At 47.2% G+C, this 57,671-nt stretch carries 45 protein-coding genes, 1 tRNA gene and 1 pseudogene (1 of these 47 running past the window's edge); 24 read left to right on the plus strand and 23 right to left on the minus strand.

Annotated features, from left to right (window positions below):
- Positions 1-179: 179 nt before the first annotated feature.
- From H6H02_RS13850 to yidD, 6 genes and pseudogenes are all read right to left on the minus strand, one after another.
- Positions 180-2,525 carry a hypothetical protein gene (locus H6H02_RS13850; RefSeq protein WP_190818618.1) on the minus strand — a complete coding sequence of 782 codons (2,346 nt, stop codon included), beginning with the start codon at positions 2,523-2,525 and terminating at the stop codon, positions 180-182.
- A 261-nt stretch (positions 2,526-2,786) separates the two neighbouring features.
- Positions 2,787-2,936 (minus strand): annotated as a pseudogene (locus tag H6H02_RS27895) (DNA adenine methylase); the annotation flags it as partial.
- Positions 2,937-2,959: 23 nt separating this feature from the next.
- A complete protein-coding gene (locus H6H02_RS13855; protein ID WP_190818620.1) occupies positions 2,960-3,985 on the minus strand; it encodes an ABC transporter permease in 1,026 nt (341 codons plus the stop codon).
- Positions 3,986-4,135: 150 nt separating this feature from the next.
- Positions 4,136-5,785 carry an ABC transporter substrate-binding protein gene (locus H6H02_RS13860; protein WP_190818623.1) on the minus strand — a complete coding sequence of 550 codons (1,650 nt, stop codon included), beginning with the start codon at positions 5,783-5,785 and terminating at the stop codon, positions 4,136-4,138.
- 101 nt (positions 5,786-5,886) lie between these two features.
- A complete protein-coding gene (locus tag H6H02_RS13865) occupies positions 5,887-6,903 on the minus strand; it encodes a TOBE-like domain-containing protein (RefSeq protein WP_190818625.1) in 1,017 nt (338 codons plus the stop codon).
- 285 nt (positions 6,904-7,188) lie between these two features.
- Positions 7,189-7,689 (minus strand): membrane protein insertion efficiency factor YidD, encoded by a 501-nt coding sequence (gene yidD / locus H6H02_RS13870; protein ID WP_190818629.1) that lies wholly within the window; start codon positions 7,687-7,689, stop codon positions 7,189-7,191.
- Between the two features lie 183 nt (positions 7,690-7,872).
- On the opposite strand from yidD, the gene chlP reads away from it, so the two are divergent.
- A complete protein-coding gene (gene chlP, locus H6H02_RS13875) occupies positions 7,873-9,093 on the plus strand; it encodes a geranylgeranyl reductase (RefSeq protein WP_190818631.1) in 1,221 nt (406 codons plus the stop codon).
- A 201-nt stretch (positions 9,094-9,294) separates the two neighbouring features.
- Here chlP and H6H02_RS13880 read toward each other — a convergent pair whose 3' ends face one another.
- The 7 genes from H6H02_RS13880 to H6H02_RS13910 form a co-directional block, all read right to left on the minus strand.
- Positions 9,295-10,098: a phytanoyl-CoA dioxygenase family protein gene (locus H6H02_RS13880; RefSeq protein ID WP_190412959.1), complete on the minus strand. Its 804-nt coding sequence runs from the start codon at positions 10,096-10,098 to the stop codon at positions 9,295-9,297.
- 171 nt (positions 10,099-10,269) lie between these two features.
- The gene (locus tag H6H02_RS13885; RefSeq protein WP_190818633.1) at positions 10,270-11,292 is read right to left on the minus strand and encodes a hypothetical protein; all 1,023 of its coding nucleotides are present in this window, start codon (positions 11,290-11,292) and stop codon (positions 10,270-10,272) included.
- Between the two features lie 298 nt (positions 11,293-11,590).
- Positions 11,591-14,071, minus strand: coding sequence for a caspase family protein (locus tag H6H02_RS13890; protein ID WP_199329173.1), 2,481 nt, complete (start codon positions 14,069-14,071; stop codon positions 11,591-11,593).
- Positions 14,072-14,174: 103 nt separating this feature from the next.
- A complete protein-coding gene (gene sat, locus H6H02_RS13895) occupies positions 14,175-15,389 on the minus strand; it encodes a sulfate adenylyltransferase (protein WP_190818635.1) in 1,215 nt (404 codons plus the stop codon).
- A 133-nt stretch (positions 15,390-15,522) separates the two neighbouring features.
- Entirely contained in the window at positions 15,523-16,122 is a 600-nt protein-coding gene (locus H6H02_RS13900) for a hypothetical protein (protein ID WP_206757281.1), read from the minus strand.
- 395 nt (positions 16,123-16,517) lie between these two features.
- Positions 16,518-17,573, minus strand: a complete 1,056-nt coding sequence (gene mnmA, locus H6H02_RS13905) for a tRNA 2-thiouridine(34) synthase MnmA (RefSeq protein ID WP_190818639.1) — start codon at positions 17,571-17,573, stop codon at positions 16,518-16,520.
- Positions 17,574-17,914: 341 nt separating this feature from the next.
- A complete protein-coding gene (locus H6H02_RS13910; RefSeq protein WP_190818641.1) occupies positions 17,915-18,337 on the minus strand; it encodes a hypothetical protein in 423 nt (140 codons plus the stop codon).
- 120 nt (positions 18,338-18,457) lie between these two features.
- Between H6H02_RS13910 and H6H02_RS13915 the strand changes: the two genes are divergently transcribed.
- From H6H02_RS13915 to H6H02_RS13925, 3 genes are all read left to right on the plus strand, one after another.
- Positions 18,458-18,640, plus strand: a complete 183-nt coding sequence (locus tag H6H02_RS13915; RefSeq protein WP_190818643.1) for a hypothetical protein — start codon at positions 18,458-18,460, stop codon at positions 18,638-18,640.
- A gap of 160 nt (positions 18,641-18,800) precedes the next feature.
- The gene (locus H6H02_RS13920) at positions 18,801-20,396 is read left to right on the plus strand and encodes an NAD(P)H-hydrate dehydratase (protein ID WP_190818645.1); all 1,596 of its coding nucleotides are present in this window, start codon (positions 18,801-18,803) and stop codon (positions 20,394-20,396) included.
- 46 nt (positions 20,397-20,442) lie between these two features.
- A complete protein-coding gene (locus H6H02_RS13925) occupies positions 20,443-20,928 on the plus strand; it encodes a gluconokinase (protein WP_190818648.1) in 486 nt (161 codons plus the stop codon).
- 51 nt (positions 20,929-20,979) lie between these two features.
- Here H6H02_RS13925 and H6H02_RS13930 read toward each other — a convergent pair whose 3' ends face one another.
- Together H6H02_RS13930 and H6H02_RS13935 are read right to left on the minus strand one after the other, a co-directional pair.
- Positions 20,980-21,582, minus strand: a complete 603-nt coding sequence (locus H6H02_RS13930; protein WP_242040700.1) for a hypothetical protein — start codon at positions 21,580-21,582, stop codon at positions 20,980-20,982.
- A gap of 188 nt (positions 21,583-21,770) precedes the next feature.
- On the minus strand, positions 21,771-22,541 hold the full coding sequence (locus tag H6H02_RS13935; RefSeq protein WP_190818650.1) for a fasciclin domain-containing protein: 771 nt from the start codon (positions 22,539-22,541) through the stop codon (positions 21,771-21,773).
- Between the two features lie 697 nt (positions 22,542-23,238).
- On the opposite strand from H6H02_RS13935, the gene H6H02_RS13940 reads away from it, so the two are divergent.
- The 5 genes from H6H02_RS13940 to H6H02_RS13960 all read left to right on the plus strand — a co-directional run bounded on the left by H6H02_RS13940 (position 23,239) and on the right by H6H02_RS13960 (position 29,175).
- A complete protein-coding gene (locus tag H6H02_RS13940) occupies positions 23,239-23,508 on the plus strand; it encodes a GlsB/YeaQ/YmgE family stress response membrane protein (protein ID WP_190412970.1) in 270 nt (89 codons plus the stop codon).
- Between the two features lie 354 nt (positions 23,509-23,862).
- The gene (locus tag H6H02_RS13945; RefSeq protein ID WP_190818652.1) at positions 23,863-24,663 is read left to right on the plus strand and encodes a glutathione S-transferase family protein; all 801 of its coding nucleotides are present in this window, start codon (positions 23,863-23,865) and stop codon (positions 24,661-24,663) included.
- A gap of 146 nt (positions 24,664-24,809) precedes the next feature.
- Positions 24,810-26,549 carry an ATP-binding protein gene (locus tag H6H02_RS13950; protein WP_190818654.1) on the plus strand — a complete coding sequence of 580 codons (1,740 nt, stop codon included), beginning with the start codon at positions 24,810-24,812 and terminating at the stop codon, positions 26,547-26,549.
- Positions 26,550-27,111: 562 nt separating this feature from the next.
- Positions 27,112-28,101 (plus strand): RNA polymerase sigma factor, RpoD/SigA family, encoded by a 990-nt coding sequence (locus H6H02_RS13955; protein ID WP_190818657.1) that lies wholly within the window; start codon positions 27,112-27,114, stop codon positions 28,099-28,101.
- Between the two features lie 555 nt (positions 28,102-28,656).
- Positions 28,657-29,175, plus strand: coding sequence for a hypothetical protein (locus tag H6H02_RS13960; protein WP_190818660.1), 519 nt, complete (start codon positions 28,657-28,659; stop codon positions 29,173-29,175).
- Between the two features lie 163 nt (positions 29,176-29,338).
- On the opposite strand, the gene cobO is transcribed toward H6H02_RS13960, so the two are convergent.
- Complete coding sequence (gene cobO, locus H6H02_RS13965) at positions 29,339-30,013, minus strand: cob(I)yrinic acid a,c-diamide adenosyltransferase (RefSeq protein WP_190818662.1); 675 nt, start codon at positions 30,011-30,013, stop codon at positions 29,339-29,341.
- Between the two features lie 208 nt (positions 30,014-30,221).
- Between cobO and H6H02_RS13970 the strand changes: the two genes are divergently transcribed.
- Positions 30,222-31,826: an ATP-binding protein gene (locus H6H02_RS13970; protein ID WP_190818665.1), complete on the plus strand. Its 1,605-nt coding sequence runs from the start codon at positions 30,222-30,224 to the stop codon at positions 31,824-31,826.
- A gap of 212 nt (positions 31,827-32,038) precedes the next feature.
- Positions 32,039-33,130 (plus strand): response regulator, encoded by a 1,092-nt coding sequence (locus tag H6H02_RS13975; protein WP_190818667.1) that lies wholly within the window; start codon positions 32,039-32,041, stop codon positions 33,128-33,130.
- A gap of 270 nt (positions 33,131-33,400) precedes the next feature.
- Here H6H02_RS13975 and H6H02_RS13980 read toward each other — a convergent pair whose 3' ends face one another.
- A complete protein-coding gene (locus H6H02_RS13980) occupies positions 33,401-33,844 on the minus strand; it encodes a hypothetical protein (RefSeq protein WP_206757282.1) in 444 nt (147 codons plus the stop codon).
- A 65-nt stretch (positions 33,845-33,909) separates the two neighbouring features.
- Between H6H02_RS13980 and H6H02_RS13985 the strand changes: the two genes are divergently transcribed.
- From H6H02_RS13985 to H6H02_RS14020, 8 genes are all read left to right on the plus strand, one after another.
- Positions 33,910-34,428: an O-acetyl-ADP-ribose deacetylase gene (locus H6H02_RS13985; protein WP_190818672.1), complete on the plus strand. Its 519-nt coding sequence runs from the start codon at positions 33,910-33,912 to the stop codon at positions 34,426-34,428.
- 272 nt (positions 34,429-34,700) lie between these two features.
- Positions 34,701-35,894, plus strand: a complete 1,194-nt coding sequence (gene speY / locus H6H02_RS13990; protein ID WP_190818675.1) for a deoxyhypusine synthase — start codon at positions 34,701-34,703, stop codon at positions 35,892-35,894.
- Between the two features lie 354 nt (positions 35,895-36,248).
- Positions 36,249-37,472, plus strand: a complete 1,224-nt coding sequence (locus H6H02_RS13995) for a response regulator (RefSeq protein ID WP_190818677.1) — start codon at positions 36,249-36,251, stop codon at positions 37,470-37,472.
- Between the two features lie 28 nt (positions 37,473-37,500).
- Positions 37,501-37,866, plus strand: coding sequence for a response regulator (locus tag H6H02_RS14000; RefSeq protein WP_190818679.1), 366 nt, complete (start codon positions 37,501-37,503; stop codon positions 37,864-37,866).
- Between the two features lie 35 nt (positions 37,867-37,901).
- Positions 37,902-38,489 carry a chemotaxis protein CheW gene (locus H6H02_RS14005; RefSeq protein ID WP_190818681.1) on the plus strand — a complete coding sequence of 196 codons (588 nt, stop codon included), beginning with the start codon at positions 37,902-37,904 and terminating at the stop codon, positions 38,487-38,489.
- A 121-nt stretch (positions 38,490-38,610) separates the two neighbouring features.
- Positions 38,611-44,034, plus strand: coding sequence for a GAF domain-containing protein (locus tag H6H02_RS14010; RefSeq protein WP_190818686.1), 5,424 nt, complete (start codon positions 38,611-38,613; stop codon positions 44,032-44,034).
- A 203-nt stretch (positions 44,035-44,237) separates the two neighbouring features.
- Positions 44,238-48,095, plus strand: a complete 3,858-nt coding sequence (locus H6H02_RS14015; RefSeq protein ID WP_190818692.1) for a response regulator — start codon at positions 44,238-44,240, stop codon at positions 48,093-48,095.
- Between the two features lie 110 nt (positions 48,096-48,205).
- Positions 48,206-48,763: a chemotaxis protein CheW gene (locus tag H6H02_RS14020; protein ID WP_190818694.1), complete on the plus strand. Its 558-nt coding sequence runs from the start codon at positions 48,206-48,208 to the stop codon at positions 48,761-48,763.
- Positions 48,764-48,911: 148 nt separating this feature from the next.
- On the opposite strand, the gene H6H02_RS14025 is transcribed toward H6H02_RS14020, so the two are convergent.
- The 3 genes from H6H02_RS14025 to H6H02_RS14035 are packed head-to-tail and all read right to left on the minus strand — an operon-like array spanning position 48,912 to position 51,422.
- A complete protein-coding gene (locus H6H02_RS14025; protein WP_190818696.1) occupies positions 48,912-49,553 on the minus strand; it encodes a hypothetical protein in 642 nt (213 codons plus the stop codon).
- A gap of 54 nt (positions 49,554-49,607) precedes the next feature.
- Complete coding sequence (locus H6H02_RS14030; protein ID WP_190818698.1) at positions 49,608-50,012, minus strand: hypothetical protein; 405 nt, start codon at positions 50,010-50,012, stop codon at positions 49,608-49,610.
- Positions 50,013-50,027: 15 nt separating this feature from the next.
- Complete coding sequence (locus H6H02_RS14035) at positions 50,028-51,422, minus strand: hypothetical protein (protein ID WP_190818700.1); 1,395 nt, start codon at positions 51,420-51,422, stop codon at positions 50,028-50,030.
- A gap of 238 nt (positions 51,423-51,660) precedes the next feature.
- Here H6H02_RS14035 and H6H02_RS14040 point away from each other — a divergent pair, with 238 nt between their 5' ends.
- Together H6H02_RS14040 and H6H02_RS14045 are read left to right on the plus strand one after the other, a co-directional pair.
- Positions 51,661-53,001, plus strand: a complete 1,341-nt coding sequence (locus H6H02_RS14040) for an inorganic phosphate transporter (RefSeq protein ID WP_190818703.1) — start codon at positions 51,661-51,663, stop codon at positions 52,999-53,001.
- 645 nt (positions 53,002-53,646) lie between these two features.
- Positions 53,647-55,413: an EamA family transporter gene (locus tag H6H02_RS14045; RefSeq protein WP_190818705.1), complete on the plus strand. Its 1,767-nt coding sequence runs from the start codon at positions 53,647-53,649 to the stop codon at positions 55,411-55,413.
- 127 nt (positions 55,414-55,540) lie between these two features.
- On the opposite strand, the gene H6H02_RS14050 is transcribed toward H6H02_RS14045, so the two are convergent.
- From H6H02_RS14050 to H6H02_RS14060, 3 genes are all read right to left on the minus strand, one after another.
- Positions 55,541-55,909, minus strand: a complete 369-nt coding sequence (locus tag H6H02_RS14050) for an aspartyl protease (protein ID WP_190818707.1) — start codon at positions 55,907-55,909, stop codon at positions 55,541-55,543.
- A complete protein-coding gene (locus tag H6H02_RS14055; RefSeq protein ID WP_190818709.1) occupies positions 55,906-56,223 on the minus strand; it encodes a hypothetical protein in 318 nt (105 codons plus the stop codon). The genes H6H02_RS14050 and H6H02_RS14055 overlap by 4 nt, the downstream gene beginning before the upstream one ends.
- Before the next feature lie 180 nt (positions 56,224-56,403).
- A tRNA-Ser gene (locus H6H02_RS14060) sits at positions 56,404-56,488 on the minus strand.
- 63 nt (positions 56,489-56,551) lie between these two features.
- On the opposite strand from H6H02_RS14060, the gene H6H02_RS14065 reads away from it, so the two are divergent.
- The 3 genes in view from H6H02_RS14065 to H6H02_RS14075 are tightly spaced (at most 60 nt apart) and all read left to right on the plus strand, a layout consistent with a single transcriptional unit that may run on beyond the window.
- A complete protein-coding gene (locus H6H02_RS14065) occupies positions 56,552-56,920 on the plus strand; it encodes a 2Fe-2S iron-sulfur cluster-binding protein (RefSeq protein WP_190818711.1) in 369 nt (122 codons plus the stop codon).
- The gene (locus H6H02_RS14070) at positions 56,910-57,467 is read left to right on the plus strand and encodes a thermonuclease family protein (RefSeq protein WP_190818714.1); all 558 of its coding nucleotides are present in this window, start codon (positions 56,910-56,912) and stop codon (positions 57,465-57,467) included. Before H6H02_RS14065 ends, H6H02_RS14070 begins: the two co-directional genes overlap by 11 nt.
- A 60-nt stretch (positions 57,468-57,527) precedes the next feature.
- Positions 57,528-57,671: the start of an inositol monophosphatase family protein gene (locus H6H02_RS14075; RefSeq protein ID WP_190818716.1), read on the plus strand. The gene runs 681 nt beyond the window's last position; 144 of the gene's 825 nt are visible here — the first part of the coding sequence; it begins with the start codon at positions 57,528-57,530; its stop codon lies beyond the right edge, outside the window.

Consider the following 57,671-nt stretch of genomic DNA (forward strand, 5'->3'; position numbering starts at 1 on the left):
CAAATATCTCCGGATGCACTCCGCATCGCCGCTTGAAAGCACTTGGCGTGAGTTGTTTGAGTTGTTTGTAGGTCATGCGGCTTTCCTCCTTAACCTACTTTTTCCCATTTTCCTTCCATTCACGCAAGAGGTCTACTCTCCCCACCAGAAAGTATCATAACTAGACGAAATGCACTCGTTTAGCTTTGAGCGTTGATCCAATCCCCTAGCGCCTTGCCCATCTTTTTTAGCTGAAGAGGGCGCTTGTAACTGAAATTAGAAAGTTGGGCTGCGGGCTTGATAATACCCCGATTTTTCTCACCGTCACACCAGTACGAGTTTGGAGCCGATTGTGGCGTATCAATGAGGGTAAAGTGCAACAAGCCAATCAATCCAGCGTTTTGCAGTTCTAAAGAGCGTTGTTGTAATTCTTGGTAAACCTTCGCGCCTCCCTCGTCCCAATCAGTGCCAGTATCAGCCATCAAGAAAAAGTAATCGATCAGAGACGGCTTTTGCAGTTGTGTTTGGATGAATTGGGCAATCGCGATTACTCGATCGGGCATATCATAAAGCTTCGCTTGATCGGGGGTTAAGCGTTTGCATCCGTTCCCCTCATTCCGCCAAGGGCCTTGGGTGACTTGAAACCCAAAGAAATCGACTCCCGGTGCAGCCGCTTTTAAATCGGGTAAATAGTTTTGTAGACCTGTGGGAGAGGCATTGAAGTCACCGAAAGCCAAACCCACTTTCAAATTCAGTCCTGGAACTGAATTCGCTGAGGTACGTAATCTTTGGGCAGCTTCAGCCATTAACTGCCCGAACTTCTGCGGAATACTGGCATCCCACCCATAATTCGCATTAACGGGATCGCGCAGCGTTCCTACCAGATTATGCTCCGGTTCCAGCGATACATACACCGTCCCTTGCATCTTAGAGAGTACATCTTTTGCGAAGCGATCTAGCTCCGAGAAGTACCAACTCTTTCTGGCTTCAATTTCAGCCCAAGTTTTTTTACTTTGGGCATCGTGAGTAATCAAGTTAACGATAAAGACGGGGACAACCCCTTCCTTAAACATTCGGTCTGTCGTCGCGCAAGTTTTCTGACCAGCGACACAACCAAACCAGATGGGTTGCCATCCCACCTCTACTCCAAGCGATGTCGCTTTCGGTTTGGGTAAACCGACTTCTTTGGCAACATCAAGGCTGTGCATCCAAGTTTCTTCCACATTGCTCGTGCCACCACCAAAACCAATTAGCAATGAATTACTGGTTTGGGGAGTGCTGGTTACGGGTTGAGGAGTCGCGGTTATCGGGGGAGAAGTCGCGGGGGTCTGAGCAGTTGTTGGTGGAGTTGTCGGAGGAGTATAGATGGTCTGACCTTGACCCATCAGCTTTTTTTGACTCAGAACCATCCGGAACCAGTTTTGAACCATCACTTGGGTTCCGTTTCGCCGCCTCGTAGTGCTCCGGAGTTGAGAGTTTGCTACATTCTCATTCCAAACGATCAACTGCCGTTTTCGGGTTTCCACATAACGGATTGAAGAAACGCGACTTTTTTGTCCATCCACCAAATAAGCAAATACAAGTCCGTAGTTAGGATTACTGCGTTCAACTGGAATCCAATACTCCCGACCGCAGGCAGCAGGATTCACTTTCTCTGGAACTCGATTGAAGTGATGGAAAACGTAGTAAAGGCGACCATCCCGATCAACGCCTTTGCCCAGTTGAGTTAGCATCCCGGAGCCACAGTAGTTTTGAATTGCTGTTTTGCTGGTTTGAGGGCTTGGGGAGGCAGGAGTAGAGGCGGTTTGGGCTGCTGTAGAAGCTTGGCTCTGGTTATTTATCAGAGTTTGGGGGAGAGTAGAGGCAGTCTGAGTGCGCCTTAGCTGGCTCCAATTTAGAATCCGCGCGATCGCATGAGAAAGGGCTTGATTACCATCTTGCCGCGTTAAGATTCTTCTCAGTAGAGGATTGACTGAATTACCATCCCAAACGATGAGTTTCCCGTTGTTAGTTTCCACATAGCGAGTGGCAGAAACGCGATTTTTGTATCCATCCACCCAATAAACAAATACAAGTCCGTAGTAAGGATTGCTTTGCTCGGTTGGAATCCAATATTCCCGACCACAAGCGGCAGAATTCACTGACTCTTGACCTCGGCTGAAGTCATAGAAAACGGAATACACTCTCGTGTCTGTATCGATTCCGCTGGTGGGTTTGGTGATGGTGCCAGAACCACAGTAATTTGTCGGGGCGGTCTTCTCAAAAGGGCTGGGTTGGCTTGCTAGGATTTGCTGTTGTTGAGACTCAGAAGCAAATTGATTCACCGTATCCTTGAATACAGAAGTTTGAATGGCAGGCGGGTCAGCAGCAATGGCCACAGAGGAAGCATCGGTATGGGGACTGCTGATACCCAAATTGAGGGTAAAAACTGTGCTGAGCGCTATTGCGAGAATGCGGTGCAGGAATGTTACCGGGTCAAAGAAGGAGCCTACTAGAGTTGCAACAAAGCTGATGGTAGCTAAAGCAAGCAGCCGAATTCTACGCATTATGCAGCCGGAAATCTAAATAGATTATTGGCTGCTTCCTTTCTCTACTTCATCGGGAAATTTGCTGGATATCTCATTAATTGGCATTTGGCTCTCCGTGCGATCGCGTAGTTCCCGCACTCTTCAACACCGTTCCTGTCCGTTAATCAACCTAAAATTCTGCTGAATATCAGAAATCCGGTTGCTTAAGAAACGGGGTTTCCAACTACTTCCCTTACTTCTGCCTCACCAGAATTAGTCCCGAACGCTACTTCACCTAATCGTTTCAAAAGGTAAAGGTTGTCGATTGATCAATACCGCAACCGAGCTACCAAAAAGTTCACAATAGTGCTGAGTTTTCGACAACAAGAGGAGCCAATCAGGATAGCTGAATTTACCGCCATAGCAACCAAAAGTGATTGATTTAGCCATTCTCCTTGTCTTAGTTGCTGGTTTTAGTAACGAATTCGAGGGTCGATGTAAGCATTGATAATATCAATCAAAATGCTAGCAACTACGACAATCGATGCAAAAAATACCATGATTCCTTGCACAGTAGGATAATCGCGTAAAGAAATTGCTTCATACAGCCGATTTCCTAAACCAGGCCAAGAGAACGTAACTTCTGTTAAGACTGCGCCGCCAAGCAATGCGGCTAAAGTCAGCCCCAGGACGGTAATCACTGGAATCATGGCATTTTTTAGGGCATGGGCAAAGAGAATCCGCGATTCTGGAATACCTCTGGCTCTAGCAGCTTCTACATAATCCGCCTTGAGGGTTTGCTTCAAGTTCACCCGGACAATCCGCTCGAAAATCCCACTGAGGAGGATTCCGAGGGTCAAGCTGGGGAGAGCGAGATAATGTAATGCGGTGAAAAAATGCTCCAAGTTACCGCTGAGGAGACTATCAATCGTGTAAAGACCCGTGATGAGAGGTGGGGGTGCTGTAGTGAGGGGAAAGCGAGATCCTAGGGGAAACCAGCCTAGCTGAACCGAGAAAATCAACTGTAGAATCATCCCTACCCAGAATATCGGGAGTGAGTAGGTGATGATGCCAAACAAACGACCGCTCGCGTCTAAAACCGTGCCAGGGCGGGTGGCAGAAAGGATGCCAACGCCGACGCCGACCAGGAAAGCGATCGCCATACTAAATACTGCCAATTCTACTGTCGCGGGGAAGTATGTCTGAATCTCACTCCAAACATCTTGACCCTGACTGGTCAGCGAAGTCCCCAAGTTCAAGCTGAGTAAGGAACCTAGATAGCGAATGTACTGCGACGCTAAGGGATCGGATAGCCCCAGCTGTTGACGATATAGCTCTTTGACGCTTTCTGGGGCGCGACCGCCTAAAACCGCATCCACCGGGTCGCCTGGGGTGGCACGGAGGAGCAAAAACACTAGGGTGATGATGATCAATAGCATCAAGGGTGCTAGGAGAAGGCGGACGAAGATGTAATACTGTAGGGCTTTGGAACGAGACATTTCTTTTTTAACGCAAAGGTTCGCAGAGGTTTACGCAAAGGTAGCGCTGTCGCGCCGCTTCGCTAACGCAGAGGTTTAACTCTGCGTAATGCAAGTGCTTCCCTTTGTGTTCCTCTGCGTTTAAAAGGGAATTGTAAAACTAAGCGATCGCTACTTTTTAATTGTCCAGAAGGCGAAATCCTGGGTGGGATTAATGCGGAGACCGCTGACACCTTTTTGGGCAAAGGCGAAGTCTTTACTTTGCCACAGAGGAACGTAAGGAACGTCTTTCGCGAGTAGGTCTTGAATATCCGCAAAAATCTTCTTGCGAGCTTCGGGGTTTTGCTCTTTTCGTTCTTGGGAAATCAGCTGGTTCATGCGATCGCTGTAATAAAATGACCCCTGATTTTGGCTTGCGCCGTCTTCACAGCCGTTTGCCGCCGATCCTTTCGGACACTCCAGAAAGGGCTGAACGTAGTTGTCAGGGTCGAGAAAGTCTGGATACCAATCCAGTAAGACGGTCTGATAAAGACCTTGGGGGACACTTTTAAAGAAGGTGGCGGAGTCTACGGTGTTGACTTCAAATTGCAGCATTCCTCCCAGTTCTTGATCTGCCACTGCTTTGAGGGTACTGGCAGCAAGTCGGCGAGTCGGTGAAGTCGAAGGATACCAAATTTGTAGCTTCAAAGGATTGGTAGGAGAATATCCAGCTTGCTGCAACAGTTGTTTTGCTTTGTCGGTATTGCCATCCCCGTATTGGTCTTTAAATACTGGCTTGTAGACATCAAAGGTAGTGGGCACCATGCTGTAGAGGGGTTCAGCTTGATTTTTGAGCGATCGCTCATTCACTAAAGGTCGGTTGACGATGGATGCGATCGCTCCACGCACGACTGGGTTATCGAGCGGCTTACTCTTGGTATTGAGCACCATAAAGCTAGCAGCACTCCCCTGAGACTCAATCGCTTGCCAGCTCCCTTTGGTCGCCCCATCTTTCAAGCTGGCAATCTGGTCGGGATCGAGGGATAGGTAGGCGACATCCACGCCTCCCGTGCGAAATGCGTTAAACAAGTTGGCTGAATTACTCAGCACTTGCACGTCAATTCCTTTATTTACTGGTTTCTCGCCCCAGTATTGGTCAAAAACATCCAATCGCTGCGACTCGCTGCTAAACTGAGCCAACTTGTAAGGGCCAGTTCCCACAAATGTGTTCGGTTTAAATTTCCCGGTGCCAATTTCATAAGCTTTGGGTGAAACCGCAGCGGCACCAGAAAATGCCAGTAGGGCGGGAAAGGCGGCAAACGGCTTTTTCAGCTTGATGGTTAACTCGTTGTCTCCGGTCGCCTTCACGGAGTCCACCGTATCGCCGAGAAGAAACGATGGCTTCCCTTTGTTTTCGATAAAGCGTTGCAGGGAAAATTCCATCGCTTTGGCGTTAAAAGGAGTGCCATCGTGGAAGACGACGCCCTGACGCACAGGAATGGTGTAAGTTAACCCATCTGGACTCACTTTCGGCATTGCCGTCGCCAGTTGCGGCTTGAGTTGGGTGCTTCCCAATTCGTAGGTATACAGGCGATCGCTCATGTTATAGAGCAAGTAGGCAGCTGCTAGCTCGTAATTATCTGCCGGGTCCATCGTCCGTGGCTTCTGGGTAGTGCCGATGGTAATCCGACCCGAATTGGCACCACCAGGACTGGGAGAAGTTGCAGAATCAGACGCCGGTCGCTTCCCACAGCTGATCGCGAGAAAACAACAAAGACAAAACAGACAAAAGAATTGTCCGATGAACCGCCACCGATGAATAGACAGGCGTCCCCACTTCATAAATTAACTATGCGCTCTTTCAAATCGACTTAGATATCTCATTAAAGCCGATTAAGCTGAAAGCTGAGTGTTGACCCTGGAAGTGCTAGATCGAAAAAGTGCTAGATCGAAAAATACAGCGGGAAAGATTTTGCATCCTTGGGTTTGACGAATACTCGCTGTTGTGGCTCCAACTCTAACTGGTCGAAGCGCTCTCGCGTGATATGTGCCGTGACGACCTGACCATCGTCTAAGATTAATTCCGCCTGAATTTCCCAGCCGAGATGAATTAAGCGGTTCACCCTTGCCGGTACGGAGCTGCCGTTGGGGTTCGTGTCTACGACAACATCATGGGGACGCAGGAAAATCTCAGCTTGGGTCGAATCAAACCCGTTTGCCTCGAAAATGCGGGAAGTGCTGGGCAACACATTCACTGGGCCAATGAAACTCATGACAAACGGTGTCGTTGGGTGATCGTAAATCTGAGCGGGTGTGCCGATTTGTTCGACTCTGCCTTTGTTCATCACCACAATTTCATCGGAAACTTCCATCGCTTCTTCTTGGTCGTGGGTGACGAACACGGTGGTGACGTGGACTTCATCGTGCAGGCGTCGCAACCAAGCCCGCAAATCTTTCCGAACTTTGGCGTCTAAGGCTCCAAAGGGTTCATCTAGCAGTAATACTTGGGGTTGAACGGCTAGCGCTCTGGCTAAGGCAACTCGTTGCCGCTGACCGCCGGAGAGTTGGGAAGGGTAGCGATCGCCTAGTCCGCTCAGTTGCACTAACTCCAGCAATTCTTCCACCCGCGCCTTTACTTTGCCTTTGGGAGTTTTTTGGATCTCCAAGCCAAAAGCAATATTTTTGCGGACGGTGAGATGCTTAAACAGGGCATAGTGCTGGAATACAAACCCGATGTTGCGGTCTTGAACACTTTGATGGGTGGCATCTTGACCAGTCAGCCAGATTTTGCCGCTATCTGGCTTTTCCAGACCGGCTATCAGTCGCAGCAGTGTAGATTTACCAGACCCCGAAGGCCCTAAGAGTGCTACCAGAGAGCCTGATTGAATTTCTAAGTTGACTTCGTCAACGGCTTGAAAACTGCCGAACTGCTTGGAGACGTTTTCAACAACAATGCCCACTACTTTCGACCCCTAGACAAGAATATTTTTTTAGCTATCCTATCTGGGTTTTCATTGACCCATCAAAGTCAGGATAGACTAATCTCCGGTTTACCGATGAGATTAACGTACATATATACCATACCTAAAATGTATTTGCATTAATTGAGATTTGCTAGAGACCTGTGGGTCAACAAAACTGGCAGGCAAAATGAGACAGTTATATTCTGCCTGCTCTCCCCCGCAGCATTTTTATAATGCATTCTTAAATTAAGTTGAAGTCGGGAGGGTGACGAGATGAATGTTCTAGCCTCCGCAACTCCCGCAATCTCCGGCTCCGCAATCCATCCCAGAACCGCAATCTAAAGAAACACAATCTGCGGCTCCACAATCTAAGGAAGCACAATCCATTTCAGAGAAACAATCTAGTGCTTCACAACTCAGCTCTGAGACACCTGATACACAATCTAGAGCACCATAATCATTACAATTACTACAGTTGCTGCCCCAGTTTCTATTTCTGCGATCGCGGTTGGTGCGATCGCTATCAGCTTGACTGCTATACCTGGCTTGCAAAATTTGGTTTGCGATTTTACAAGCTCGAAATCGTTGGCGCACCGTTGCGATCGCCCCCACCAAACCCTGTTGTGCAATCATGCGCTTGGCGTACTGAGAGCAAGATTCCCCCTTGTAAAGCAATCGATGAGCGCAAGAAAACCCTTTGCGGGGTGAAATGTGCCTCTGATAGCCGCCGATAGAAGCGATCGCCATTTGCCGAATTGCAGAATCGAGGGAAGGAGCATTCATAGAATTGGAGCAAAAATCTCTGAAGTGATTGGGAGTAGCTACAACCCCAGGAACCGCGATTTAGTTTTCAATGTGTTAAGCTCTGTTGCAATTCAGTCACAACCTGCACGATCCTGCTGGGACAACCGAAAAGTCCGTGATACCATCTCACCTTGTAGCCGTAAGAGAATCGGGAGAATAGCTTTGGTACTACGGGTTGCTGTTGTGGGATCGGGTCCGGCGGGTTCCTCTGCTGCCGAAACGCTAGCAAAAGCTGGAATTGAGACTTACTTGTTTGAGCGCAAGCTAGATAACGCCAAGCCTTGTGGCGGGGCAATTCCGCTATGCATGGTGAGCGAGTTTGACCTACCGCCTGAGATTATTGACCGGCGGGTCAGAAAAATGAAGATGATCTCACCTTCCAACGTTGAGGTGGATATCAACATTGAAAAAGAACATGAATATATCGGTATGTGTCGCCGCGAGGTATTGGATGGATACCTACGCGATCGCGCAGCTAAATTAGGTGCAAATTTAATTAACGGCACTGTTTATAAACTCGATATTCCCACGGGCAATGCTGACCCTTACACCTTGCACTACGCCGATCACTCGAACGGTAGCGCTGAAGGGGAAATGAAAACCCTGAAAGTCGATCTAGTGATTGGGGCCGATGGGGCGAATTCCCGCGTTGCAAAGGCAATTGACGCCGGGGATTACAATTATGCGATCGCCTTCCAAGAGCGCATTCGCCTGCCAGAAGATAAAATGGCTTACTACAACGACCTGGCAGAAATGTACGTCGGGAACGATGTTTCTACCGACTTCTACGCCTGGGTATTCCCCAAATACGACCACGTCGCTGTCGGCACTGGCACCATGAAGGTGAACAAAGCCGACATCAAAAATCTGCAAGCAGGCATCCGCAAGCGTGCCGCTAGAAAACTCGCAGGCGGCGAAATCATCAAAGTAGAAGCTCACCCGATTCCAGAGCATCCCAGACCCCGCCGCGTTGTCGGTCGCGTTGCTCTCGTGGGAGACGCCGCCGGAACGGTTACGAAGTCTTCTGGAGAGGGAATTTACTTTGCCGCCAAGTCGGCGCGGATGTGTGCAGAAACCATTGTTGAAACTTCCAACGGTGGTACCCGCATCCCTACAGAAGCCGACCTGAAGCTGTACCTGAAGCGTTGGGATAAGAAATACGGCATCACCTACAAGGTGCTGGACATTCTGCAAACCGTCTTCTATCGCTCTGATGCCACTCGCGAAGCGTTTGTGGAAATGTGCGCCGACAAAGACGTGCAGAAGCTTACCTTCGATAGCTACCTGTACAAAACAGTCGTTCCGGCAAATCCCTTGATTCAGATGAAAATTACTGCCAAAACGATTGGTAGCTTGTTACGGGGTAACGCGCTAGCTCCTTAGTGGTTTCTATCGGTAAGCAGAATTTGAAAAGCAAAAAAACCTAGAACATTAACAAATGGTTTTTCAGCCAGCGTTGGATCTTAAGAATCCAACGCTGGTTTTTTTATCCTCGTAATATTCAGATAGCGCTCCTCTGAGAGTTTTTATTGACGAGAGAAGAAGACCGACCGCTACTTGAACTGAGAACAGCCACAATTAAGCTTAGTAAGCGAACGATTGATAAACCTCAACCTCGGATTTATCGTTTACGGATTCCACAATCGGATTAAAACGCAACAAGTGACGGGCGCGTTCGGAGAGTGTATCTAGGGTTGCACGCGGAATATTAATCGACACCTCAGGACGAAACATCCAGCGGCGACTATAGCCAATTACAACCATCGGACGCGGTGTTTCTGTGTAGTTAGGAGTGCCCCGGTGCAGACCCCGAACATCCCGGATCATCACATCACCCAGTTGCATTGTGACAGGTTCTAACTTGGCTTCTCCAGACTCCATGCGGCGCAGTCCTTCCTCTTTGGAAATCATGTGCGTACTGCGCGTAATCTCCATTGGCCCGTTTTCCAGAGTGATATCTACGAGTGGAAAGTTGACAGCTAACTGGAATGGCGGCGTTTCTGTACCCATTTCGGGGAAAAGTGGCGGCGCATCTCGATGCACGTCTTGATATTCAGACCCCAGCAAAGGTGTGTCAGTTGCTAGTTGGCACATCACTGCATCTTTGCCTACTAACAACTCTACAAGTGCCAGAATATCGTCATCTTCGTAAATACTAGGATCGGCAAAAGGAGCAGTGAAAGGAAGGGTTACATAATAGCGGGCTGAACCGCGATTGCGAAGCTTGCCTTCGCGGACAATGTGATCTTCTAGCAAAGGCGTGAAAGCTTCACGCCAAGAATTAAGTGTTACCGGGGAAAAGTGATTGGGCAACACACAATAGCCATCGTTCAGAACCGCTTGGGCGAACGATTCGATTTGTTGGTGGTTATAGCGCTTTGTCATCATCTTTTGATTTTAGCGATTGAGTATAGCGAATGGCTGTAGTTTAAAGTTTTATTTATGATAATTAATAATCCAACAATTAGGCGTTTTAAAACCCTCATCTCTAAGAATAAAGCGTTTTCTTGTAAATTTTAATACTTAATAAATAAACCTATAAAGAGAGTTTAGATAAAACTATTCATCCAATAGTTGCTTAAATAACTCTTCTCCTCGAATTGCGCTAAAAGCCTCGTCATTTTTAGCGATTTCTTTATACCTAGGCTCAATATCAATTGCCCATTGTAGGTTTCCGACTGCTAGATTAAGGCGGTATTGCATTGCATAGCAGCGAGCATTGTTATATCGAGCTTCCGAAAAGTTTGGTTCAATTTTAACCGCTAAGTTATAAGATTGATTTGCCTCTAAATATCGACCTTCAGAGAAGCAAGAATTACCTAAAATCAAGTAATCGTTGGCGTTTAAATCAAGATTTTGATTGACAGATTCTGTTTCTGCCACTCTTTGCTCAGACACTGCATCGTTTGTTTGAGCTATAGGCTCCGATAGGGTATCGGAAACCAGTTCATGATTTTGATAAGAATGCTCAAAGTTAGAGCTTTCAATTTCTCTATCTATAACGGTCGGAATTTTAACAGCTTGTGCATAACTGAATTTTGCAATTTCTTGTTGTACACTTTGTTTCTGTTCTTTTAGGTTTTCTAATATAATCTGAGCTTGAGATAAAGTTGTATTTAATTGGCTTAAAGTATCCGTTTCAAAAAGATTAGCTTCTTGCGGTAAAGCAGATTGTTCTAATTTTAAGTTAGCCTTGACTGTCTCTTCTATTTGTCTAGTAAGTTGTTCTTGTAGGTGCGCGAATCCCTTCTGAGCATCTGAAATTATTTGATTTGTCATACTGCGATGAAGCAGAACCACACTAACAGCGATCGCAATCGGAAACAGCGTCAGAACCAGTACCAAAGTATTCAGCAGCGTGGTGATGCGGCTAAAGGCGCGGTCAACTTCAGCTTGGACGCGATCGCGTATTTCTTTCTCTTGCCGCAGTCGTTCTAGTTCCTCTCGTTCTTGATTTGACAGGGTTGGAGATGAATTAGGCTGGGGTTGGGCAGTGGTAGCAACGGCAGATACTAGCAGGGAAGAAAGCGCCAGTGCAGGAAGCGCAAGCTTTGCGATCGCAACCAGATTGGGAATTTTCATTTTTCATCCTGTTAGCTTTCAGTCTTAGTATTCCCAATCCGAGCCAAAACTATCAGCCAATCTGCATTTAAATTGCAGATTAGTCGCAGAGGGTTGGAAATGGGGAATGGGTAAAGACTTTTTGAGTTATAACCCTTGGCTTCGCTCAATGCCAGGGGTTTGAATTTTGAATTAAAGAACGCTCTTCTCACTCAAAACTCAGACGCGATAAATCGCGTCTCGACAACTCAAAACTCTAATTCCCTTCCCAGTCCCAACCCATCGCCACATCTGAAATGTAAAGGTAGGACGATCGCTTTTAAACCACCTGATAAATAAAGCTGAGTGTTGCCCAGCTTCGCACATCTAGGGCGTAGGAGTCAGAAGAGATAGGAATCGTTTCCGAAGGGACTGAAGCGATCGCTTCCCCCTCCCCTTCATGCCGCATCGCTAACGTACTCGCCTGATGCAAGTCTTGCAGCACCGCCTGCGCCACACTCAGCGGCTTAAACAACTCGCCTACTCCCTCTCCCTTCGACCCGCGAATTGATGCCACAGTCGCCATAGTCTGGGTAAAGGGTGCCGAGGAGCAAATTAGAAGAGTTTCTTCTAACCCGCTAGAACCGCGAATCGTCAATTCAAAAGAGTCAGCAGGTTGTGGCACGATCAGGGTAGCACCCGCCTCGACGACCAGCTCTTTGATCGTTGGTTTCGCATCCGAGCCGTCCCCGATTTGGGGAAATTGTAGCGGATAGAGAGCAACACCAGCGCCGCCGCTATCAACGCCGATAAGCATCAAATAAATCGGGCGATCGCTATAATTTTGGACTCGGTACTGGATGCGGCTACCGATGGGGATGGTGGGGATACCTCCCTCGGAAGGAATTTTTGAGTTGACAAGACGCGATGACTCGTTTCTGGGATTAGAATCTACAACGGCGTTCCCTGTCATCCGCAGCGTTTCTCGTTTTAGCAACACCTTTTGGCTGGGATAAATCATCTCCAACGTTGCCCCCACTCCCAACCGGGAAGACCCTTCATTGACCGTCAAACGCAATAATTTCGCTGTCAGCAACGTCCTCAGTTTGGGCACTAACCGATTCACAGCCGCCTTCACCGCCTCACCCGATTCCCCAACGGTATTGGGAATCAAATCCCGACCCAGAGAAAACAGCCCATATCCTCCTAGATAATCGGATGTCTGCGCCTTGCCAAACAAATAATCGGCGGGTTGCTCTCCTGCCGTCACCACGGATGAGACAGAGCGAACGCTGGCAAAAGCACTGGTGGCATCCACGCGTTCAATTCGCTCTAGTCCGGCGTCTAAGGCAATCGTCAAGCCTATATTTTTAGGCAACACCCGGACAGATTCGTGAACCAGTTGCCCCACTTGGAGGCTAGAGAGGCTAGAAGTGTCTGCGATGCCGACAACTCGCGCCTTGGCGGTGAGGCCCTCTTTGGAACGAATGTGTAGTTGCAGTTGAGTCGGAACTGAGGATACTTCACCTGTCGCGTTGCTGTCTGGCGTCTGAGCTTCCGGCATAGGTAGGGAAGCACTCAGCTGAGAATTCACTCCGTAGTATTCCAAAACGGGTGCAGGTAATCCTGCTAGCCACAGATGTACCGTTTTACCGCCTTCTTCCACCGCTGTAACGACGCCATCCGCACCGATGCTAATTTCCGGCTGATAGGGTAACAAGGAAGGCTGGTTACTTTTTTGACCGCTTAACTGGGGTTGTTGCTCTTTCCCCGCCAGCTGCTCGACGACCCCAGCTGCTCGACTGAAACTGACTTGAACCGTAGTGGGAGGAGTCGCCTGCCAGAGATGTTGCGTCAGGGCATAGGTGAACAGTCCAGCGCTGAAACCGCCCCAAGAAGCCTCTGCCGCAAGTTGACTGGGACCAGCCGCTGCCAGCACGATTCCTGGCATTTGACCGGGTTGGTGCTGCTTCTTGAGCTGTTCCCGCGAAGATTTGAGACGCCGCAGGAGTTGTTCCTGAAAAGCGAGTTCCTGGTCGCTCGCTTGCTCTGCTAGCGATTGTAAGGCAGAACGAATCCGCAAGTTCCCTTGGAGGACTGTATCGGCGTCAGTATAGCTGGTATCCAGTACTGTTGTGACTTGGTCTGTGGGAAGCGATCGCAACAGCAACAGCAGTGTCTCTTCCAACAAATCATTCGCCGGTGCCCCTTTCGTCGGCAGCACTCCATCTACTGGCACTAAACTGTTTTGAGTGTTGATTTGAGTGTTCAAGGCTGTAGGCGCTAGCGGTGCAGCCGCAACGCTTTCGCCTTCCGGAAGGGTGGACTGAGGACTGAGTGAGGATTCATCAGCACCTAACTCAGTTCTGAGTCCATTCTCCTCAGTCCTAGTTCTGACACGGCTACCGCAGCCGCTGAAGTGGAACAAAACAACATCCCCCGCCGCTGCCTGCTCTGTGAGATGCTCCAGAAAAGCAGTTTCAATATTCTGCCGCGTTGCTTGGCTATCTGTCAGCGTCAGAATATCGCTAGGGTGAAAACCAAAGCGATGAATCAACAGTTCCCGTTGTAGTTCCACATCTGTGACACAACCTTGTAGAGACGGAAGCGATCGCGTCTCTGTCCCACGAGGGTACTGATTAATTCCTACCAGTAGCGCCAACTTCCGCCCACTCGGTTGTGCCAGCGCCTGATAATAGCGATCTAGCAGAGGCACCGCAAAGCTTTGATCTCCCAGTAGAGATAGGGCCGTTTCGCTCACGCCCAGCGCCGCTAGCGCCAACCCTGCCCGTTGCAGAAAACTTCGCCGATTCAATCCCATATCAGCCATTAGCCATTAGCCATTACTCGATCAGCCTATCAGGGGCTAGGCTTTAGAGAATAGTCAAGAATGGCAAATTTTCAAATTTAAGTTGCCTCCCCTCTCAAATTTCAAATTTGAAACTTGCAATCTTAAATTTGCTTGCTTCCTCTGGCACCTGCATCGCCCTTGCCAATTCTGCCGCAACTTCTGGGCGAGAAAACTCTGGTGGTGGCAATTCACCCCGACGTAGCATTTCTCGCACCTTCGTTCCCGATAGGTGAATGCGTTCAGAGGGATTGCTGGGACTGGTCTTCGTCGTCGCCATTGTCTGCGTGCGCGTGCAGTAGAAGGCGTGTTCAAACTTCATCGGCATGATGCCCAATTCACCCGGCTCAAACTCATCAAAAATGTGCTGAGCATCGTAAGTTCCATAATAATCGCCGACACCCGCATGATCGCGCCCAACGATGAAGTGCGTACAGCCGTAATTCTTGCGAAGCAGGGCATGGAAAATTGCCTCTCTAGGGCCAGCGTAGCGCATCGCGGCGGGATTAATTGCCAAAATTACCCGGTCTTGGGGGTAGTAGTGTTCCAGCATAATCTCGTAGCAGCGCATCCGAATCTCTGCCGAGATGTCATCATCTTTGGTGACTCCTACTAAGGGATGCAAGAACAAGCCATCTACGGTTTCTAAAGCGCACTTTTGGATATATTCATGCGCCCGGTGGATGGGGTTGCGAGTCTGGAAGCCGACAATCGTTTTCCATCCCCTTTCTTTGAACATGGCGCGAGATTGAGCGGGATCGATCTGGTAATTAGGGAATAAAGAATGAGAGTCGCGTTGCAACAGCCAAACTGAACCCGCGAGATTAATTTCCCCTTGCTTGTAGACAACCTTAACGCCTGGGTGTTTTTCATCCTCAGTGCGATAAACATTCACCGCCTCGCGGGTTTTATCGTAGCGATACTTTTGTGTGAGTTCCATGACACCGACAAATCTACCCGTCGGGTCATCCAGACGCACCAAACTGCCTTCTTTTAGATTCGCCGCAACCGACTCATCCACCGAAAGCGTCACAGGAATTGCCCACGGTAGCCCATTGGCAAGCCGCATTTCAGTAACTACTCGATCGTAGTCTGCCTGTTCCATAAAGCCAGTCAGCGGGCTAAATCCACCAATGGCAATCAGTTCTAAATCCGATGTCGCCCGTTCGTCGAGTTGCACTCTGGGGAGAAAGTCGGCTTTATCGAGAAATACTTGTCGTTGTTCTGGTGTAGCGATGCGATTAATTAGCTGACCGCCGTGAGGTGCTATGCCGTCTGGACGCTGACTCATATCGAATTGTTAATTTTAGCTGCAAAAATTATCGTACCAATATATAGAACCGGACGGTGAAAAACCTAACCTCCCAGTTCCCTTCTCTTGGGGTTAAAGAGGATCGACTTTTCAACTAACGTGTTTGTGCTCATTATGCGATCGCTTCCCATTCATCCAAGGTAACTTGAAACTCTTTATAGACTTGTTCCATAGCTAACTCCTCTGTTTCAAAGTAACCTTCTTCGGAAGCTCCCCGCTCCTGCGATATTTGGAAGAGATAGAAACCAGAGTCAGTTGTGTATTGCACAATTCTAATTTCTTGAGGTGGGGATAGCTCTATTTTTCCCCCATTTACATAGCGATACCGACGCACGACTCTGATAGATGTATGCTGCGAACTTAGAAACACACGACGCTTTAAGATGGGCAATCGTTGTTTGAATAATTCAAGTAGCTCAAAGAAAACATCTAGAGCTTTGGCTTCGTCTCCAACTTCTTGCAGAATAATGTTGCACCATCCTGCTGTTGATGCTTCCCACTTGCAATATCTAGCAATCCAATCATGGAATTGTCCAAAGGGAGGGATTTCTTCTGGAACAGCAATATTATTGGTTTGTATAGCAAAATAGTACCCAGAAATAAATGCCTTTAATAAGGTAATAGACTTCTTTCCCAAGTACATACCAGGTCTAGGTTTTATTCTTTCCAAAAGCTCATGGATAGGCATTTTTGAAGGGAATATAGGTGACATACAGTATCTCGCTTTACCTAGAACAGGGCAGAAACTTGAATTTAACCGTTTTCAAGAGTGGATACAGGAAACATATAATATTACGGCATTTCACGGATAGGATAATATAATTATCTTCTCTTCCGCGACTGAAAGAGACGCGCCAGATAAATTTTTGGAGCTAATTGAATAATTTTAGAATAGAGAAATGGATTCACTTATTTATTTTTAAGCCAGAAAATCCTCCGAGTTTGATTTACATTTTTCCAAAGAAAAACACCTCTTTATCTGATTGAATAGCAACAAAAAAAGAGGCAAAATATTTTACCTTTGCCTCTAAATAAATTGTCTATTTCTTGTGGAGTACGCTAAGTATAATTCGCTTTGCGTATCTTAGCGCTCCTTTGATTTCTTAATTACTCAAACCTGTCGATGATGCCGCCGCCGAGTACGATATCTCCATCGTACAAAACCGCAGCTTGTCCAGGGGTAATCCCGAACTGGGGTTCATCGAAGACAAGCTTGATTCGCGAATCTTCGAGAGGAATTACGCTGACTGGTACTGCCTTTGAACGATAGCGGACTTGCACTTCGGCGCGGATGGGACTGGTGGGTTCTGGGATAGAAACCCAATTTAACCGCGATACGGTGCATTCAGGCTTGTGGGTGCTAGCGCGATCGCCTACAATCACTCGATTCCGTACCGCATCCAACGCCACCACATACAGCGGTTCCGCCGCCGCAACACCAATTCCCTTCCGCTGTCCAATGGTGTAGTGATGGATACCCGTATGCTGACCCAACACCTTCCCGGACTGGTCAACAATGTCACCCGTTTGCTGAGAAATGTACTTGTCTAGAAACGTTTGCATGGAACCGTGGGATTCAACCAAACACAAATCCATACTTTCTGGCTTATCAGCGGTTTTTAAGCCGAATTCTGCGGCGATGCGCCGAGTTTCTGTCTTGTGCAGTTCTCCCAACGGAAACATCGATCCCGCTAGCATTTCTTGGCTTAAATCGTACAAAAAGTACGACTGATCCTTAGATAAATCTACAGCCCGACGCAGCTGATAACGTCCTGTTTCTGCGTCATACCCGATCCGCGCATAATGACCCGTGGCAATTTTATCAATCCCCAATTCTTCAGAGGCATAGCGCAGCATCGGGCCAAATTTCACCGCCTTATTGCACTGAGAACAAGGTAACGGAGTAATCCCCGATTCGTATCCCGCAACCAGGTAATCGACAATATTTGCCTGAAAAACATCCCGACTATCAACAATGTGATGGGGAATGCCCAACTGTTCGCAAAGAGAAGCCGCATCGACCATTCCCTCAGAACAGCATTGACCTTTACCCTTCATTAGCCAGAGGGTAAGACCAACAACTTCATATCCTTGATGGTGGAGGGTAGCGGCTGCGACGGAACTATCAACTCCACCGGAGAGGCCGACGACGACTTTATTCATGGACGGAAAACTGATTTACAGACTGAAAGATTACTCAAACATTACTTGCTTTTCTAAGCTAACACCTAGACGCTAAAATAGTGAGTCCCTTTTCAAGAGGAACCCACTATCTTATTTGACTGAACAAAACTCTTGAAACCCTTAATAAGCCCTAGAGAAGGTTAAGCAGGAACCTAGGCACGTTCATGCACTAGGGCTTTATTTAGCCTTCAAAGGAGGGTAAGTAGGGCAGAACGCCTGCTGCTGTTGGGTTACACCCTGGTGAAACTTCTCTACACGGAAAGATTTGTCAGTCAGACAGACCCACTAACTTGAACAGCAAGGTAGAAATTAAGTGCTTATTACTGAGAGAAGACGACTACATCGCCACCGCTGAGGACATCGATAGCAACAACATCATTAACCGCTACATTGTTGTTGTTGAGGGCGTTCTTAATGACCTCATTGTTGTTGAGAACATTCCGCAGATTGAGGATCTCTACGTTGTTCCTGTTGAGCGCGTTGTTCAATGCCTCGACGTTATTATTGTTGAGAATACCTTCGACATTGACGACGCGAACATCTTCTACAGTTAGGTCATTGAGTGCCTGAAGATTGTTTACCTGAACGCTGATGTTATTGAGCGCTGCGATCAAGTTGCCAACGGTAGCCTGCCCTGTTTGCTGTACCGGCGGGGTTTGCTGAGCTAGAGCAACTGCCGGAATACCTAAGATTAGGATACCCGCACTTAGTAATGAAGCTAGCCGTGTTTGCTTGTTCTGCATTCTTTAATAACCTCGAATTAGACTTGTTTGGAATGTCTGTAGTGAACGATACGAAACTTGTTTCCGATAAGTCGCCTTTCCAAAGAACGAGGTTGATTTAGTTAAAATTCTCACTAAAGAGTGAGATGGGTATTTGAGGGAATTACAATCTACTGGAAAATTAAAGAAAACGAACTTATAAAATTACCCCAATTGCTAACCCGACGATTCTCCCAATTGAAGCGATCGCGACAACTGACAACTGTGCCAATCGTCCCGTTGCGACTGGGTGGAGGTTGTTATTCGCGCATCCTACTCCAGTAGCAGCCAGACTCCCTACACCACTAATGTGGTTCCTCGCTTACCTGCATCGCCCCTGCTTTAAAGCCCGCAATTCGGTATTATGTACCTGTTTATCTGGGATTTTTGGTATCTTCCCGCTCAAACTTAGAACTCACAGGAATCAGCACTGAAATTGGTACAGATGCAACAGAGGCAGGAAAAGATTCAGCAAATGGTGGTGACTGCCCAGCAGATGCGCGAGATTGAAGGGCGCGTATTTGCGGCTGGAATGCCAGTGGCGGCTTTGATGGAAAAGGTGGGGGGTCTGATTGCTAGTCGAGTTCAAGCGCTTTATCCTTGTTTACCCCCCTCATTCCCCTCATTGACGGGAAGAGGTAAGAATGTACTGCGTGTAGGCGTTTTGGTGGGGCCGGGTCACAATGGGGGCGATGGGTTGGTGGTCGCCCGTGAGTTGCATTTTCAGGGTTATGAAGTTGTTGTCTATCGTCCGATTGCCAAGTTGAAAGAATTAACTTCGCAACACGCCCAGTATGTTGAGAGTCTGGGAATTCCCTGTGTTGAGCAGATTGAGCCGTTGCAAGGGTGCGATCTAATTATTGATGGTTTATTTGGGTTTGGGCTGGAAAGAGCGATCGCAGAACCCATATTTTCTGCGATTCATCAACTAAATCAGTGGTCTAAGCCCGTCATTAGTATCGATTTGCCTTCTGGTTTGCACACCGATACTGGGGAAGTTCTGGGAACGGCGGTTCGTGCAACTCACACGTTTTGCTTAGGCTTGTGGAAATTGGCGTTTCTGCAAGATCGAGCCTTAGAATCTGTCGGAAAAGCGGAACTGATTGATTTTGATATCCCGGTGGCGGATATCTCGGCGGTACTGGGTGAGACGCCCAATATTCAGCAGGTGACATCAGCAGTTGCGATCGCGCATCTTCCCATTCCTCGCCCCGCAGTAACTCACAAGTACAAACAAGGACATTTGCTGTTGATTTGCGGTTCTCGCAAGTATGCGGGAGGGGCAATTTTATCCGGTTTGGGAGCCAGATCCAGTGGCGTCGGGATGCTCTCAATTGCAGTGCCAGAATCGCTGAAACCTTTGCTGGTAGCTCAGTTGCCGGAAGCACTGATTATCGGTTGTCCAGAAACGGAGACAGGTGCGATCGCATCTTTGCCAGAAGAAATTGATTTGAGTTCGTATAATGCGATCGCTTGTGGTCCCGGTTTGACAAAAGATGCCACGTCAGTCGTGGAAAAAGTATTAGAAAGCGATTTGCCGATTGTTTTAGACGCTGATGGCTTGAATATCCTCGCCCAATTAAACCCGATACCGACTCTCTCTAAACGACAAGCACCTACTGTTCTCACCCCTCATACAGGTGAGTTTAAGCGTTTGTTTCCAGATGCACCCGATACCACGAAAGATCGGGTAAGTGCAGTTCGGGAAGCAGCCCAGCAAAGTGGGGCAGTGGTACTCCTGAAGGGGGCAAGGACTGCGATCTGCCATCCTGGTGGCTCAGTATGGATTGTTCCCGAAAGCACTCCCGCTTTAGCCCGTGGCGGTAGTGGAGATGTGCTAACGGGGCTAATGGGTGGATTGGTCGCAACGGCATCTCAGCAAGAGTTACCCATCGCAGAGATGGTGCAAAGTGCGGCTTGGTGGCACGCTCAAGCCGGAATTTTGGCAGCCGAGGAGCGGACTGAGTTAGGAGTTGATGCGTATACTTTGACACAGTATTTGATGGCAGTCGTGCGATCGCATAGTAGATCGTCCCGTTGAGCGCGATCGCACTGTAAAATCCCTGAATCCGGCTGATTGAGGAAAGATGATTATTCTCGTCATGGGCGTATCTGGTAGCGGCAAATCTACCGTCGCCCAGCTACTCGCACAAGAACTAAACTGGAATTTTAGCGACGCCGACTGCTTCCACACAAGCTCTAATATTGAAAAGATGAGCCGTGGCATTCCCCTCACCGATGCCGACCGAATGCCGTGGTTGCAAGCCATGCAACACGCCATCGACCAATGGCTACAGGAAGGCAAGAATCAGGTACTAGCGTGTTCTGCCTTAAAAGAATCCTATCGTCAGATGCTGTGGCGAGATCCCCAACAGATGCGACTCGTTTATCTCAAAGGGAGTTTCGAGGCGATCGCGCAGCGGCTGGAAGAACGCCAAAGCCACTTTATGACCAAAACGCTGCTGCAAAGCCAGTTTGACACCCTTGAAGAACCACAGAATGCCCTTTGGGTAGACATTTCCGAGCCGCTAGACGTAATTGTGCAGCAGATTTGCAGGCGTCTAGAAATCTAAAACGAGCGATCGCATCTTATTCCAAATCCACTGGTTCGCTACAGGCAATCCCTAAAATCTTAAACCCACACCACCCTGCACTGAAACAGCGGTACCACCACCATCCCGGTAGGCGTCAAAAGCAATAATTGCATTGCCAAAAAGAACAGCATTGCTGTTGGGAACGACGTAATCAATCCCCGGTTGAATTGCAAAACTGGTTTTATCCCCTACCGGCGAAGGCGTCCGATTCCCGCTGCCAAAAGCAACGCCTGCACCCACATAGACATCTGTCTGCCAGTTGAGGGGGATATCATAGGAAATCGTTGGCACAACTGCTGGACTCGCCCCAATTAGCGCTTGTGCCCTTAAGGAAAGGGGAGCTTGCAGGAGTTTGTAGCGTACAGCAACCACCCCACCGATTTGGCGACCTTCTCCAAAATCATTATCATTAATCCCCACCGTAGCACCAACCCCCACATAGCTGCCGTATGCTGCCTGAGCCGATGCTGGCTGACAAAAAGCAAACCCTATCTTACCGGAAGCCGAATCGGTTACGGGAAGCAAAAAGTAGAACGCAAAAAATAAAAAGTAAAAAAGGCTTTTTTTTACCTTTTTCCTGTCACCTTCTAGGGCGGCTCCTTCTTGCAGAAATAAACCCTTGAAACGCTCCATTTCCCCACTCCTCAGCGCCCATGAAGCAAAATGCTCCATGTTTGTGTCGATTGTATTCTAATTTATCCTGAATTTCCTCAGTACCAAATTATTCATAGCCAGAGATAATAAACCCCGTCCCAAGCCTTCTCGGAACGGGGTTTATTTTTTTAAACGCTAGCGTTACAAACGATGACTCTGTTTCACACTTACTTAGTCGGCATCGGTGGCATAATCACCTTGTCAATTACATGAATGACGCCATTGGTGGCTTCGATGTTAGCCTGAGAGACCTTGGCGTTCCCCACCATCACGCCATCGTTTCCAACCTTAACGGTAACTGGGCTGCCTTCAACTGTCGTCACTTCTCCAGACTTCAACTGGGAAGAACTCACTTTGCCGGGAATGACGTGGTAGGTCAAAATCTGAACCAACATCGCTTTATTTTCTGGTTTCAGCAACTTTTCGACAGTGCCTGCGGGTAAAGCTGCAAATGCTGCATCAGTCGGTGCAAAAACCGTGAAAGGCCCTTGTTGTTCGAGGGTTTCCGTCAAACCTGCGGCTTCCAAAGCAGCAGTCAGAATTTTGAATGAACCATTTTGGGCAGCAAGCGCAACCAAATTGCTACTTGAGGGCATCGTCCCTTGTGTAGCAGCTGGGTCAGGACCTTCACCAGGGGCTGGCATCATCCCTTCTGTGGCAGGGGGCTGAGTGCTGTTGCTGGGGGATTGCATCATCCGGTCGGTAGAAGATGGCTTCGGCTGAGCGCCTTGACTAGGTGTAGGGGTTACGGTTCTTGGGGTTGACTGAGCGCTGCCACCGCGATTGTAGGGTGGCTTGCTGAAAACGTCTGACTGAAGAATTTCAGGGTTGGGATTCACCTGGGCACCAGCTGGCAGACCTATGAAGGCACTAGCACCGATAACTCCCATCAGGCTAGCCAACTGTTTAATCAAACTGTTGCGTTTTTGATTGGTCATTGCTAAGGGTTTCCCTAAAAACTGAGACTTGATTAACTTCACATTTTGTTACATTTGTTTACCTCTGTCTAAAGTGTGAGTTCCTCTGATAATCGACAGAGAAACTGGGACACTACAGGGGATTGAACAATCCAAACAGGGGAAAAAGCGCAACTTATTAATTAAGGATGTCAGCAGCTTTCTTCGTGGCGATCCTGATTAAGACCTAGCAGTGGCAAGGCGGCTGGTATGCTCTTCAGGCGAAAAGGAGAATTTTGGAGAATTTTGTGTGATCGCTCACGCCTACGTTCGCCTAAGCTCATCTAGGCAGAAACCATTTCTATTTCGTAGCGATTTCGGCTTTTCTCCTTCCTGCCTACTTTCTGTTAGGGGAGTAAAAAGTTCACACGCCTGATTAAATAGAGCTTTTTCTCCGCTTTGCTGAGGCTAGCACCACCTTCTCCACTGGGCGAGTTGAGTCATAATTGCCGTTTCTAGCTTCAACCGCCCTCAGTCAGCCAAAATTTATTGCAATCCGGCTAATTAACTGGAGATACTACTTCTTTATATATAAACAAACCTAAGCAATGCCTTCAGTATCTATGCCTTTTGGTTATACCCTCTGATAGAGGTGGACAATTAAGCCAGCTTGTTATTCTAATAACAACGAAAAGATAACAACATCAACAAAAAACATTAATAAGAACGGAGAAAAAAAATGGGAATTATTGCTTGGATTGTTTTAGGTCTGATTGCGGGTGCGATTGCTAAAGCCATTTATCCCGGTCATCAAGGCGGCGGTATTCTCGCCACAATGGTATTAGGTATTTTAGGTGCCCTGGTTGGTGGATATTTAGGACAAGTTTTGCTGGGGTCATCGGGAGGCGCAGCTTACGGTGCGTTGACAGTACCGAGTATTGCTTTTGCTGTTCTGGGCGCAATGGTTCTACTATTCCTGTGGGGCTTGTTAACTCGGCAGAGAGCTTAATTAAGGGTTCATTTTATTACCATCTAGCATTTAGAAAGCACCCCCAGCTTAGGCTGGGGTATTTTCATTGGGTCTATTTTGTGTTACAGCAGTCGTTAGTGGACTGTGTTTAATAGATCCAATTTACTCATTTTTTATTAAAAAAAATAAAGCCATTCAAGTCAAATTTTTAACTTGAATAAAGTTGTAATTTTTCAAATTGTATTTTTTAGTAGCAAAAGTAAGCAATTTAATAAGTACAACTGCTAAAAAAAGATAATTTTGCTTTTAGTTTCACCGATATAAATAATAACAACATTAGCAGGCTAAAAGCGTTAAATTAACAGTGTTACTTAAAAATAGAAGGAGATGAAAATGCTGGATTTATACCAATTTGAGCTATCTCACTACTCTGAAAAAGTGCGACTGCTGCTGGATTATAAAGGTCTGCCCTACCGCAAAATTGAGGTGACGCCAGGAGTGGGACAGGTAGAATTGTTCAGGATGTCTGGTCAACGACAGGTACCTGTCCTGAAGGATGGCAATAGGGTAATTGCTGATTCGACAGCGATCGCTAAGTACCTCGACAAGCAATATCCCGACCGACCTCTGATTCCAGTTGACCCGAAACAAAAGGGACTGTGCTTACTCATCGAAGCCTGGGCAGATGAATCTATTGGTTTTAAAAGTCGTAAGGTGTTATTTGGGGCACTCAGCCAAAACCAGAACTTCCGCACCTCGATTTTACCCAGCAACACGCCAGATGCTCTCAAGACTCTCGTGGGGGCAGTGCCTGGTGAAGTGCTGAATCTCCTGGGTCTTGGCGTCGGATACGGCCCCGATGCCGTACAATCGGCGACAGAGGATCTTCAGCAAGACCTAGAAAGCCTATCCCTGCTACTACTGGAAAGCCCTTACTTAGTGGGTGACTATCCAACCTTGGCAGATTTTGCTGTCGCTGGGCTGAGTATGCTGATTAAATTCCCCTCTGGACCCTATCTTGATCTGCCCGAAACCCTTAGAGGCAAAGGAATCCCTGGTTTGGCTGACCGTAGCGCCTACGAGACATTTTTCAACTGGCGCGATCGCCTTTATGCGGATTATCGCAAACCCCTGAGTGCCAACACAACCGCTGGAGCCACTGGCTCAACGCCGACATCGATTGAGATAGATTAAGCAATTCATTTTAGATTTTAGATTTTGGATTGGCTTAGAAATCCAAAATCTAAAATTGAACGAATAGCTAGGTTTCGAGAATTAGGGTAAACTTTGGATGCCTAAGTGTCCTGAAGCGACACAGCTAAAAGACTCCAGAAGCAATTATGGAAATGCCATTAGGGTCGGTGATTCAAGGCTCCCTCAGTCAGGGGCTAGAAGTAAGACTACATCCCGATATTTCTGTTGAAGATATGCGGGTTGGCAAATTTCTGGTAGTCAAAGGTGCCCGTTCAGACTTCTTCTGTATGCTCACCGACGTTTCGCTGGGCACCTCCAGCCAGCGAATTGTCGCCAATCCTCCCAGTCCTGAGGACACTTTTTTGCAAGCGGTTCTAGCAGGGAGTGGCACCTATGGCACCATCAATCTGACGCCGATGTTAATGCTGACACGAGAAGCAACGAAGTCAGTAGGCGCTTATGTGGTGGGTGCCGAAAATCCCAACTCCAACGGCAAATCCAACGGTGGAACTCTCGGATCATTTCAACTACAAAGTAGCGCTGATACTGAGATGGAGTTGATGCCCGTTAAGACAATTCCCAGTCACTTCAGCCAAGTTTATGATGCGACGGAACGTGATTTCCGCGCCGTCTTTGGCTGGGAAGATGACCCCACTCGGTGCAACTTCGCCATCGGTCAACCCTTAGATATGGATGTGCCCGTATGTCTAGATTTACACCGATTCGTGGAACGCAGCAACGGGGTCTTCGGGAAATCCGGCACTGGCAAATCCTTTCTCACCCGCCTACTCTTATCTGGCATCATCCGCAGGCAGGCAGCGGTCAATTTAATTTTTGATATGCACTCGGAATATGGCTGGGAAGCCGTCCGCGAAGGCAAACACTTCAGCACCGTCAAAGGCTTGCGGCAGCTATTCCCAGGACAGGTGCAAATTTACACCCTCGACCCCCAATCTACCAAGCGGCGGGGGGTACGGGACTCTCAGGAACTTTACCTCAGCTACGACCAAATTGAAGTCCAAGACATCATGCTGGTGCGGAATGAGTTAGGTCTTTCCGAAGCGGCTTTGGACAATGCCAATATTCTGCACGCCGAGTTTGGCAACTCCTGGATTATCCAACTGTTGAATATGACCAACGAGGAAATCCAGATGTTCTGCGAGGAGAAGAAGGGTCATAAGGGTTCAATTATGGCGTTGCAGCGCAAACTCATGCGCCTGGAAAATCTCAAATATCTGCGAACTACCTGTCCCCACAACTACGTCAATCAAATTTTGCAATGCCTCGATGCGGGTCAGCACGTGGTGATTGAGTTTGGTTCTCAGTCAGATATGCTCTCCTATATGCTGGTGACGAATATGATCACCCGCCGCATTCACAAAGCTTATGTGAGCAAGTCTGAATTGTTTTTGCAGACCAAAAACCCGATCGATCGTCCTCAGCAGCTAGTCATTACTATAGAAGAAGCCCACCGCTTCCTTGACTCCGCCATCGTGCAAAGTACCATTTTTGGTACGATTGCCCGCGAGATGCGAAAATACTTTGTCACCCTTCTGGTGGTAGATCAGCGTCCCTCTGGAATTGATAATGAGGTGATGTCCCAGATTGGAACCCGCATCACTGCTTTGCTAAACGATGACAAAGACATCGACGCCATTTTTACTGGCGTCTCTGGCGGAATGAGTCTGCGTTCCGTTCTGGCAAAGCTGGATTCCAAGCAACAAGCTTTAATTTTGGGTCACGCGGTTCCGATGCCCGTGGTGGTGCGGACTCGTCCTTACGATGAAACGTTTTACAGAGAAATTGGCGATACTTGCTGGGAAGAGATGCCAGACGACGAAGTGTTCGCTGCGGCTGAAGCGGCTAAAGCTGATATTGGGTTTTAATCCGTAGTCAATAATCCGTAGTCAATAATCCAATGACTATTGACTACGGACTTCTAGATAAAAATTGTTCGGTTATCCCACAACGGCTAGAGTACCCATTGAAGGGTTTTCCGTGGATGATTATATATATAGGGCACAGATAGGACGCTTTTAGCTAATGATTTTCCGGGTGGCATTTAAGGGTTAACAGGAATTTGCCAGAGCAGCAAGTTTAACCCTATCGGATGAACCTTTCAACCTGGAGCGTCGTCTATCATTAGTGATACGATAGAAATGTAAAGCAAACTCATACCGACTTTGACTTTTTAGCCTTCGTTACCTATCAGGAGTGGCTAAATGGGGGTCGATACCAGCTCTTTGAGGCATCCCCAGCCGAAATCTTGACGATCCGCTTTTCGTGTGTTAGGTTTGCCTATTCAACTGGGTAGGCTATCTTTACAACTTTTGCAGGATGTTTCTCACTAATTGACCTAGCTACTCTCATTGTAAGAGCTGGCAATCTCCCGCTAAGGTCAATCCCTGCTACAGAATTGTTGCTTGTTTACGGAGTCACCACTCACTCATGCCCACTGCCAACACCCAAAAAAAGACGACTAAACAACCCACGTTTACGGCTGATATGGTTCGCACCTATCTGCATGAGATTGGGCGCGTGCCCCTGCTGACACACGAACAAGAGATTGTATTCGGCAAGCAGGTGCAGCAAATGATGGCGCTGCTAGAGGCGAAGGAGACCTTGGCTGAGACATTGCAGCGGGAACCGACTCATCAAGAGTGGGCAGACCATGTTAGCTTGAGTGAACCCGAACTCGACCGGATAGTTAACCTGGGAACGCGGGCGAAGCGCAAGATGATAGAAGCTAACTTGCGTCTAGTGGTCGCGATCGCGAAGAAGTACCAGAAGCGTAACATGGAATTCCTGGATTTGATTCAGGAAGGTACTCTCGGCTTGGAACGCGGCGTCGAGAAATTTGACCCGATGCGCGGTTACAAGTTTTCGACCTACGCCTACTGGTGGATTCGCCAAGCGATTACTCGCGCGATCGCTCAACAAGCCCGGGCGATTCGTTTACCCATCCACATCACCGAAAAGCTTAACAAAATTAAGCGGGTGCAACGTGAACTAGCTCAGACACTGGGTCGCAGTGCTACCCCTGGTGAAATCGCGAAGGCGTTGGATTTAGAACCCGCGTTGATCCGCGAGTACTTAAATATCGCCCGTCAACCAATTTCTCTGGATGTGCGCGTCGGCGATAACCAGGACACCGAACTGCAAGACCTTCTGGAAGATGAAGGTCCAACCCCTGACCATTATATGACCCAGGAGTCGTTGCGGCAAGACCTGGACGATCTTCTAGCAGAACTAACCCCACAGCAGCGGGAAGTCCTAACGCTGCGCTTTGGCTTGAACGATGGCAACGAGCTATCTCTAGCGAAAGTCGGCGAACGCCTAAGCCTCAGCCGCGAACGGGTACGCCAGCTAGAACACCAAGCCCTCGCCCATCTGCGCCGTCGTCAGGCGAATGTCCGCGAGTATATCGCTGCGAGTTAATTGTAGAGGCGGGATTGACCTGATATACTCCTGCCTCCCACATCAACTCATAGAGATCGCGTCTAAACCCGTCCTTACACCTCAGTAAGGGCGGGTTTTTCAGTCATTTCACCTCTTGCATCTTTAGTCACTGTCGAGTAGATGTTTTTTCCTGCTGAAATTTTTTGCAGGAGTCTAAAAACCGATAACACTCTTTTTTATATTTTTATAAAGTTTCCTGAAGCATTTCGGGAACTTGGACGGGTGCCAGTGAAGTCATCCACAGTTAAGGCATAATCCCGCGCTGACGCGATTTGGGAAAGCGAATGAAACAGGTGGATCAAGTGACCATAAACACGCCTTCTAGAATCAAAAGGCCTATTTATGTCCGGGAATCAAGGATGAATGCGTTGCTTGTCTTAACAAAAAAACTCCTTTTGGATGACCCCCGGTTCATTCAAATGGGTGAAGCTTTACACCTAAGGAATTAGGTAGTTTTTAACTAGATGCTTAAGGGTGTCTGCTCGTAATTGCTAGGGGGAAACAACGGTGCTTAACAAGTTTTATCAGCAATTTATGTCCCGGCTTCCACTTGAAGTTCCTGCCCTAGGATTACTTCTAACGATGAGCTTTGCCACCACTACAGTTGCTTTGCAGGCACCCACATCCTTAAGTAAAGTGGGAATACTCGACAAAAATTCTGTTTCCTTGGCACAAGTGCCAGCATCAGACAGCCCAGTGGCTGACGGAATTTATTTGTATGGTAGCTCCCAAAAGCCAGAAGAGATTGGTCAAGAATATTTAGTATTTGAAGCGCGTCAGGGAAAAGTCAGGGGTGCGTTTTATATGCCTTCCTCTGAATATAGTTGTTTTTCCGGCAAGGTTGGGACACAGCAAATCAGTCTAACCGTTCAAGACCCCTACGATACGACAACCTATTCTCACTCAATTGCCCTCGGAGCATCCTCTTCAGTCGCCTCAGCCGATGGTCGGTTGCCCATTGAGGATAGTTTACAACTCCAGGGATATCACTCAATTAACCAAATCAGCGCAAACGACCAGCAAATGTTAAACGCTTGTCAAGCTAACTTCTAATCATCAGGAAGCTTTTGGGGTGGCAATAAGAGTAATCTAAGTTCACCGCTGGGAATTGTCAGTAGTTTGCTGCTACGAATCAATGACTCATTACTAAAAAACAATTCACGCCTCTAACAAACCCGTTTTCTTGAAGAAAACGGGTTTGTTAATTTTTTAACCTTCAAAATTCGATTCCTGGCTGCGCTTTGACACCTTGTTCCCGGAACGGATGCTTAACGAGCGTCATTTCCGTTACTAGGTCGGCTCGCTCAATCAGGGCGGCGGGGGCACCTCTGCCAGTGAGAATCACGTGAGAATCCGCAGGCTTTTCCTCCAAGCCAGCTAGCACTTCCTCAACGCTCAAATAGCCGAGTTTTAAAGCTACGTTGATTTCATCCAACAGCACTAACTTAAATTCAGGATTGCGGATAAAGCTTAGTCCAGTTTCCCAAGCCTGATGCGCTTTCTGGATATCTCGCTGTTGGTCTTGAGTTTCCCAAGTGAAGCCTTCTCCCATCGCGTGGAACTCTAGCTGACCTTCCCAGCGACCGAGGACAGCTTTCTCAGCAGGTTCCCAGGCTCCTTTGATGAATTGTACGATCCCGACTCGATAGCCGTGACCAAGCGATCGCATTACCATCCCCAAAGCAGCAGTGGTCTTTCCCTTGCCATTGCCTGTATTAACAATAATTAAGCCTTTCTCTTGAGATGCCTTTGCCACCCGCTGCTCTTGAACTTCCTTGCGCCGCTGCATCTTGCGCTGGTATTGTTCTGGAGTTAGTGATGATGTTTCTGTCTCCAGTAAGTCAGCAGATTCTAAATTTTTATTTACATCAGTCGGGGTAGGAGTTGTCATCAAGTCTGCCTAGAAAAAACTTTCACACCTATTAAAATAGCCCCAAAAGGAGATGCTTTAGGATAAGCTATCGGCAATTCATTCCCATTGGAAAGAGTCGTTCCCAGCAATCAATTCAAGATCGGAGGGCATAACCCCCCTTCCATTTTGCCTATAGATTCAGCAACACTGATTTCAGTATAAACTTACTCCCCTTCATTTAAACTTTATGTCTTTAACCTTATCAACCCCTTCTGAACAAGGTGTAGATCAACTTAATTTGAATTTGGAATCCACATTGCAGGGATTAACCCTGTATGAGGCTTGCATTGAATACAACCACACAGCCGCAGAGGTTCTCAGGCTTTTCGAGGAAAAACCGCTACTACCGGGTTTGATCCTCATGGATAAAAACCAACTCGTCGGGATGATCAGTCGCAGACGTTTTTTTGAATATCTGAGCCGTCGTTACAGCTTGGAGTTACTGTCGAAACGAAGTTTGCGATCACTCTATCAGTTTAATCATACCGAAATTCTAGTTTTTCCCAGTTACACTTCCATTACCGCAGCGGTGCGGGAGTCTTTGAAGCGATCGCCTGAATTAATCTATGAACCGATCATCGTACAAACGGCACCCGGAATTTATAAGTTGTTAGACGTGCATCAACTTCTGCTGGCTCAGTCGGAGGTGCATGAAATTACAATGGCAGCCTATAAGCAAATGGGATTGGCGCTGCAACAGGCAAAAAACCAGCTTTTAGCCGTCTTAGATGCTGTGCCTGGATTTGTCTCCTGGATTAGTTCGGATTTACAATACCTGGGCGTCAACCAGCATTTAGCTGCATCCTTTAACTTGTCTTCAGAGGAATTTGTCGGTCAGGAACTTAGTTGTTTTGACAGTAGTTCCAACTTTAGTGAATTTGTGGAACAATTTTTTGCTTCCCCAACCAAAACAACCTCTCAGGAAGTGACCGCAGAAGTTGACGGCAAAATCAAAAATTATCTCATGGTGGCGCAGAAATATAACCAAGATCAAGCGGCGGTCACAGTAGGAATTGATATTACCAAACGTAAGCAATTAGAAGAAGAACTGCGAGCATCACTTGAGCGAGAAAAAGAACTCGGCGACCTAAAATCCCGGTTTATCTCCATGACTTCCCACGAATTCCGCACTCCCCTAAGTACAATCCTCTCTTCTGCCGAATTATTAGAACACTACAGCAACAATTGGTCTGAAGAGAAAAAACTCATCCACCTCCATCGCATTCAATTCGCGGTTAAGCACATGATTGGGCTGCTAGAGGATGTATTAATCATTGGTAAAGCCGAAGCCGGACGGTCGGACTTTCAACCTAAACCGCTACATCTGGAAGAATTTTGTGTTGAATTAGTGAGAGAATTGCAACTAAATGAGGAGGGATCTAATGAGATTAATTTGATTAATCACTGTAAATCTATTTCATTTTGTCTGGATGAGAAATTGCTGCGGCATATCCTCAGCAATCTTCTTTCAAACGCTATAAAATACTCACCGGAAGGAAGTCCGGTTAAGCTTGAAATTGCCCAGCAAAAAAATGCAATCGTCTTTCAAATTGAAGACAAGGGAATAGGGATTCCCCTGAAAGATCGTCAGTGCTTATTTGAATCATTTCATCGAGCCGCGAATGTCGGCAACATCCCTGGAACAGGTTTAGGGTTAGCAATCGTTAAGAAGTGTGTGGAGCTTCACGGGGGTGAGATTACCGTTAAGAGTAAAGTAGGTGTGGGCACTAAATTTAAAGTGAGACTACCCCTGAAGAGTGCTGTAGAGTCAAGGTCTCCCCGCCCGTGCTGAGGGAGGCTTTTTTACAAGGGAAAGGATGAAGTCTTCATTTAAAAGAAAAGTTTGGGCGTATTCAAGAAAGTGCCCCTTACAAGCTCAAACCTCATTAAAGTTGATAAGCTTTTGTGCATTGAATTTGGACAATCCTAGCAAACAGCTTGTCTGCACTTCTAGGATCTTACATTATTAATTTTTAATTGCTTACCTGCTAGGCGATCGCTGATATGACAAAGATTCTGGTAATTGAAGATGAAGTCTCTATCAGGGAGAACATTCTGGAGTTGTTAGAAGCAGAGGGATTTGACGCTATTGAAGCCGAAAATGGTCAAATAGGGTTGCAGTTAGCTCAAGCAGAAATTCCCGATTTAATTCTCTCCGATGCGCTAATGCCCGAACTCGACGGTTATGGTGTTCTGAAGGCACTTCGCTCTAACCCTGCCACCGCGACGATTCCCTTCATCTTTCTCACTGCCAAAGCCGCTAAAACCGATCGGCGTCAAGGAATGGAATTGGGTGCAGACGACTACCTCACCAAGCCATTCACCAGAGCAGAATTACTGGGAGCGATCGCAGCGCGGATGGAAAAACAGGCAGCGATTGAGCGACATTCGCAAAAAAAACTTGATGATTTACGCAGCAATATCTCCTTTTCTCTCCCTCACGAACTCCATACTCCCCTCAATGGCATTTTGTGTTGTTCGCAAATGTTAATTGATGAAGCCGACTCTCTAGAACCGCAAGAAATTCTAGAAATGGCAGTCGATATTCGTACCTCTGCCGAACGTTTATCTAAGTTAGTCCAGAATTTCTTGCTCTTCGCTCAATTAGAGCTAATCGGAACCGATCCGCTTCAAATAGCGGATCTCAGACAAAACAGTCGAACTGACTCAGCGAAGAGCGCGATCGCAGAAGCGGCAATTAAAAAAGCCAAGCAGGTTTTTCGAGACATGGATTTGGAATTAGATCTCCAAGAAGCTGCTGTCTTCATTTCAGAGCCAAAATTGCGAAAAATCGTGGAAGAACTGATAGACAATGCCTGTAAATTTTCGTCTCCCAACACCGCAATCCGCGTTGTCACTCGATGCGAAAATAGCACTTTTATACTGTCTGTAAGCAACTTCGGACAAGGGATGACACCAGAACAAATTGCGACAATTGGTGCCTATATGCGCTTTGAACGCAAGCTCGCTTCACAGCAAGGCTCTGGTTTGGGATTGCTTATTGCTAAACGTCTAACCGAACTCCACGCTGGGGAATTATCAATCGAGAGTATTTCCGCTCAAAAAACCACGGTGCGTGTTGCTCTGCCCATGTGAACACATTTCGCGAGCTGTACAATCTATATCAAAATCGTTATCAGTAAATAGAGGTAAACTCACATCTTGCTCCAGGCAGTTTCAACTGCACAGCGATAGCAAGCACCTAAACGAAACCTACCGAGAACAGGTTACAGAAGCCTTAATTTTCGGTTAGTCCGCCCTTTTCTGTCTGGGAAAGCAATCTCCCCAGGATTCTATAGGGTTAATCACTCATGGCTCATTTTGACAATTCGCTATGAGCAATTACCCACTGGCGATTATCGGATCTTAATTCAACCACGGAAACTGGCTAGAAGTAGCATCGGGTTCTTCAACTAAACTCGCCATATCACCCTGGTAGTTCTCGTTAATAAAAACCGCTTTACTCTTCAAATGTTCGGGTACATAGCGGAGGTTGACAGGGATACCATGCGCCAGCAGAAATTCTGCCAGATGATCGGGATGAATGTACAAACCTTCTTGATGGAGCCGTTGTAACATTTCCTCAAAATTAGACCAATGATTATGGTGCTGGATTTGAGATTCTGATTGAACTCTAGCTGGATTGCGAGAGGAAAGATTGCTTGCCATCTTGTCATATTGACTGGACTGAGACAAAATCCTTATCTGGATTAAAGCCATGAGAATGACCTTTTTCCAGTTTACAAAAATTTGAGATTTATCGAATTGTGGCGATCGCTTTTGCGATCCCCGCAGGGATCTCCGCAACACCCCTATGATGGCAATTATGACTCAGCCGGTCTCGTTCAGTTTTTTGTGCTGTAGAAAAAAATGCCATGATTTTAAATAAAATTGCAATCGTTCAAGGTGATATAACTCAGCAAAAAGTAGATGCGATTGTCAATGCAGCGAATACCTCCTTACTCGGTGGTGGCGGCGTCGATGGGGCAATTCACCGCGCCGCTGGATCGGAATTGTTGTCAGAATGTCGCCAATTGAAGGGCTGTGCTACTGGTGAAGCAAAGATTACAAAAGGTTATAATCTCCCCACCAAGTGGGTAATTCACACAGTTGGCCCAATTTGGCGGGGAGGCGATCGCCAGGAAGATGAGCTGCTAGCTAGATGTTATCGCAGTTCTCTAGCTTTGGCGGATCAATACGAAATACACAGCATTGCCTTCCCAGCTATTAGCACAGGTGTCTATGGGTTCCCGCTAGAACGCGCCACTAGAATTGCTGTAACTGAAGTTAAGAAGTTTTTGGAGCGTACTACCTCGATAGAGCAGGCGATTTTCGTTTGCTTTGGGGATAGTGCCTATAATTCTTACTCAGCTGCGATAAAAGAAATTATTTAAGACAAGGTGGCGATCGCCTGAAAAAATCCTGCGTGCTGTAAGGGCAAAAAGACCCCAGCGATGCTGAGTAGAATTCAGTTAGACAAGGGATGGCGCGATCACACTCCCTGCTTACCCGACAAAATTATCTGCCTCAGGATGCAAGGAGTGCGATCGCTCTAGCGCTCATTTATCTTTTCCCCACACTGATATTTTTCCTGCTCCAGTTGGGTTTCTGACTCGCTTTTGCTGGTTATAGTTGACAATGCGGTTCATTCTTTTAAAAGTAAAAAATGTCACAACTGCCCGGTAACAAAATCGCACCCGTCCCGATGCCAACGGCAATTAATGTTGTCGATCTGATTGATGGTTATTTCAGCGCCTACAACTCAGCGCGTCTGCGGGAAATGTGTCACTTGCTCAGCCGAGACGTAATGCGTGAGGGCGTCACAGTGGGAGTCAGCCTATCAGGCGCGATGACCCCCGCCGGAATGGGTGTGGGAATTTTGGCTCCCCTGATTCGCCACGGTTTTATTGACTGGATGATCAGCACGGGTGCCAATCTTTACCACGATATGCATTTCGGATTAGGTTTCGACCTCTACGCGGGGAATCCGTTTGCAGATGATGTGAAACTGCGCGAAGAAGGCACCATTCGCATTTATGACATTACCTTTGGCTACGATGTGCTGCTGGAAACTGATGCCTTCATCCGAAAGATTTTGCAAGCAGAACCGTTCCAAAAACGGATGGGAACTGCTGAATTTCACTACCTGCTCGGCAAGTATGTCCGGGAAGTGGAAAAGCAATTGGGAGTGAAAAATTCCTGCTTATTAGCGACCGCCTATGAATGCGGTGTCCCCATTTATACTTCTTCTCCGGGAGATAGTTCGATTGGGATGAACGTAGCGGCATTGTCTCTGGAAGGCTCAAACTTAGTGTTAGATCCTTCCATCGATGTGAATGAAACCGCTGCGATCGCCTACTGCGCTCGTGAAACCGGCAACCCAGACGTAGAGGGCAAAAGCGCCGCCGTGATTATTGGCGGTGGCAGCCCCAAAAACTTTCTGCTGCAAACTCAACCACAACTTCACGAAGTGTTGGGACTAGAGGAACGAGGTCACGATTACTTCGTACAAGTCACCGATGCGCGTCCAGATACCGGCGGACTCTCTGGTGCAACACCTAGCGAAGCCGTTAGCTGGGGCAAAATTGACCCCGAAGAGTTACCCAGCACCATTGTCTGTTATACCGACAGCACAATTGCCCTGCCTCTCATTGCTGCCTACGTGATGAACCAATGTCAGCCCCGCCCCCTGAAGCGCCTCTACGATCGTCGAGAAGAAATGTTCTCAAAATTGCGGACGGACTATCAAGCAGCTAAAACCCAGCCCTTAGATAAAATTCCCGCCGCCGTTGTCGAAAATGCTTCTGAACAACCTGTAGCAACTTATCCCTGCGGCAGGCTAATTCCCAATACCCAATAGCAGTTTGCTTATTGGATCTAATCCCCTTGGTTGATAAAACCAGGGGGATTTTTCATTCCATTTTATGCACGGTAAGCCACCTAATTTTTGTTAAAAGAAGACTTTAATTTATAAATATTAAAGGGAATTAAACACAGTTAATAAATTCTTAATAAAAATTATTGAATTAGGGAGTTTTCGTGAATTTACGGAGTTCCGATGATTCCAAAAATATTTCAGTAAAACTACTGAGACTTCTGGTTTCTATATAGTGCTATTAATTTAATTAATAGGCTTTTTATAAAAAAAATTTATAACTATAAGCTCCCGTTTTCGCTAGGCTAAAGCGAATTTTTGCAAGAAGGAATCAGAATTATGACAGCCCAACCTATGAAGATTAGTGCTTTTGCTAGCAAGCTGACTGCTTTGAAGCAAGCTCGCTTTAGTGGGCGGCTGTTCCTGAAAGGTACCTTGGGGCAAGAGTGGACTCTTTATTTCTACCTGGGTCGAATTTTGTACGCGACTGGAGGAACTCATCCAGTTAGAAGGTGGCAAAGACATTTAGGAGCTCATTGTTCTAATGTTAATCTAAATCAACTTCATTTAAACTTGCCAAGTAATATTTCTGAAACATCTTCAGAGGTTAGCAAGAATCATCGGGAATATTATTTGCTATGTTTATGGTTAAAGCAGCAACAAATTACCCGCGAACAAGTTGTCAAAATTATTCAAGGCATTGTTCTTGAAGTATTGTTTGATATTAGTCAAGAGATACCGAAGGCGTTACAAATCAAGCAAGAAAACCCTTTGGCTCCCCAGTTATTATTGATTGATGCCGAACAAGCGATCGCTAAAACTCAGGAAATTTGGCAAGCCTGGAAAATCGCCAAAATTTCCGATCTGCTTCCCAATCGAGCGCCGTCAATCAAGCAACCAGAACAACTCCAGCAAAAAACATCGCCTACCGTTTATAAATCTCTGACATTGTTATTAAACGGGCAAAGAACCCTGCGGGATATAGCAGTTCAAACTAAGCGCAATGTTGCGGAAGTAGCCCGTTCCCTATTGCCTTACATTGAAACTGGATTAGTAGAGTTAAATGATATTCCAGATTTAGCAGATCCAGTTGCTCAGGCTTCTTCAGAATTACCTGTTAAAAATTCCCCGGCTTCTTCAGGCAAAACACCCGCTCAAGTGGCGGCTCGGAAACCGTTGATTGCTTGTGTGGATGACAGCCCATTGGTTTGCAAAAACATGGAAAAGATCCTTACATCAGCCGGGTATCAATTTTTAGCAGTCTCAGATTCGATGCGAGCGATCGCTACTTTATTAAATCGCAAACCTCATATCATCTTTTTAGACCTGGTAATGCCTAATACGAACGGCTATGAAATTTGTACCCAATTGCGTAAAGTTTCCGCTTTCCGAGACACCCCGATTATTATCTTGACGGGAAATGACGGTATCATTGACCGAGTCCGAGCTAAGGTTGTCGGAGCTTCAGATTTCATGGGGAAACCCGTCGATGCGGAAAAGGTGCTAGCGATAACAAACAAGTACCTCAAGCACCTCAAAAACAGTTCCCTCGTAGTTAGTTGATTTTTGTTTTCCCTAGGAGGTTTATAGAATGCATACTGCTTTAATCGTTGAAGATACCCTAACTGAAAGGGAAACTTTTGCTAGCTGTTTGCGACGAGGTGGCTTAAATGTTTTAACAGCGAATACTGGAGAAGAAGCCTTAGAAAAAATCAGTACCCATAAACCCGATGTAATCATCCTAGACGTTGTATTGCCCGGTCGTAGCGGCTTTGAACTCTGCCGCGAACTCAAAGCAGATGCAGAAACCAGCAAAATTCCAGTCGTGATGTGTTCCACTAAAAGCACCGACATGGATAAATTTTGGGGCATGAAACAAGGAGCAGATGCCTACATTCCAAAACCAGTCGATCAAGAGGAACTGCTGCGTACTGTTAATCAATTAATTAAAGGTTAGGGAAAATTTTCGTCAGCACCGTCAAGAGATAAGCAATGGAATCTGAATTTTTGTCTGGGAACAAAACCTTAATTGGGCAATTGGAAACCCCAAAGGCAGAGCATAAAGCAGCCGTGGGAGAGCAATTTTTGCGGTTTCATCTTTTTCCGGACATTACCGCACTATTCCCCATGCATCAAATGACAGAGGTGCTGACAATTCCAGTTGGTCAGATTGTCCCCATTCCTCATATGCCAGCTTGGGTGATGGGAGTTTATAACTGGCGCGGTGAGATTTTATGGATTGCGGATCTCGGTCATTTGGTAGGGTTGACTCCCTTATATTTACAGGCAATTAACCGATCAACCTACACAGTCATTGTGATTCATGGGGAACAGCAAATCCTTGGCAAACAGCAAACTGGTAGCCAAATTACAGGAAAAAAGATGCTGGGATTGGTAGTGAATCGAGTTGAAGACATCGAAAGCTGCGATCCAGATTTAATTCAATCTCCTCCACAATCATCTATCACCCCGGAATTGGTGCCATTTTTGCGGGGATATTGGCTGAAATCAAATGGTGAAATACTGGTGGTTCTAGAGGGAGAATCCATCATGGCTGGAATGCCTAAGCCAGAAGTTTGAATGGCTGTTTGAATATCCAGATGTCTTTCCTTGAGTCTGGAATTTCAGTTTTTTAACTCTATCTATATCCCTTAATCAACTCAACTCGCTACACTCATCTACCTTTAGCAAAGTTTAAGCTATGAAGACACCTTCTGATCCTCAATCCGATCCAACAAAAGCCAATATTAAGCGTCGCCTCAGGGGTCGCAAGACAGGTGTGAGCCATCAACCCCCTCCTCTGAAGCTCATTCCGAACCAACAAGATTTAGACGGCTCTCAGAATCTTGAGCAAAAGGTAGACAACAAGGGTAAAGAGCAACTAGAGACAACAGAGCAAGGCAACCTTAAGCCTCCGTCGCCACAACTGAATGTACCCAAAAGCCGCACGCTCCGCAGCCAATTGTTGCGGACAATCTTACCTGTGGTACTAGCACCGCTAGCGATCGCAGGTATTGTCAGCTGGGGGATGACGAATTATCAAGCATCTGGGCGCACCGAGACGAAATTATGGAATGACGCAATGCTATCCTCCAACTTGGCTGGCGTAAAGGTCAAGAATGCGTTGATTTCGTCGTCTTTGGCAGAAAATTCCTTAACGATTGATATTGCGCGTGCTGCTAACTTTGACGAACTAGCAGTGCCGTTGGAGCATGTGGGACTGAGTAACACAGAAAAAATTCAAATTTTGGCTCCAGCAAGCAAAGCCGTTATTAGTACCATTACATCTAATGGAGCGATCGCTCAGAAAGAAGTATTGGGTGGCGAACCGATTTTACAAACAGCTACCGCTCTGTTAGCCGAACTAGAAGTACAAAAGGCTAATTTTGGGGAAAACGCCACCCTAGGGAAAAAGCCAAGCTACGTTGCCACTACAGGTCAACTTCAGGGACTGACCATTATCCCTTACGTTCACAAAGAGGGACAATTAGTTCTGAGTACCTCCTTCGATCGGGACGGCAGAAAGTATAGCCTTGCCGCAGTTCCCGGTATCGATTTGGTCAGTGTTACTTCAATCGATCTTTCGGAAATTGCTGCCGCTGGAAACGAGCATGGACTAATTTTTGTCCTAATTTTTCTTTCCTTGGGAGCCTTAGGTGCAGGCATTGTGGTGAGTTTAGCACGCCGCTGGTCAGCGCCTTTGAAAGAGTTGACGGGGACATCAGAGCAGGTTGCTGCCGGAAATTTGGATGCCTACGTTGAACCTCGCGGTACTACTGAAACCCAAACTCTAGCTGTTAGCTTCAATAACTTGGTGGCACGAGTTAAAGACTTATTAAGCAAGCAAGAAGTTGAAGGTAAGCGATTACAACTGTGTGCGGATATTGCAACCAGTGCCAGAGAATCTCTAGATATTCACGAAGTATTCAAGAAAGCAGTTCAAGGCACGCAACAAATCCTGAACGCAGAACGAGTATTCATCTATCGCTTCAATCCTGACTGGAGTGGCTATGTTGTTGCCGAAGCCGTAGCGTCCGGATTGCCGACCTGCATGAAAATCAAGGTGGCTGATACTTACTTCACCTCTTCAAAGGTGGGAGTAGAACTCTATCGGAAGGGTCGTGTATTTGTCATTGATGACATCTACAAAGCCAATCTCACCCATTGCCACATTGAATTGTACGAGCGATTAAAAATAAAAGCCAATGTAATTACCCCACTGATTAGCGGCGACAAACTACTTGGCTTGATGTGTACGCAACAGTGTTCAACTCCCCGAAATTGGCAGCAGTCTGAAGTTGATTTCTGCACCCAAGTTTCCACTCAATTAGGCTTAGCGATAGACCGGATCGGCTATTTGCAAAAGCGGGAAGTTGAAGCTAAACAACAAGAAGTTGAAGCCAAGCGATTACAGTTGTGTGCCGATATCGCCACCAGCGCTAGAGAATCGTTAGATATCAAAGAAATTTTCGATAAAGCTGTTCAAGGAACTCAACAAGTCCTGAAAGCCGAACGGGTGTTTTTGTATCGCTTCAATCCGGATTGGAGTGGAGATGTCGTCGCAGAATCAATTGCACCAGGTTGGCCTTCCTGCTTGAAAATGACCGTCACAGATACCTACTTCACCGACTCTCCAGTGGGGGTAGAACGATATCGCAATGGTCGTGTGTTTGTCATCAATGACATCTACAAAGCTAATCTTACAGGTTGTCACATTGAGCTGTATGAGCGATTAAAAATCAAAGCCAATGTGATCACCCCGATTGTCAGCGGTGATAAACTGTTGGGCTTACTGTGTACGCAGCAGTGTTCAAATTCTCGGAATTGGCAGCAGTATGAAGTTGATTTTTGTTCGCAGTTGTCTACTCAAGTCGGTTTAGCTCTAGATCGAATCAGTTTCTTAGAACAGAAAGAAGGTGAAGCAAAACAGCAAGAAGTTGAAGCAAAACGCATTCAATTGTGTGCCGATATTGCTACTAGCGCTCGTGAATCTCTCGATGTCAAAGAAGTATTTGAGAAAGCCGTTGTTGGCGCTCAACAAATTCTGAATGCAGAACGAGTGTTTTTGTATCGCTTCAACCCAGATTGGAGTGGGGATGTAGTTGCCGAATCAGTGATGCCGGGTTGGCCTTCCTGCCTGAAAATGACCGTGACCGATACTTACTTCACTGACTCGAATGTGGGTGTAGAAAGATATCGCAATGGTCGTGTCTTTGTCATCAATGATATTTACCAATCTGGGTTGACTTATTGTCATGTTGAGTTGTATGAGCGATTAAGAATTAGAGCCAATGTGATTACCCCGATTGTCAGCGGTGATAAATTACTCGGCTTACTGTGTACGCAACAATGTTCAAATCCTCGGATATGGCAACAGTATGAAGTAGACTTTTGCTCGCAGTTGTCCACTCAAGTCGGCTTAGCTCTAGACCGAATCAGTTTCCTAGAACAGAAAGAAACTGAAGCAAAACAGCAAGAAGTTGAAGCTAAGCGCATTCAACTGTGTGCCGATATTGCTACTAGCGCTCGTGAATCGCTAGATGTCAAGGAAGTATTTGAAAAAGCGGTTGTTGGCGCTCAACAAATCCTGAATGCGGAACGGGTGTTTTTGTATCGCTTTAACCCGGATTGGAGTGGAGATGTTGTTGCGGAAGCGGTGACGACCGGCTTGCCTTCGTGCCTGAAAATGACCGTGACCGATACTTACTTCACCGACTCGAATGTGGGTGTAGAAAAGTATCGTAAAGGTCGTGTATTTGTCATTAATGACATCTATCAAGCCAATCTTACAGGTTGTCACATTGAGTTGTACGAGCGATTAAAAATCAAAGCCAATGTAATCACCCCGATTGTCAGCGGTGATAAACTACTGGGCTTGATGTGTACGCAGCACTGTTCAAATCCTCGGATTTGGCAGCAGTATGAAGTCGATTTTTGCTCGCAGTTGTCTACTCAAATCGGCTTGGCTTTAGACCGAATCAGTTTCCTCAAACAGAAGGAAGCGGAAGCAAAACAGCGAGAAGTCGAAGCCAATTTGACACAACTGTTTGCAGACATTGCCAACAGCGCTCGTGAATCTCTCGATGTCAAAGAGGTTTTCGAGAAAGCAGTGATTGGCGCTCAACAAATCCTAAATGCAGAACGGGTGTTTTTGTATCGCTTTAACCCGGACTGGAGTGGGAATGTTGTTGCGGAAGCCGTGACGCCCGGATTACCGACCTGCATGAACATGAAAGTAGCTGATAGCTATTTCACCGACTCAGACGCGGGGGTAGAGTTGTACCGCCAAGGTCGCGTGTTTGTTATTGATGATATCTATCAAGCGAATCTCGCCCCTTGTCACGTTGAGTTGTACGAGCGATTAAAAATCAAAGCCAATGTGATCACCCCGATTGTTAGCGGTGACAAACTACTGGGCTTAATGTGTACCCAGCAATGTTCAACCCCTCGGACTTGGCAGCAGTCTGAAGTCGCTATCTGCACGCAGTTGTCCACTCAAGTTGGTTTAGCGATAGACCGCATCAGCTATCTGGAACAGAAAGAAGCTCAAGCCACGCGATCGCAACTTTTGTCGATGATTACCCTCCGGATTCGGGAAACTCTGAAGCTGGAAGACATTCTTAATACAGCAGTCCAAGAGGTGCGACGCGCATTTAAAACAGATCGCTTGATCGTCTATCGCTTCGATGCGAACTGGGATGGGACGGTAATTGCAGAATCTGTAGGGACGGGTTGGATGCCCACTCAAGGAGTCAAAGTTGAAGATACCTGCTTGAAAGAGACGCAGGGGGGAAGCTACAACAAAGGGCGCATTCGTGCGATTGACGATATTTATCAAGCGGGTCTGAACGAGTGTCACGTTAAAATGTTGGAGCGCTTTCAAGTCAAAGCTAACTTGGTCGTGCCCATCGTGGTAGATAACGAGCTATTCGGCTTGATGATTGCTCATCAATGTTCGGGGACTCGCATTTGGCAGAAGGGTGAAATCGATTTGTTCACCCAGTTGACAACTCAAGTAGGTATTGCCCTCAACCAAGCGACGCTGCTGGAACAGATTCAAACTTTGCTAGCGGCGCAAGAGGAAGCAACCCGCCAACAATCTGCAAATGCCGAACAGCAAAGGTCAGCCAAGGAAGCCCTGCAAAAACGAGCGATGGAACTGCTGCTGGAAGTCGATCCCGTCAGTAAAGGAGACCTGACCATTCGGGCGCAAGTGACTGAAGATGAAATCGGCACGATTGCTGACTCCTACAATGCCACGATCGGTAGCTTGCGGAAAATTGTTAGCCAGGTGCAAACTGCCGCCAAACAAGTGGCAGCAACCACCAGCACCAATGAAGTTTCTGTCCAAGAGTTATCGGCAGAAGCTTTACGGCAATCGGAGGAAATTTTAGTGGCTCTGGATCGAATTCAGGAAATGTCCACCTCAATTCGAGCGGTTGCTGCCAATGCCGAACAAGCGGAAGCTGCGGTTCAACAAGCGACGCAGATTGTGAAGGAGGGTGACGCTGCCATGAACCGCACGGTGGACGGGATTCTAGCAATCCGGGAAACTGTTGCAGAAACCTCCAAAAAAGTCAAGCGCTTGGGCGAATCTTCGCAAAAGATTTCCAAGGTGGTAAACCTGATTGGCACCTTTGCCGCTCAAACGAACTTGTTGGCGCTGAATGCTTCAATTGAGGCGGCACGCGCTGGGGAAGAGGGTCGAGGCTTCGCCGTCGTTGCGGATGAAGTGCGATCGCTAGCGCGGCAATCGGCAGCAGCAACGGCGGAAATTGAAAAGTTGGTTGCAGGCATTCAAGCAGAAACCAATGAGGTGGTAGCGGCGATGGAAGCAGGCACCGAGCAGGTTGTTACAGGAACGAAACTGGTGGATGAAACCCGCCAAAGCCTGAACAAAATTACGACTGCCAGCGCCCAGATCAGCGCCTTGGTGGAAGCGATCGCCCAAGCGGCTATCGTGCAATCCAAAGCTTCCGATGCAGTCACCAAAACCATGACCGATGTGGCAGCGATCGCCACTAAAACCTCAACGGGAGCCACCGATGTATCGGCATCCTTTAAGGAATTGCTAGCGTTGGCGCAAGAACTGCAAGCAAACGTGGGTCGATTTAAAGTTAGCTAATGGGTAATCGGTAATCGGTAATGAGTAACGGGTAATTGGTAATGGGTAATTCTAATGGGTAATCGGTAATCGGTAGGGGCAAGAATCCAACCAACTACCAATTACTAAACCTCTTTTCCCCAATTATCAATTCCCAATTCCCAACCCTCATACGCCTTTTCCCCAATTACCAATTACTAATTACCAATTACCAATTCAGTATTATGGCGCTCGACTCTGATATCCGCGACCAAGCCTATCAGTTCTTCATTCAAGAAGCTCCAGAGCTGTTGCAGGTCATCGAATCGGAACTGCTGACGCTCAAGACAGAGCGGACAACCGCGAAAGTTCACAGTCTCATGCGTGCGGCTCACTCGATTAAAGGGGGATCTGCTTGTGTAGGACTTGAAACAATCAAAACAATAGCTCACCGCCTTGAAGATATCTTTAAGGCACTCCACAACAAAGAGTTAGAGATTGATGCCGAACTAGAAAGCTTGTTGCTGCAAGCCTATGATTGTCTCCGCCTCCCTTTAATGGATCAGATTCTGGCGGGTCATTTCAACGCAGAACAGGCGATCGCGATCGCCGAACCCGTGTTTGCCAAAATTGAGGCGCAATTAGGAGATTTCCTCACCGGAGAGGAAGTTTTACCCAATGCAGTGGAATTGGGAATCGATATCACCTTATCGATATTTGAAGTGGACGTGGCGCAGGAACTAGAGCGCCTCACCAATGTTTTAGCCCATCCTGAAAGCAATCAAGTAGCCGGAGAATTGCGGGCACTCGCTGATGTATTTACCGGCATCGCAGAATTATTAAGTTTGCCAGGATTTGGAGCGATCGCTCAAACTACTTTGGCGGCTCTCGATGCTCATCCCGAACAAGCCTTGCAGATTGCTAAATTGGCATTATCTGATTTTCTGGCAGCGAGGGAAGGCGTACTTGCAGGCGATCGCTTGCTTGGCGGTTCTCCCTCTCCCGCTTTAACAAAACTTGCTGCTGCTTCTCCAGTTCAAACTTCGTCCGTAGCAGCGGTTACAGTCATCCAACTAGCTTCCGAATTAGAGCTACTGACACTGACTGAAGATGAAGAGGAATCAGCGCCCTCTTTTTCCTTTTCTTCTATTGAAGATATTTTTGGTAGCTCTGTCCTCTCCTCTGAAATCAATGAAGATTTCCTAGACGTTTCGGCACTATTCACATCTGAAGAAATTCCCGAAACAGAGTTAGGCATTCCAGGGGAAACGCTAACTTCTATCGCTGATTTCGATGAAATTCTTGATTTCTCAGATTCCAGTCTGTCAACTCAAAATCAACTCCCTCTTTCCACAGTTGATGAGCCTGACCACCTAATCTTAACAACAGATGAGGAAATCCTTGAACAAAAATTAAGCGAACGAGAACAGAAACAGACTTCGGATAAAATTTTTAAGGATTCAAACTTAATACCAGAAATTCCAGAAGTTCCGAATAATTACTCTTTTGATGGACTGAAACTTCCGGCACTGCCAGCAGCTAATAAAAATCAAGAATTTGAGTTAATAGCTCAAGAAGAGATACTCGCTTCCCCTCCTTCTCTCGATGAAGTTTTTGGTAGCTTCGTCTCAAATTTGCCAACGATAGAAATTGAAAATTTATCCTCTTTTGAGGTAGCAGAGCCGACGGTGCTAATTGAGGAACGGTCTGAATTAGAGCCAAATATTGAAGAAACTGACCTAGTTACTCTCCCAACGATAGAACTTACGCCAGTTTCACCGCCAGCTCCAGAACTACACTCAGAATTAATTGAAACACAATCTCCAGCGAATATTCAAGAAATTGTTCAGAAAATCGAACAATTATTTGACAGCTTACCTTCCGTAACCGAGCTTCCAGTCAATCTAGCTAACACAGAAAATTCGCCTCAGCTAATTCAGACAGAAATCGACAAACTAGCATCTAAAACCTCTAAACCCGCTAAATTGCCTGCTGCCAAAGACAAGCAAAAGGAGACTATCACCCCTACCAATCCTACTCCCCAACTTTCTGTTCGAGTTGACCTAGATCGACTGGAACGAATGAATAACTTGGTGGGTGAACTTGCTATTAACCGAAACGGTCTTTTCCTTCAAAACGAGCAACTACAGGCAACGGTGAAAGAACTGCTGCGGCGGTTTACTAAATTTCAGGAAATCGCCAATCATCTGCGCGATTTATCAGACCAGATGATAGTGGCTCCAGAACGCCATTCTATCGCATCAGACCAGCAAACTTTTGCGCCTCTAAAACCAGGAAATTCGGGTGTAAAAACGCGATTTACAGCCTCTGAAACTGGGGAAAATATAGAGCCAAATTCTCTGTCTTCTAGCACTTCTACACCCCTAATTTCTTCGTTTGACTCCCTAGAGATGGACAGCTATGGAGAATTACACTCAATGGTGCAAGAAAGTCTCGAAGAGATGGTGCAACTCGAAGAAATCGTTGGGGATGTGGCACACTTAGCTGGGCAATCAAGCCAAACTTTAGAAGGTCAACGTCAAATGATCGCCCACTTGCGGGATGATTTGATGTGGGCGCGGATGCTTCCCCTGCGCGAAGTGTTGAGTCGTTTTCCGAGAGTCTTGCGCGACCTTTCCACAAAATACAAAAAGCCAGTCGATCTGAAATTAAGCGGGACGGGAGTTTTAGTTGATAAAGCAGCTTTAGAAAAACTCAACGACCCTTTACTGCACTTGCTCCGAAATGCCTTCGATCATGGCATTGAGCCGCCAGAAGTACGCCGTCAGCGAGGGAAACCGGAGCGAGGTCAGATTGAAATTCAGGCTTATCATCAGGGAAGCCATACGATTATTGAAGTCCGGGATGACGGTCAAGGAGCCAACCTAGAACGCATCCGTTTGAAAGCATTAGAGTTGGGGTTGCTTTCACCAGAACAAGTGGCTATAACTTCAACAACTCGACTTTTAGATTTGCTATTTGAGCCAGGATTTTCCACTGCGGCTCAAGTCAGCGAACTGTCGGGTCGAGGAGTGGGATTAGATGTGGCGCGATCGCAACTGCGATCGCTCAAAGGTACCATCACCATCACGACCACTCCTGGAAAAGGTACCACCTTTACGTTACGCATCCCGCTGACGCTGACGATTGCCAAATTACTCGTCTGCTTGGTTGGTTCCACTGCTTACGCCTTCCCCGCTGACAGCATTGAAGAGATTGTAATTCCGAAAACTGACCAGATGAAGCACTCTGGAAAACAGAGATTTTTGCACTGGCGCAAGCGGATCGTTCCTGTCTATCACTTATCAGAATTACTGGACTACAGTTGTCCGTTGCCTGAATCAATTCCCAGCCAAGCTTTAGTCGCCGTTCCCACTCCCGAAGCTTGGGCACCACCGATGCTGCTAATCCGCCGAGATAACCAAATTTTCGCTTTAGAAATCGATCGCTTGGTCACAGAGCAAGAATTGGTGATTAAACCCTTTGGTGCAGCGATCGCGCCTCCAAGTTATATTTACGGTTGCACGATTTTAGGAGATGGGAGCCTGATTCCGGTAATTGATGGGGCAACGCTTCTGACTCAGATGGTTGGGCAAAGTAAGAACGCGATCGCTACGACTACTTTCACCGATCTGCCAACTGCTTCCCCCATCACAACTGCATCAATTGACAAAACTAAAGTATTCGCGAATCCTGCCAAATCGCCTTTAATATTAATCGTCGATGACTCGATTACCCTGAGGCAAACTTTAGCTTTAACACTCCAAAAAGCCGGATACCGCGTCTTACAAGCAAGAGATGGAAGGGAAGCCATCGAACAGTTACAGCAAAATTCCAGCATTCAAATGGTAGTTTGCGATGTGGAAATGCCGAATCTAAATGGCTTTGAATTTCTCAACCATCGTCGTCAAGATCCGCAGCTATCGAAAATACCCGTCGCGATGCTGACTTCCCGCAGTAGTGAAAAACATCGGCAATTAGCCACTCACTTGGGAGCCAGTGCTTACTTTAGCAAACCTTACTTAGAGCAAGAATTTTTAGCAGCACTCAAAGCCCTTTTTGAAAAAAGTGGAGCTTTAGGAGCTGTCGTTCGTAGCTCATAATGATGGGAGCATCTCCATGTTTTTAAAAACATCAATTACAGTCCAGAAACCCACCCCACCCCTCTGGGTGAATCGGGAGGAATAAATCCTACTTTCCCCTAAAAAAAGGCATGAACAGCGCTTTAATCAACTCAACCCCCCCGGATTTCGATCGGTTAGATGTTTCCGCGTCTGTACCCGCTATTAAAGTGCTTGTGTTTAGCATTGGTAGCTTAAACTTGGGTTTGCGGATTGAGTCTATCTATAAAGTGCTGAATTCTACCCAAATTTTTGGCAGCGGACAGAATGGAGTCGGGATTGCTCATGTAGGCGATCGCGAAGTGACTGTTTTGGATCTACAGCAGCGGTTATTTTCATCCAACCCAACCCATGAAACCCTTCAGGGAGCCTACCTGATTGTTATTCAAAATAGCGAAAGCGAGTTGTATGGTATCCCCGTGGAAACCGTTCCCGCTTTGATAGATGTACCCTTATCCACGATTCGAGTCTTACCCGAATCCTTTCGTCACGCTAATACCCTAGGGATAGCCAGTCACGTTGCTGTCATTTCTCAACCAGAAACTTCTCTAACCTTATTTCTGTTAGATATTGATACAACAACGAAACTTTCTTGGGGAAATTTGTCTCTGCCACCGGGTACGGAAGAGGAGACACGGCAGCATCAATAATACTCGGTTGGAATAGGTAGGAATTAGCGATCGCATCTCCATCTCTCTTCAGCGCGATCGCTCTCGTTAATTGATATTGACTTAAAACAAAATCCCCCAGCACCCTGAAAAAGAGGGGTACTGGGGGAGCAAAATCATGAAATTGCGATTAGCGGATTGGCGGACAGGGAACGGGTGGAAACCCTCCCGCCTCAATCACGAAATCATCAAAGTCCTCATCTTTTCCTGGTTGGGGTAGCCCTGCATCATCCCAAGCGATGCGAACGCCAGTAATTTCTTCGTTTGTGCCACCAGCCAAACTGCCATTAAACGCAGCTGCTAAGTTGGTGGTGGATCTGACACTGCGTCGAGTTTGACCTGTAGGGCTAACAGATTCCAGGTAGAACGCATACCGGGTATTCGCCTTAAAAGTATATTCGCTGAGTCGATTTTCTACAGCTCCCCCATCAACTGTCCCCAGAAAATCGATTGCCGTGCCAATATTATTTTGACCAGGTGAGGAAGGCTGAGGCTGTTCGCTGCCGAAGGCGTCATAGGGTTTGACTTCCTGAAATAGCACCGTCTCTTCACCCGTATCTAAATTGACGACGCCAAGCGTTGATAGATAAGCTCCGTGGGACTCTTTGAATTCAAATTCAACCGTCGTATCCACCGGGAACTGGACAGCTTCATTTCCAAACAAATCTTCACCGTGAACGGGTGTTGCCACGCCCATAAACCCAGCCGCGATCGCTCCCAGTAGCCACTTGAACCCGGTGGTTCTACCGTTTTTACGCTTCATCTGCCTCATCGTATTCTTTCTCCTGCTCACACTAGAATGACTCTGCAACTGACAACCGAACCGTTACCAAGTCCGCAAACCGGAGTTGGCTCTGGAAAGGTCTTTTTGCTGCAAAGTCGTTCTCAAGTTTTCGACTTCTGTCCTTAATTCCTCTAGCCGCTGACACGCCTGGGGAACCGGGGGGGGTGTTTGAGGCTGTCGAGTAAACCGGCGCGTAGTCGGAGTTTGCTCCGTCAGAGCAGTCCCGCAGGCTTGAAAAGCTGCTTCTGACTCCTGGTTAAGCCGGGTAATATTTGCGGTTAGTTCTGGATCTAACTTGTCATCAGTATCAAAAACGGGTGCCGTGTTGTTCCAGATATTCGTTCCCGTGATGTCAGAATAACTACGATCGGCTCTTGCAGGTGCAGCCATACCTAGCGCCACAATTGATAAGCCAACAACCCAACCCAAAGATTTTATGGTGTGCATTTCGGATACTCCTCCTTAAAACTTCAATGCTGTCCCAACACCTAATACAAATCGAGAGCCGTCACCCGCACCTGCAACGTCGCGCAAGGCTGGAGTAATCACAAAAGGAAAGTTTTTGAAGGGAGCGATGGAAAGACCCAATGCTAAGTCCTGCCCTGTCCATTCCGCAATAAAACTAACAGGTCGAACAACTCGAACTGCCAAATTTCCAAACACGTTGATATTGTTTTCACCCGCATCAACCGCACCGTTGGAACGGAACTGTCCATCGCCGACACCCACCGTAAAAGCAACGCGGCTGAAAGCATCATTGAGAGATTCTCGGGTTCGGAATATTTTGGTAACAACTCCATATTTGGATTGTTCAAAGTCGTTGTGACCAATATTTAAAAAGCCATTCCAGCCTAATGCTGCGGATACATCTCCCCCAAATCGACGATGCAGCTTGCCGTTAAAGCCACCTTCGCCAAAGCTGTCATTTGTCGCTAAGGCGTAGGATAGTTCTACCCCCACGGCTTTATCGGCATTGCCTAAGCCGATACCGATCCCCGCAGCCCCGACAGAACCACTATCTTCTCGCACGTTGGGTTGATAGGTGCCGCTGATAAAGGCGGTGTTTCTATCGGCACCATAGCCAACTGGGATATAAATACTCAGGGCTGGCGAAGCTTCAAATTCCTCAATGGGTGCTGGCAACGCTAGCGGTGCAACTGGTTCCGGACTCGGACAGGATTCTGTCGCCGCTGTGGTTCCTTCTTGAGCAACTTGATAAGTTGCATCATCTAAGGATTTAACGTTCTTGGTTCTTTGCGAGGCACAGGTATTCCCGGCTTTCGGTTTCGTTGCGATTAACTGGCTGGTTGTAGCCGTTGACGAATTAGCGATCGCCCGATCGGGACGGAGTGCCTCAGCCTTGGATGTAAATGTACCTCCACTGGTTATCGTTCGTTCCTTTACAACCGCTCCGTCAACGGTTTCTCCGTTTCGGAAGGAAGCTAAGTCAGTCGCTTTCCTCGCGGATGCATCAGATGCAGGCTGGTTAACCTCAGAACCTGCTGATAACTGGGTGAGGATGTTATTTGTAGGAAGCGCCGCAGCTTCAGGGATTTCTGGCAAATCAGTTTGGGGGGCAGATGTCAATGCTGGAAGTTGCCTTGCAGTTAATCCTGGGGCATTTTGAGAAGGCGGCGCAAATTCCTGCCTGGATGCTAATCGTGGTTCTGGTTGGATTTCTGGGGCAGCGATCGCTGTCATACTTCTAGGAGTCACCATCGGGGTGGCAACACTCCCCTCATCAGTCACGGCTTTTTGGGGAGAACCTTCGGAACTCGGACTTTCACTTGCTTGGGCTGTCATCCCTCCAGCCACAAGAGCAGCTAAAGTACAAACAGCAACACGGGAAAAACGCATAAATTAGCCCTACTAAACTCACACCGCTCCAATTGAGAAGTCGGTCTTCCCAAATCGTTGAATAGATACTTATACAGAGCTGGGCGCGTTTATCCGCAGCGACATCACCCAACTTTTGCCTCGATTTGAGTAAAAATCATCGCTTCAAATCCCGATCGCCGCTTCCTCTCCCTTCAGCGCGATCGCTCTCCTATCCTTCACCGGATAAACTAGCCGTGTCGATATCTATATTTACGACATGATTGTTTTTGTCGCCCTGCTAGCTTTCTACGTTGCCTGGAATTTGGGCGCAAACGACGTTGCTAACTCAATGGGAACGTCAGTGGGATCGAAGGCTGTCACCCTGCGGCAGGCATTGGTGATTGCCGGGGTATTGGAATTTACAGGTGCAGTGCTGTTTGGTCATTCCGTATCGGAGACGCTGGCAACAGGGGTTGTCAATCCAGAACTGTTCGCTGACGCACCTCAGATGCTACTGATTGGCATGGTTTCGGTACTGATAGCCTGTGGCATCTGGCTGCAAATTGCCACCAGTCAGGGCTTACCAGTCGCATCATCTCATGCGGTAGTCGGCGCGATCGCCGGTTTTAGTTGGGTGGCTGCGGGTGTTGGTGCCATCGATTGGTCATTAATTGGTCTAATCAGCTTCGCCTGGGTAATAACGCCGGTCATCAGTGGCATAATTGCCGCGTTATTCTACAGCGTCGTCAAGCGTTGGATTCTGGATCAACCCAATCCACTTTTTCAATTGCGCGAGTGGATTCCCTGGTTGAGTGTGACATTGCTGGGTATCTTTGGGGTGATTGTTCTACCTTCTGTGAGTCAACCCATCGATACTTGGCTGACAGAGAGTTTCGGCATCAACCTCCCTGCCCACGATATCCCCCTCTTAATTGGCGCGATCTCATCCGTTGCCCTTACTCAGTTCATCTGGCGACAATTAGCCCACGAGGAAGCAGAGCAGCTTGTAAACACAACGGTTATCACTGGAGCAAATGAGCCTGACAACCGCGACCCAAATCCAAAGTCTAAAATCCAAAATCCCATTGAGCGTCAGCTAGCACGGTTTCAGCTATTAAGTGCCTGCTTCGTTGCCTTTGCCCACGGTTCCAATGATGTTGGCAACGCGATCGCTCCCTTAGCTGCGATCGCCTATATTAATCGCACAGGTTCCGTTCCCGTCTCTGGCTTTAGCATTCCTCTGTGGATTCTCGTATTAGGCGGTGCCGGTATCGTTGCTGGTCTTGCCGTCTGGGGCAAAAAAGTCATTGCCACGATTGGAGAAGGCATTATTGCCCTCCAGCCGAGCGGTGGCTTCTGCGCTGAACTCGCAACCGCTACGACTATCTTGCTTGCTTCCCGGCTGGGCTTGCCCGTTTCCACCTCCCATGCCCTTGTTGGTGCTGTGGTTGGCATTGGTGCAGTCAAAGACTGGAAATCCATCCGCTTTCAAACCCTGCAATCGATTGGACTCGCTTGGCTGATTACCCTTCCCATTAGTGCGGCTTTGGGGGCAATTATCTTTCTAGTGACCCGTCAGCTAGGGGGACAATTCGGAATTTTCCACTTGATTGGTTAAATTTAAAACTTTACATCCCCTCTCCGGTTGCCCGATTGGGATACACTCTTTCTGGAAGGAGTTTCTAGGCGGCATCGGCTGCCCAGTTGCGGAAAATGTGTCCGCGTCCAAAAACTCGATCCTAAATGCCAGCGATTAATTGGCTTCCAGGCAGAGGGACACGGCACTGTTTCATCTGCGTGTTGCAAAGCTCAAACCTCTGCTTATAAACGGGGTGCGAACTTTTTGCCTTCTTTTGTCGCGGGTTTGGGGAGCAAAAGATTAGACTTCTTGCAAAAGTTGTCTGAACTCCCCAAAAGTCTCTCGCTTAAGGGGAAGAAACTCCCTCTTCGTTATTCAATGTGTTGCTGGAGGATGGTTTCAAAGTAGCTGTTCTTGCAGGGAGTGCAAGATTCAACAGCTCTAGAACAAAATTAAATTCACCCGAAAAATCTCTTAAGAATCACCAAAATTTTGGAATAATTTGTCAGTATTGATGCTAAAAAATCAAACCCTATCATTCATCTGAGAAACAACACCTAGTTGAGCAAAATCACATCCGTAAGGAAGTGTATTTGCGAAAATATCAGAAATACTAACAAGGCTTAAGTAGACTAAGTTACAATCACACTTCGTTATAGCCAATCGCACCGAGGTTATACGCTAATGGGGCAACTGGACAATCTACCGGAAAATCAAAACACCGGAAATGCTACGGCAGCAGAGGCTCTTTTGAGGGCGATGACGCAGGAACTTGAGAACCTGAAGCAAAATCTCATCGTCCAGTTGAATCAAGACGTTGAGAGACTCCATGCTGAGAAATCCCGGTTGGTCGAGGAGATCAACTATCTACAAGCTCAGCGTCAGCAATTACCCTCGTCCCAAAACCCTCTGCCTCAAGAACAACCTCAAGAACAAATCGATCAGCAGCAATATTTAGTCGGGCAACTCACCCAAGCGATCGCAGAACACCTGCAACACCTACTGATGCAGCGGCTGTCTCAGCAACCAGACAGTTCCTATCAACCGCTGAGTGGCACTGGCAGTAACAATTTGCCGCCCTCGCCAAATGACTACAACGACAGTGCCTACCGAATCCTATCTTCTTTGGATACAACCCTGAGAACGACTTTCAAAACACTGCAACAAGACATTAGCAGTTATCAAAGTTCGTTCTCCCAGCAGCTGTCGCGAATGCACAGCTTGGAACAACAAGGAGAAGCAATTTTAGAAACTCTCGTCAATCGCCTGCAAGAACAACTGCAAGCACAAAGCAGTGCGTTGCCGTTAGTAGAACCATCAGAGTCAGAGGTTGGAGGACAAGCTTATAGCGATCGCAAACAGACCCCAGAAGCGAATGCGATCCCGTTCTCGGTTCCGGCTGCCCCGCTACCACTGTCACGCCAACCTAAACCTAGCTCCCAAGGTCAATTAGGTTTATTGTTGATTTTAATTTCTACCGTGGCGCTGTCGGTTCACAACGTGGTTGTTCAGATCATCGGCAGAGAAAGCCAAATCTTTAACTTGTTTTCCTTGGGAGGATTCATCAAGCTAGGTTTGGGCAACTCGCTGTTAATTTTGTGGTTCCGCATGATGGTAGTGCTGCCTTTGATGGCTTTACTTGCCATTGTTCTCTATCCCAACGTATGGAGGGATATCAAGAAGTTTTTATTAGATCCAGACCGGCGCGGACTTTTAACTGTAGTCGGGAGTGGCTTCTTCCTGTTTTTGTCGCAAGTGCTGATTTATATCGCCATCCCGCAAATTGGCCCAGGGGTTGCAGTGACAATTCTGTTTATGTATCCAATTATTACAGTCCCGCTGGCGTGGCTGTTTTTTGGCGATCGCCCTACCTTCCTGCGCGTTGGAGTGATGTTGGCGATTTCTTTCGGTGTTATCCTCGCGGCTTGGCCTAAAATCTTCCCGGCAGTTAATAGTGGGGTGGCGAGCATTTCTGGGGTAGGAGTTGGCACCGCCGCCGCCTCCGGAATCGCCTTTGCCTTCTACCTGATTTTTATGCAGCTTGGCTTTCAAAAACTTCACCCCGTGCCCGTCAGCTTGGTTCAGTTTACAACCATCTTTGTCCTAGCTAGCATCAGTCTGATGTTGCCATTACCAGAAAATTTGGCTGTTCAGGTCATCCCCGATAAGCGGCTGGGTTTGATTCTCAGCGGCGTTGTTTTGGGGATATTAACTCTAGCGGGCTATTTGTTAAATAACTTTGGCGTTCGCTTCTTGGGTGCCGCACGAGCCTCGATCATCGCTTCTAGTGGCCCTGTGTTAACAGCAGTTTTAGCATTTTTGATTATTCCGAGCGCTCAGAATGCTTTACAGCCCATATCAATTTTCGGCATTGTGCTGGTGACATTGGGAGTTTTCTCCCTAAGTTTTGAGCGGCTGCTAGTTCAAAACAAGGGGCAACCTGCAAAATAAATGCTTCTGTGGGTTAATGAATTCGTCCTAGGGTGGGCAATACTCACCCTATTTTTTATGGGCACTTCTTAATTTATTCAAAACGCGCGATCGCGTCTTTCTCCTTAGTCAAATTTGAATGCGATCGCTACTCTAACATCAACACTCCCGCTGCAAAATCAACTACCAATCGCTTTGTCTGAAGCCAACGTACACCCAAGAGAATGTTTTCCAGTTCATCTCCTCCCAAGACTTCAACTGTGAACTCTTGTCCATCCAAAAGTACACTACCCTCATAGAGATTAAACCGTGCGACTCCTCGTGCTGTCTGCATAGCACGGCGCTCATTACTGTCAAGATACCATCCCAAACTTTTGGCATCTTGGTTGTCAACTGCCAGCCAACCCGTGAAACCTGTATCTAGGAGAGCTTTAACTGTAATCACATCTCCATTAGATGCAATCAATCCAATTTCAAAGAATAACTCGCCTCTACTATTAAACTCGCCAGAAATCATATTCTGCCGCAAGTTCCAGTTTCATTAATGCAGGCAATGAGGCGCATCTTATTAGGATGTTTCTCACGAGCTTTTCCCCTTGCAACCTTTTCATCTGGATCGATGACATAATCCCCGCTGTCTGGCTCAATTACAATAAACCAGTCGTAGTGGTCTTTGATTAGTTCTGGTTGAACTCGCTCAAAAATTGCACGACAGCGCTGATAAAATGCTTCATCTTCAGCTTTACGTTTTGCTTTTTCTTCCGGAGATAGTTGGCGTTCTGGGAATATCCTTCCAGGACGGGGAATGCGGTTATTAGATAGTTGAGTCATTGGATATTTTTCCTATTTAATATTAATAATTTACTTTTGATTGTAAGTTAATTTGATGGCGAGGAGATTGCGCGGTGGATTCACTCGCTGAGAGTCAGGCAATCTCCAAAAATAAATATCGCCCCAGAAGTATCTTTTGGGGCGATATATCTCACAGCACTGCTGTGTTTTGATTCTTAACGGAGAGGGTGGGATTCGAACCCACGTTAAGTTGCCCTAAACAGCATTTCCAGTGCTGCGCCTTCAACCACTCGGCCACCTCTCCAGAGGATCATTTATTTTGAAATGTGCAACTCAAAGCTGCGATTTTTAATAATACACTAAAACTATGACGAATTACCATACCATTCGGATACGCAATCGCCAAACCGGCACTCACCATGACCTTCAGGTGCCAGAAGATCGCTATATCCTATCTAGCGTCGAGCATCAGAGCGTCGAGTTGCCTTTTTCCTGTCGCAATGGCGCTTGTACCACCTGTGCCGTGCGCGTCCTCTCAGGGGAAATTCACCAGCCAGAAGCAATGGGGCTTTCTCCGCAACTGCGCGACAAAGGCTATGCTCTACTATGCGTGAGCTATCCCCGCTCCGACTTGGAAGTGGAAACTCAGGATGAGGATGAAGTTTACGAACTCCAGTTCGGTCGCTATTTTGGCAAGGGAAAAGTCCGTTTCGGTTTACCGCTGGATGAAGACTAACCAAAGGCGATCGCGCAAAATAAAAAGGCAAAAGAATTTTCTCTTTTGCCTTTTGCCTTTTGCTTTTTCCCTTTTCTTGCTTGGTTGCCAAGCTAAAGAAGTTCCGACAGGGGTAATTGTTAAGGTTGAGCGGGTTGTCACCGGACAAACCCTGGAGGTGCTGGATACCAGCAAGCAATCGGCTTTGGTAGAGCGAGTGCGGCTACTGGGAATCGAGGCACCCGATATGAAACAGCAGCCTTGGGGATCGGCGGCTCAAGAGCGGCTCAAACAGTTGATTGGCGGACAATCCGTTTTGTTAGAGTCGGATGGATCGAGCAAAGACCAGTTTGAGCGCCGATTAGCTTATGTGTGGAAAGATGGGGTATTGCTGAACGAGCAGATGGTGGTAGAAGGGTATGTGTTTGTACCGCGATCGCTCAACAACAAATATGACCAACGGCTCACTACCGCTCAAGAATATGCTCGAATTATGGGCAAAGGCATTTGGAACCCAGAAAAACCCATGCGCTGGACTCCAGCGGAGTTTCGGCGTCAAAATCGCTAACTGCTCATTGCGAATGGCTAATTGTTCATTGTTCAATGCCATTAGCCATTAGCCAAAAATATGACACGCCATACCCCTGACCAACTGCAAATTTTTCTAGATATTGCCACCGAGGCGGCGCTAGCTGCTGGTGCCGTCTTGCAAAGCTACTGGGGCAAATTAGAAGCCGTTGAAGAAAAAGGACGCCCAGGAGACCTTGTAACC

Origin of the sequence: Coleofasciculus sp. FACHB-1120 (assembly GCF_014698845.1) — a bacterium.
Taxonomy (GTDB): Bacteria; Cyanobacteriota; Cyanobacteriia; order Cyanobacteriales; family FACHB-T130; genus FACHB-T130.

Excerpts from the sequence above, each read along its gene's own strand:
- H6H02_RS14010 (WP_190818686.1), top strand. The coding sequence starts at position 38,611 with ATGAAGACACCTTCTGATCCTCAATCCGATCCAACAAAAGCCAATATT.
- H6H02_RS13880 (WP_190412959.1), bottom strand. The coding sequence starts at position 10,098 with ATGATGACAAAGCGCTATAACCACCAACAAATCGAATCGTTCGCCCAA.
- cobO (WP_190818662.1), bottom strand. The coding sequence starts at position 30,013 with ATGACAACTCCTACCCCGACTGATGTAAATAAAAATTTAGAATCTGCT.
- mnmA (WP_190818639.1), bottom strand. The coding sequence starts at position 17,573 with ATGAATAAAGTCGTCGTCGGCCTCTCCGGTGGAGTTGATAGTTCCGTC.
- sat (WP_190818635.1), bottom strand. The coding sequence starts at position 15,389 with ATGAGTCAGCGTCCAGACGGCATAGCACCTCACGGCGGTCAGCTAATT.
- H6H02_RS14045 (WP_190818705.1), top strand. The coding sequence starts at position 53,647 with ATGGGGCAACTGGACAATCTACCGGAAAATCAAAACACCGGAAATGCT.
- H6H02_RS14035 (WP_190818700.1), bottom strand. The coding sequence starts at position 51,422 with ATGCGTTTTTCCCGTGTTGCTGTTTGTACTTTAGCTGCTCTTGTGGCT.
- H6H02_RS13970 (WP_190818665.1), top strand. The coding sequence starts at position 30,222 with ATGTCTTTAACCTTATCAACCCCTTCTGAACAAGGTGTAGATCAACTT.
- H6H02_RS13920 (WP_190818645.1), top strand. The coding sequence starts at position 18,801 with ATGCAACAGAGGCAGGAAAAGATTCAGCAAATGGTGGTGACTGCCCAG.
- yidD (WP_190818629.1), bottom strand. The coding sequence starts at position 7,689 with ATGAATGCTCCTTCCCTCGATTCTGCAATTCGGCAAATGGCGATCGCT.
- H6H02_RS13925 (WP_190818648.1), top strand. The coding sequence starts at position 20,443 with ATGATTATTCTCGTCATGGGCGTATCTGGTAGCGGCAAATCTACCGTC.
- H6H02_RS13855 (WP_190818620.1), bottom strand. The coding sequence starts at position 3,985 with ATGTCTCGTTCCAAAGCCCTACAGTATTACATCTTCGTCCGCCTTCTC.
- H6H02_RS14005 (WP_190818681.1), top strand. The coding sequence starts at position 37,902 with ATGGAATCTGAATTTTTGTCTGGGAACAAAACCTTAATTGGGCAATTG.
- H6H02_RS13940 (WP_190412970.1), top strand. The coding sequence starts at position 23,239 with ATGGGAATTATTGCTTGGATTGTTTTAGGTCTGATTGCGGGTGCGATT.
- H6H02_RS13985 (WP_190818672.1), top strand. The coding sequence starts at position 33,910 with ATGATTTTAAATAAAATTGCAATCGTTCAAGGTGATATAACTCAGCAA.
- H6H02_RS14070 (WP_190818714.1), top strand. The coding sequence starts at position 56,910 with ATGAAGACTAACCAAAGGCGATCGCGCAAAATAAAAAGGCAAAAGAAT.
- H6H02_RS14020 (WP_190818694.1), top strand. The coding sequence starts at position 48,206 with ATGAACAGCGCTTTAATCAACTCAACCCCCCCGGATTTCGATCGGTTA.
- H6H02_RS13900 (WP_206757281.1), bottom strand. The coding sequence starts at position 16,122 with ATGTCACCTATATTCCCTTCAAAAATGCCTATCCATGAGCTTTTGGAA.
- H6H02_RS13975 (WP_190818667.1), top strand. The coding sequence starts at position 32,039 with ATGACAAAGATTCTGGTAATTGAAGATGAAGTCTCTATCAGGGAGAAC.
- H6H02_RS13860 (WP_190818623.1), bottom strand. The coding sequence starts at position 5,785 with ATGAAGTGGGGACGCCTGTCTATTCATCGGTGGCGGTTCATCGGACAA.
- H6H02_RS14015 (WP_190818692.1), top strand. The coding sequence starts at position 44,238 with ATGGCGCTCGACTCTGATATCCGCGACCAAGCCTATCAGTTCTTCATT.
- H6H02_RS13995 (WP_190818677.1), top strand. The coding sequence starts at position 36,249 with ATGACAGCCCAACCTATGAAGATTAGTGCTTTTGCTAGCAAGCTGACT.
- H6H02_RS13890 (WP_199329173.1), bottom strand. The coding sequence starts at position 14,071 with ATGGGATTGAATCGGCGAAGTTTTCTGCAACGGGCAGGGTTGGCGCTA.
- H6H02_RS14030 (WP_190818698.1), bottom strand. The coding sequence starts at position 50,012 with ATGCACACCATAAAATCTTTGGGTTGGGTTGTTGGCTTATCAATTGTG.
- H6H02_RS13885 (WP_190818633.1), bottom strand. The coding sequence starts at position 11,292 with ATGAAAATTCCCAATCTGGTTGCGATCGCAAAGCTTGCGCTTCCTGCA.
- H6H02_RS13950 (WP_190818654.1), top strand. The coding sequence starts at position 24,810 with ATGGAAATGCCATTAGGGTCGGTGATTCAAGGCTCCCTCAGTCAGGGG.
- H6H02_RS13960 (WP_190818660.1), top strand. The coding sequence starts at position 28,657 with ATGTCCCGGCTTCCACTTGAAGTTCCTGCCCTAGGATTACTTCTAACG.
- H6H02_RS14025 (WP_190818696.1), bottom strand. The coding sequence starts at position 49,553 with ATGAGGCAGATGAAGCGTAAAAACGGTAGAACCACCGGGTTCAAGTGG.
- H6H02_RS14065 (WP_190818711.1), top strand. The coding sequence starts at position 56,552 with ATGACGAATTACCATACCATTCGGATACGCAATCGCCAAACCGGCACT.
- H6H02_RS13910 (WP_190818641.1), bottom strand. The coding sequence starts at position 18,337 with ATGCAGAACAAGCAAACACGGCTAGCTTCATTACTAAGTGCGGGTATC.
- H6H02_RS14055 (WP_190818709.1), bottom strand. The coding sequence starts at position 56,223 with ATGACTCAACTATCTAATAACCGCATTCCCCGTCCTGGAAGGATATTC.
- speY (WP_190818675.1), top strand. The coding sequence starts at position 34,701 with ATGTCACAACTGCCCGGTAACAAAATCGCACCCGTCCCGATGCCAACG.
- H6H02_RS14050 (WP_190818707.1), bottom strand. The coding sequence starts at position 55,909 with ATGATTTCTGGCGAGTTTAATAGTAGAGGCGAGTTATTCTTTGAAATT.
- H6H02_RS13850 (WP_190818618.1), bottom strand. The coding sequence starts at position 2,525 with ATGCGTAGAATTCGGCTGCTTGCTTTAGCTACCATCAGCTTTGTTGCA.
- H6H02_RS13945 (WP_190818652.1), top strand. The coding sequence starts at position 23,863 with ATGCTGGATTTATACCAATTTGAGCTATCTCACTACTCTGAAAAAGTG.
- H6H02_RS14040 (WP_190818703.1), top strand. The coding sequence starts at position 51,661 with ATGATTGTTTTTGTCGCCCTGCTAGCTTTCTACGTTGCCTGGAATTTG.
- H6H02_RS13930 (WP_242040700.1), bottom strand. The coding sequence starts at position 21,582 with ATGGAGCGTTTCAAGGGTTTATTTCTGCAAGAAGGAGCCGCCCTAGAA.
- H6H02_RS14000 (WP_190818679.1), top strand. The coding sequence starts at position 37,501 with ATGCATACTGCTTTAATCGTTGAAGATACCCTAACTGAAAGGGAAACT.
- H6H02_RS13955 (WP_190818657.1), top strand. The coding sequence starts at position 27,112 with ATGCCCACTGCCAACACCCAAAAAAAGACGACTAAACAACCCACGTTT.
- H6H02_RS13935 (WP_190818650.1), bottom strand. The coding sequence starts at position 22,541 with ATGACCAATCAAAAACGCAACAGTTTGATTAAACAGTTGGCTAGCCTG.